At 54.2% G+C, this 56737-nt stretch carries 60 protein-coding genes and 5 tRNA genes (2 of these 65 running past the window's edge); 8 read left to right on the top strand and 57 right to left on the bottom strand.

What is annotated here, in order from left to right; genetic code table 11:
- Both pgk and LA756_RS20700 read right to left on the bottom strand, forming a co-directional pair.
- Positions 1 to 792: the 5' portion of a phosphoglycerate kinase gene (pgk, locus tag LA756_RS20705; protein WP_224436627.1), read on the bottom strand. The gene continues 393 nt to the left of window position 1, outside the view; 792 of the gene's 1185 nt are visible here — the first part of the coding sequence; the start codon lies at positions 790 to 792; its stop codon lies off the left edge, out of view.
- 250 nt (positions 793 to 1042) lie between these two features.
- On the bottom strand, positions 1043 to 3250 hold the full coding sequence (locus LA756_RS20700; protein ID WP_224436626.1) for a cation-translocating P-type ATPase: 2208 nt from the start codon (positions 3248 to 3250) through the stop codon (positions 1043 to 1045).
- Between the two features lie 186 nt (positions 3251 to 3436).
- On the opposite strand from LA756_RS20700, the gene LA756_RS20695 reads away from it, so the two are divergent.
- Positions 3437 to 4378, top strand: a complete 942-nt coding sequence (locus LA756_RS20695; RefSeq protein ID WP_224436625.1) for a ZIP family metal transporter — start codon at positions 3437 to 3439, stop codon at positions 4376 to 4378.
- Positions 4379 to 4380: 2 nt separating this feature from the next.
- On the opposite strand, the gene LA756_RS20690 is transcribed toward LA756_RS20695, so the two are convergent.
- Positions 4381 to 5169 carry a hypothetical protein gene (locus LA756_RS20690; protein ID WP_224436624.1) on the bottom strand — a complete coding sequence of 263 codons (789 nt, stop codon included), beginning with the start codon at positions 5167 to 5169 and terminating at the stop codon, positions 4381 to 4383.
- A 286-nt stretch (positions 5170 to 5455) separates the two neighbouring features.
- On the opposite strand from LA756_RS20690, the gene LA756_RS20685 reads away from it, so the two are divergent.
- Together LA756_RS20685 and LA756_RS20680 are read left to right on the top strand one after the other, a co-directional pair.
- A complete protein-coding gene (locus LA756_RS20685) occupies positions 5456 to 6085 on the top strand; it encodes a DUF1080 domain-containing protein (RefSeq protein WP_224436623.1) in 630 nt (209 codons plus the stop codon).
- A gap of 321 nt (positions 6086 to 6406) precedes the next feature.
- On the top strand, positions 6407 to 7405 hold the full coding sequence (locus LA756_RS20680; RefSeq protein ID WP_224436622.1) for a hypothetical protein: 999 nt from the start codon (positions 6407 to 6409) through the stop codon (positions 7403 to 7405).
- A gap of 20 nt (positions 7406 to 7425) precedes the next feature.
- Here the strand turns inward: LA756_RS20680 and LA756_RS20675 are convergent, their stop codons facing one another.
- From LA756_RS20675 to rpsJ, 33 genes are all read right to left on the bottom strand, one after another.
- The gene (locus LA756_RS20675) at positions 7426 to 8955 is read right to left on the bottom strand and encodes an arylsulfatase (RefSeq protein WP_224436621.1); all 1530 of its coding nucleotides are present in this window, start codon (positions 8953 to 8955) and stop codon (positions 7426 to 7428) included.
- Positions 8956 to 9055: 100 nt separating this feature from the next.
- Positions 9056 to 9775 (bottom strand): YqjF family protein, encoded by a 720-nt coding sequence (locus LA756_RS20670; protein ID WP_224436620.1) that lies wholly within the window; start codon positions 9773 to 9775, stop codon positions 9056 to 9058.
- 4 nt (positions 9776 to 9779) lie between these two features.
- Positions 9780 to 11384: a hypothetical protein gene (locus LA756_RS20665; RefSeq protein WP_224436619.1), complete on the bottom strand. Its 1605-nt coding sequence runs from the start codon at positions 11382 to 11384 to the stop codon at positions 9780 to 9782.
- Between the two features lie 124 nt (positions 11385 to 11508).
- Entirely contained in the window at positions 11509 to 12117 is a 609-nt protein-coding gene (locus LA756_RS20660; protein WP_224436618.1) for a putative metallopeptidase, read from the bottom strand.
- A 181-nt stretch (positions 12118 to 12298) separates the two neighbouring features.
- Positions 12299 to 13054, bottom strand: a complete 756-nt coding sequence (locus tag LA756_RS20655) for a bL17 family ribosomal protein (RefSeq protein WP_224436617.1) — start codon at positions 13052 to 13054, stop codon at positions 12299 to 12301.
- Between the two features lie 63 nt (positions 13055 to 13117).
- Entirely contained in the window at positions 13118 to 14113 is a 996-nt protein-coding gene (locus tag LA756_RS20650) for a DNA-directed RNA polymerase subunit alpha (RefSeq protein ID WP_224436616.1), read from the bottom strand.
- 76 nt (positions 14114 to 14189) lie between these two features.
- On the bottom strand, positions 14190 to 14570 hold the full coding sequence (gene rpsK, locus LA756_RS20645; RefSeq protein WP_144976803.1) for a 30S ribosomal protein S11: 381 nt from the start codon (positions 14568 to 14570) through the stop codon (positions 14190 to 14192).
- A 110-nt stretch (positions 14571 to 14680) separates the two neighbouring features.
- Positions 14681 to 15064 carry a 30S ribosomal protein S13 gene (gene rpsM, locus LA756_RS20640; RefSeq protein WP_224436615.1) on the bottom strand — a complete coding sequence of 128 codons (384 nt, stop codon included), beginning with the start codon at positions 15062 to 15064 and terminating at the stop codon, positions 14681 to 14683.
- Positions 15065 to 15207: 143 nt separating this feature from the next.
- Entirely contained in the window at positions 15208 to 15321 is a 114-nt protein-coding gene (gene rpmJ, locus LA756_RS20635; protein WP_105330843.1) for a 50S ribosomal protein L36, read from the bottom strand.
- Between the two features lie 192 nt (positions 15322 to 15513).
- On the bottom strand, positions 15514 to 16236 hold the full coding sequence (locus LA756_RS20630; RefSeq protein WP_224436614.1) for an NAD(P)-dependent oxidoreductase: 723 nt from the start codon (positions 16234 to 16236) through the stop codon (positions 15514 to 15516).
- Positions 16237 to 16246: 10 nt separating this feature from the next.
- Complete coding sequence (gene map / locus LA756_RS20625; protein ID WP_224436613.1) at positions 16247 to 17017, bottom strand: type I methionyl aminopeptidase; 771 nt, start codon at positions 17015 to 17017, stop codon at positions 16247 to 16249.
- Positions 17014 to 17598, bottom strand: coding sequence for an adenylate kinase (locus LA756_RS20620; protein ID WP_224436612.1), 585 nt, complete (start codon positions 17596 to 17598; stop codon positions 17014 to 17016). The genes map and LA756_RS20620 overlap by 4 nt, the downstream gene beginning before the upstream one ends.
- A 124-nt stretch (positions 17599 to 17722) precedes the next feature.
- Positions 17723 to 19108 (bottom strand): preprotein translocase subunit SecY, encoded by a 1386-nt coding sequence (gene secY, locus LA756_RS20615; protein WP_224436611.1) that lies wholly within the window; start codon positions 19106 to 19108, stop codon positions 17723 to 17725.
- A 245-nt stretch (positions 19109 to 19353) separates the two neighbouring features.
- Entirely contained in the window at positions 19354 to 19851 is a 498-nt protein-coding gene (gene rplO / locus LA756_RS20610; RefSeq protein ID WP_224436610.1) for a 50S ribosomal protein L15, read from the bottom strand.
- Entirely contained in the window at positions 19851 to 20333 is a 483-nt protein-coding gene (gene rpsE / locus LA756_RS20605; protein ID WP_224436609.1) for a 30S ribosomal protein S5, read from the bottom strand. The genes rplO and rpsE overlap by 1 nt, the downstream gene beginning before the upstream one ends.
- Positions 20334 to 20411: 78 nt before the next feature.
- Complete coding sequence (gene rplR, locus LA756_RS20600) at positions 20412 to 20777, bottom strand: 50S ribosomal protein L18 (protein ID WP_224436608.1); 366 nt, start codon at positions 20775 to 20777, stop codon at positions 20412 to 20414.
- A 71-nt stretch (positions 20778 to 20848) separates the two neighbouring features.
- A complete protein-coding gene (gene rplF / locus LA756_RS20595) occupies positions 20849 to 21394 on the bottom strand; it encodes a 50S ribosomal protein L6 (RefSeq protein ID WP_224436607.1) in 546 nt (181 codons plus the stop codon).
- Positions 21395 to 21496: 102 nt separating this feature from the next.
- On the bottom strand, positions 21497 to 21895 hold the full coding sequence (rpsH, locus tag LA756_RS20590) for a 30S ribosomal protein S8 (RefSeq protein ID WP_224440416.1): 399 nt from the start codon (positions 21893 to 21895) through the stop codon (positions 21497 to 21499).
- Between the two features lie 13 nt (positions 21896 to 21908).
- Positions 21909 to 22094: a type Z 30S ribosomal protein S14 gene (locus LA756_RS20585; protein WP_105351913.1), complete on the bottom strand. Its 186-nt coding sequence runs from the start codon at positions 22092 to 22094 to the stop codon at positions 21909 to 21911.
- A gap of 75 nt (positions 22095 to 22169) precedes the next feature.
- Complete coding sequence (gene rplE / locus LA756_RS20580; protein ID WP_224436606.1) at positions 22170 to 22745, bottom strand: 50S ribosomal protein L5; 576 nt, start codon at positions 22743 to 22745, stop codon at positions 22170 to 22172.
- A 61-nt stretch (positions 22746 to 22806) separates the two neighbouring features.
- Positions 22807 to 23142, bottom strand: a complete 336-nt coding sequence (gene rplX / locus LA756_RS20575; protein WP_224436605.1) for a 50S ribosomal protein L24 — start codon at positions 23140 to 23142, stop codon at positions 22807 to 22809.
- Positions 23142 to 23510, bottom strand: coding sequence for a 50S ribosomal protein L14 (gene rplN / locus LA756_RS20570; protein ID WP_224436604.1), 369 nt, complete (start codon positions 23508 to 23510; stop codon positions 23142 to 23144). Before rplN ends, rplX begins: the two co-directional genes overlap by 1 nt.
- A gap of 76 nt (positions 23511 to 23586) precedes the next feature.
- Positions 23587 to 23901, bottom strand: coding sequence for a 30S ribosomal protein S17 (gene rpsQ, locus LA756_RS20565; protein WP_224436603.1), 315 nt, complete (start codon positions 23899 to 23901; stop codon positions 23587 to 23589).
- 30 nt (positions 23902 to 23931) lie between these two features.
- Positions 23932 to 24135 carry a 50S ribosomal protein L29 gene (gene rpmC / locus LA756_RS20560; RefSeq protein ID WP_224436602.1) on the bottom strand — a complete coding sequence of 68 codons (204 nt, stop codon included), beginning with the start codon at positions 24133 to 24135 and terminating at the stop codon, positions 23932 to 23934.
- Between the two features lie 73 nt (positions 24136 to 24208).
- Entirely contained in the window at positions 24209 to 24622 is a 414-nt protein-coding gene (gene rplP / locus LA756_RS20555; protein ID WP_261362052.1) for a 50S ribosomal protein L16, read from the bottom strand.
- Positions 24582 to 25304, bottom strand: a complete 723-nt coding sequence (gene rpsC / locus LA756_RS20550) for a 30S ribosomal protein S3 (protein ID WP_224436601.1) — start codon at positions 25302 to 25304, stop codon at positions 24582 to 24584. Before rpsC ends, rplP begins: the two co-directional genes overlap by 41 nt.
- 46 nt (positions 25305 to 25350) lie before the next feature.
- Positions 25351 to 25701 (bottom strand): 50S ribosomal protein L22, encoded by a 351-nt coding sequence (gene rplV / locus LA756_RS20545; RefSeq protein WP_224436600.1) that lies wholly within the window; start codon positions 25699 to 25701, stop codon positions 25351 to 25353.
- Between the two features lie 85 nt (positions 25702 to 25786).
- On the bottom strand, positions 25787 to 26059 hold the full coding sequence (rpsS, locus tag LA756_RS20540) for a 30S ribosomal protein S19 (protein ID WP_224436599.1): 273 nt from the start codon (positions 26057 to 26059) through the stop codon (positions 25787 to 25789).
- A gap of 58 nt (positions 26060 to 26117) precedes the next feature.
- Positions 26118 to 26978, bottom strand: coding sequence for a 50S ribosomal protein L2 (gene rplB / locus LA756_RS20535; protein WP_224436598.1), 861 nt, complete (start codon positions 26976 to 26978; stop codon positions 26118 to 26120).
- 55 nt (positions 26979 to 27033) lie between these two features.
- Positions 27034 to 27360 carry a 50S ribosomal protein L23 gene (rplW, locus tag LA756_RS20530; protein WP_224436597.1) on the bottom strand — a complete coding sequence of 109 codons (327 nt, stop codon included), beginning with the start codon at positions 27358 to 27360 and terminating at the stop codon, positions 27034 to 27036.
- Positions 27361 to 27427: 67 nt separating this feature from the next.
- The gene (rplD, locus tag LA756_RS20525; protein ID WP_224436596.1) at positions 27428 to 28060 is read right to left on the bottom strand and encodes a 50S ribosomal protein L4; all 633 of its coding nucleotides are present in this window, start codon (positions 28058 to 28060) and stop codon (positions 27428 to 27430) included.
- Between the two features lie 48 nt (positions 28061 to 28108).
- Positions 28109 to 28798 carry a 50S ribosomal protein L3 gene (gene rplC, locus LA756_RS20520; protein ID WP_224436595.1) on the bottom strand — a complete coding sequence of 230 codons (690 nt, stop codon included), beginning with the start codon at positions 28796 to 28798 and terminating at the stop codon, positions 28109 to 28111.
- Positions 28799 to 28911: 113 nt separating this feature from the next.
- Positions 28912 to 29229 (bottom strand): 30S ribosomal protein S10, encoded by a 318-nt coding sequence (gene rpsJ, locus LA756_RS20515; RefSeq protein ID WP_224436594.1) that lies wholly within the window; start codon positions 29227 to 29229, stop codon positions 28912 to 28914.
- A 358-nt stretch (positions 29230 to 29587) separates the two neighbouring features.
- Between rpsJ and LA756_RS20510 the strand changes: the two genes are divergently transcribed.
- Positions 29588 to 29839: a hypothetical protein gene (locus tag LA756_RS20510; protein ID WP_224436593.1), complete on the top strand. Its 252-nt coding sequence runs from the start codon at positions 29588 to 29590 to the stop codon at positions 29837 to 29839.
- A gap of 31 nt (positions 29840 to 29870) precedes the next feature.
- Here the strand turns inward: LA756_RS20510 and fusA are convergent, their stop codons facing one another.
- The 17 genes from fusA to LA756_RS20425 form a co-directional block, all read right to left on the bottom strand.
- Positions 29871 to 31949 carry an elongation factor G gene (gene fusA, locus LA756_RS20505; protein ID WP_224436592.1) on the bottom strand — a complete coding sequence of 693 codons (2079 nt, stop codon included), beginning with the start codon at positions 31947 to 31949 and terminating at the stop codon, positions 29871 to 29873.
- A 214-nt stretch (positions 31950 to 32163) separates the two neighbouring features.
- Positions 32164 to 32634 carry a 30S ribosomal protein S7 gene (gene rpsG, locus LA756_RS20500; protein WP_224436591.1) on the bottom strand — a complete coding sequence of 157 codons (471 nt, stop codon included), beginning with the start codon at positions 32632 to 32634 and terminating at the stop codon, positions 32164 to 32166.
- 88 nt (positions 32635 to 32722) lie between these two features.
- Positions 32723 to 33091, bottom strand: coding sequence for a 30S ribosomal protein S12 (gene rpsL / locus LA756_RS20495; protein ID WP_224436590.1), 369 nt, complete (start codon positions 33089 to 33091; stop codon positions 32723 to 32725).
- 246 nt (positions 33092 to 33337) lie between these two features.
- Positions 33338 to 37804, bottom strand: coding sequence for a DNA-directed RNA polymerase subunit beta' (gene rpoC, locus LA756_RS20490; protein ID WP_224436589.1), 4467 nt, complete (start codon positions 37802 to 37804; stop codon positions 33338 to 33340).
- 157 nt (positions 37805 to 37961) lie between these two features.
- Positions 37962 to 41711: a DNA-directed RNA polymerase subunit beta gene (rpoB, locus tag LA756_RS20485; RefSeq protein ID WP_224436588.1), complete on the bottom strand. Its 3750-nt coding sequence runs from the start codon at positions 41709 to 41711 to the stop codon at positions 37962 to 37964.
- A gap of 358 nt (positions 41712 to 42069) precedes the next feature.
- Complete coding sequence (gene rplL / locus LA756_RS20480; RefSeq protein WP_369123634.1) at positions 42070 to 42483, bottom strand: 50S ribosomal protein L7/L12; 414 nt, start codon at positions 42481 to 42483, stop codon at positions 42070 to 42072.
- Between the two features lie 129 nt (positions 42484 to 42612).
- On the bottom strand, positions 42613 to 43137 hold the full coding sequence (rplJ, locus tag LA756_RS20475) for a 50S ribosomal protein L10 (RefSeq protein WP_224436587.1): 525 nt from the start codon (positions 43135 to 43137) through the stop codon (positions 42613 to 42615).
- Positions 43138 to 43196: 59 nt separating this feature from the next.
- Positions 43197 to 43874: a 50S ribosomal protein L1 gene (gene rplA / locus LA756_RS20470; RefSeq protein WP_224436586.1), complete on the bottom strand. Its 678-nt coding sequence runs from the start codon at positions 43872 to 43874 to the stop codon at positions 43197 to 43199.
- Positions 43875 to 43923: 49 nt separating this feature from the next.
- Positions 43924 to 44349: a 50S ribosomal protein L11 gene (gene rplK / locus LA756_RS20465; protein WP_224436585.1), complete on the bottom strand. Its 426-nt coding sequence runs from the start codon at positions 44347 to 44349 to the stop codon at positions 43924 to 43926.
- 161 nt (positions 44350 to 44510) lie between these two features.
- Positions 44511 to 45383: a transcription termination/antitermination protein NusG gene (gene nusG, locus LA756_RS20460; protein WP_224436584.1), complete on the bottom strand. Its 873-nt coding sequence runs from the start codon at positions 45381 to 45383 to the stop codon at positions 44511 to 44513.
- 101 nt (positions 45384 to 45484) lie between these two features.
- Positions 45485 to 45952, bottom strand: a complete 468-nt coding sequence (gene secE, locus LA756_RS20455; RefSeq protein ID WP_224436583.1) for a preprotein translocase subunit SecE — start codon at positions 45950 to 45952, stop codon at positions 45485 to 45487.
- A gap of 112 nt (positions 45953 to 46064) precedes the next feature.
- Positions 46065 to 46137, bottom strand: a tRNA-Trp gene (locus tag LA756_RS20450).
- Positions 46138 to 46195: 58 nt separating this feature from the next.
- Positions 46196 to 47392 carry an elongation factor Tu gene (gene tuf / locus LA756_RS20445; RefSeq protein ID WP_224436582.1) on the bottom strand — a complete coding sequence of 399 codons (1197 nt, stop codon included), beginning with the start codon at positions 47390 to 47392 and terminating at the stop codon, positions 46196 to 46198.
- 78 nt (positions 47393 to 47470) lie between these two features.
- Positions 47471 to 47542 (bottom strand) — tRNA-Thr (locus LA756_RS20440).
- Between the two features lie 167 nt (positions 47543 to 47709).
- Positions 47710 to 47780, bottom strand: a tRNA-Gly gene (locus LA756_RS20435).
- A gap of 56 nt (positions 47781 to 47836) precedes the next feature.
- A tRNA-Tyr gene (locus tag LA756_RS20430) sits at positions 47837 to 47918 on the bottom strand.
- Positions 47919 to 48017: 99 nt separating this feature from the next.
- Positions 48018 to 48090, bottom strand: a tRNA-Thr gene (locus tag LA756_RS20425).
- 612 nt (positions 48091 to 48702) lie between these two features.
- Here LA756_RS20425 and LA756_RS20420 point away from each other — a divergent pair.
- Both LA756_RS20420 and LA756_RS20415 read left to right on the top strand, forming a co-directional pair.
- Positions 48703 to 49713, top strand: coding sequence for a DUF1559 domain-containing protein (locus tag LA756_RS20420; RefSeq protein WP_224436581.1), 1011 nt, complete (start codon positions 48703 to 48705; stop codon positions 49711 to 49713).
- 60 nt (positions 49714 to 49773) lie between these two features.
- Positions 49774 to 50223, top strand: coding sequence for a carboxypeptidase-like regulatory domain-containing protein (locus tag LA756_RS20415; RefSeq protein ID WP_224436580.1), 450 nt, complete (start codon positions 49774 to 49776; stop codon positions 50221 to 50223).
- A 59-nt stretch (positions 50224 to 50282) separates the two neighbouring features.
- Here the strand turns inward: LA756_RS20415 and LA756_RS20410 are convergent, their stop codons facing one another.
- Both LA756_RS20410 and LA756_RS20405 read right to left on the bottom strand, forming a co-directional pair.
- Entirely contained in the window at positions 50283 to 50954 is a 672-nt protein-coding gene (locus tag LA756_RS20410; RefSeq protein ID WP_224436579.1) for a hypothetical protein, read from the bottom strand.
- Between the two features lie 109 nt (positions 50955 to 51063).
- Entirely contained in the window at positions 51064 to 51675 is a 612-nt protein-coding gene (locus LA756_RS20405) for a hypothetical protein (protein WP_224436578.1), read from the bottom strand.
- 156 nt (positions 51676 to 51831) lie between these two features.
- On the opposite strand from LA756_RS20405, the gene LA756_RS20400 reads away from it, so the two are divergent.
- A complete protein-coding gene (locus LA756_RS20400) occupies positions 51832 to 52245 on the top strand; it encodes a hypothetical protein (protein ID WP_224436577.1) in 414 nt (137 codons plus the stop codon).
- A 37-nt stretch (positions 52246 to 52282) separates the two neighbouring features.
- Here the strand turns inward: LA756_RS20400 and LA756_RS20395 are convergent, their stop codons facing one another.
- Both LA756_RS20395 and LA756_RS20390 read right to left on the bottom strand, forming a co-directional pair.
- The gene (locus LA756_RS20395) at positions 52283 to 52963 is read right to left on the bottom strand and encodes a hypothetical protein (RefSeq protein WP_224436576.1); all 681 of its coding nucleotides are present in this window, start codon (positions 52961 to 52963) and stop codon (positions 52283 to 52285) included.
- A 143-nt stretch (positions 52964 to 53106) separates the two neighbouring features.
- Positions 53107 to 54780 (bottom strand): sigma-70 family RNA polymerase sigma factor, encoded by a 1674-nt coding sequence (locus LA756_RS20390; protein WP_224436575.1) that lies wholly within the window; start codon positions 54778 to 54780, stop codon positions 53107 to 53109.
- A gap of 550 nt (positions 54781 to 55330) precedes the next feature.
- On the opposite strand from LA756_RS20390, the gene LA756_RS20385 reads away from it, so the two are divergent.
- Positions 55331 to 56737: the 5' portion of a hypothetical protein gene (locus LA756_RS20385; protein WP_224436574.1), read on the top strand. The gene runs 66 nt beyond the window's last position; only the first 1407 of its 1473 coding nucleotides appear in the window; it begins with the start codon at positions 55331 to 55333; its stop codon lies off the right edge, out of view.

The following is a 56737-nucleotide window of genomic DNA, read 5'->3' as shown; positions in this document are numbered from 1 at the left end:
AGGCAGCACGAGCTTGTCGCCGCCAGCTTCAATCAGCTCTTTGGCCAGTTCAACTTTGTCTTTTTCGACAAGGCTCTTGCCGACTTTGCCACCTTGAGCGAGCGAGAAGGTGTAAGCCATTGCACCGCCGATGAGGACCTTATCGCAAATGCCCAGCAGGTTCTTGATGACCATGATCTTGTCAGAGACCTTCGCACCGCCCAAGATCGCAACGAATGGTCGCTTAGGGTTGCCGATAGCATCCGACAGATAGGTAATTTCCTTCTCGACCAGGAAACCAACGACCTTAGGCTTGTCGCCCATTGCTTCCGGTACGGCAACCATCGAAGCGTCGGTTCGGTGACAAGTTCCAAACGCATCGTTGCAGTAGATGTCGGCAAACGCGGCCAATTTGCCAGCGAATTCAGAATCGCCCTTCTTTTCGCCTTTTTCGAAGCGGAGGTTTTCCAAGACGACCACACCACCGTCGGTCAAAGCGGCTACCTTGGCGGCAGCATCGTCACCCACAGTATCGGTCGCAAAGGCAACATCCTTGCTCAGCAGCTCACCCAAACGAACGGCAGCTGGTTTCAGACTGAAAGCAGAGTTGTCTGCCCCTGGCTCTGGTCGACCAAGATGGCTCATCAGAATCAATTGACCGCCACGATCCACGACCGATTTGATCGAAGGAAGGGCCATTTCGATGCGACGATCGTCCGTGATCTTGCCACCGTCGAGCGGGACATTGAAGTCGACCCGCATCAAGACTTTTTTACCACTTACGTCTACGTCGGCGATCGATAGCTTTGCCATGGGGATGTTCAGCTCCGCGTAAGGACTACTTGATTGTGCGTTGAAACCGCCAATGTAACGTCCTGCGTCCCATCGCAAAAGGTACCGAACGCGGAGGGCAACTTCCTCACCCCAGAAGGCACCTGAAGGGGCCGTTGCATCCGTAGCCGAGCGTAAGTTGCAGTCTTTTCCCGACAAAAGACATGATACGGCGATCCTAAATGAAAAGATTCAGGCACGGTGCATCGGAAGTCATTTCTTCCATTCACTTTTATGAATCAGAATGCGTCGCCTTCAAGAGTCGCAAGCTGTTGGCGATAACCGCCAGCGAAACTCCTGTATCAGCCAGAATGGCCAGCCAAAGATTGGAGATACCAATCATCGTCAGAGCCACGAAGATTACTTTGATTGCCAGGGCAGCAAAGATGTTCTGACGAATCAACGCCAACGTACGGCGACCATGCTGGATCAGCCACGGAAGCTTTTCGATTTCATCCGACATCAACGCAACGTCGGCCGTTTCGATCGCCGTGTCGCTGCCGATTGCCCCCATGGCAATTCCTACGTCCGCGGCCGCCAGCGCGGGGCCGTCATTGATACCATCTCCAACCATGGCGACCAGTTTGTGCTCATTTCGTAACCGCGTTACGGCTTCAATCTTATCTTCCGGTAGCTGCTCCGCTTTCCACGCGTCCACTCCCACTTGTCGTGCCACCGATTCGACAACGTTTGTGCGATCACCCGAAATCAGTTCAACTTGATCAATGCCGAGTCGATGTAGCGATTCAACCGCGTGCACGGCCGTGTCTCGCAGTTGGTCCTGAAGTACAAATGCCGCCAACACAGAATCACCTTCACCGAGAAGGACGACATTGGCTCCACCTCGCCCCTCTGCGATCTTTAAGTCGGAATCGGCAACCCCCTGTTCCGTTGCCAAGCGTGAACTCCCGAGCCAAAGCTTCCGCTCACCGCTGCGGCCAGAAATCCCACGGCCAGCGATCTCTTGGACCTCCATGAAATTCTCCGGCGTTACCTCTCTTTGGTCGGCATAGGCCAGAATTGCTTTGGCAATTGGATGAGTGCTGTGCTGTTGAAGTCCCGAAGCGAACGCCAAAGCCCGGTCCTCCGAAACCTCGCCAAAACACTGAACGGATGTGACCGAGGGGGTTCCTGTTGTGAGCGTTCCCGTCTTGTCGAGAACCACCGCTTTTACTTTGGCCAGCGTCTCCAGCGATAGACCACCTTTCACTAAGACTCCATTTCTAGCAGCTGCCGTCAAACCAGAAACGATACTAACCGGCGTCGAGATCACCAAAGCACAAGGACACGCGATCACCAGCAAAACCAATCCGTTGTAAAACCACGTCGTCGCGGTTTCCGCTGACCAACCTAAAATCGTCGGCGGGACGACCATCATCGCGACGGCCAGCAACATCATAGTGGGCGTGTAATAGCGAGCGAATTGGTCGACCCATTGCTCGCTTGGGGCGCGTCGCTGATATGCCTGGTCGATTAAACGCACGATCCGCGTGAGTAACGTCGAACCGGAGGTCCCTTCGACACGAAACTCGAGACTTCCATTGCCGTTAATGGTGCCCGCATAGACCGGATCGCCTGGCTCTTTTTCAACAGGAACTGACTCACCGGTAATCGGTGCCTGATCGACAGCCGACACGCCTAGCGTGATGGTGCCGTCCAAGGGAATCCGTTCGCCGGAACGCACTAGGCAAATCTGCCCGTTTTTAATATCGTCGGTCGGTAGCTCCTGAACTCCGGCATCCGTTTTTACGCGAGCCACGTCTGGGGCAAGTGACATGAGTGATTGAATCGATCGCCGAGCACGCGAAACGCTTCGCTGTTCGAGCACTTCGGATAACGTAAACAGGAACGTGACCATCGCGGCTTCAAAGAACTCACCCAAGATGATCGCGCCTAACACGGCGACGGTCATCAGGACGTTCATATCGGCGGAAAACCGCAAAACAGACTTCGCGGCTTTGGGCAAAATCCAACGGATGCCTAACCCGATCGAAATTAGGTAGAGGATATTGGCAAGTACCGAAATCGTGTGTGCCCCTTCGCCGTAGCCGAAGATAGCCGTGATATCCCCCGCCTCCCATGCTTGAATGACGACCGCAACAAGCAGAAACGCACCACTTCTTACTAACGCACGTTCACGGCCTCGGTTACCGCTTGGCATCTCGGTAATCTCAGCATCGTCTGCCTCCTCTTCGACCGGAACTGCGGACATTCCCAGCGACGAAACGGCCTCTTGCAAGGTATCAATATTCCACGTCTGGCCGTCGTAGTAGACATCCATCCGTCCCCGCATGACATCGAAGTCGAGCTTCTCAATCCCCTGCTTGTTGGCCAGGCCATCCTTCAAAATGCGAACTTCTTCGGCGCAGTCTAACTCGGCGACTTGCAAAACAACGTGAGAAGGGTTCGCGATTGATGATTCTGGCGGCGTGCGAGTCATCCGGATCTACTTTACGGATATGGACTTAGGTGAAATGTGGGTACCCGAATCGTAGCGTCCAATTCCAAGAGGTCAAAGACCTTGTAACCTCTTGGCATCCAAGGAAATGGCGTCTAAGCTGAAATGTTTCCCTCGAGCGTACCACCACGAGCAGGGGAATCGCCCCTTTTTCTGGAATCGTTATTCATGTTTCCAATGGCGTTGATTGCCATTTACTGCTTGCTGATCATCGCCGCGTCGCTTCTTGGCGGATGGCTTCCGGTGGTCGTGCGGCTTACCCATACCCGCATGCAGCTGATGATGAGCGCAGTTGGCGGATTGATGCTTGGCGTCGGCATTCTGCATATGTTGCCGCACGGTATCCTGGAAACGGGTTCTCTCGACTGGGCCATGGGAGGGCTTTTGCTAGGGCTCCTGACGACGTTCTTTTTGATGCGGTTATTCCACTTTCATGAGCATGCCCCCGTCGAAGAGGAATACCCCGGAACCGCAGCCGGAGATCACGAACATGGCGGGCATCTCCACTGCGATCACGATCATAGCCATAGTCCTCCCAAGCATTCTCATAACCATGACGACAACGCCGATTCTAAGATGCGGTGGCTTGGCGTCTTCCTGGGGTTGTCGCTGCACACACTGCTCGATGGCATCGCTCTCGCCGCCGGCGTATCGGCGGCAGCACACCACGAACCGGTCACGATGGGATTGATTGGGTTTGGCGTCTTCCTGGGGATCTTCCTCCACAAACCCCTTGATGCACTTTCGATCACGTTCATCATGCGGCAAAGCAAGTGGCCGTTAACGACAATCAATATTGTGAATCTTGGCTATGCGTTGATGTGTCCGCTGGGCGTGCTCCTATTCTTTGCAGGCTACAACGGACTTGATGCTTCGAAGCAGTTCATGGTAGGCATGGCACTCTGTTTTTCCGCTGGTGTATTTCTTTGTATCTCGCTGGCCGACATTTTGCCGGAAGTCCAATTCCATTCCCATGACAAAGTGAAGCTTTCACTGGTTATGCTCTTGGGGGTCGGTGTGGCTTATCTGATTGGTTTTGCCGAGCCAGGTGGCCTCCATGACCACAGCAAAGACAACAAAGAAAAGCCCGTGGAAGTCGCCGAACCGTAACCCTACGGACTACGCGGTATCTGGGCATCCGCTCCATGCCGTTTACGTGGCTTTGGTTTAATCGGCACGTTGATAAACCAGTTCAACAGTAAGCCGAGAACGAATCCAACGACCAGCATCGAGAAGAACGGTACCGGAGCGTTAGCGGTTTCCCAGCCATGCTTCATTGACGTTCCGAAGATGGTCGCCAACGTTACAATCGGGAAAAAGAAGGCGGCTAAGATATTGAGCCGATGCGCCGAGACAGCCATTCGATGGCTACTTGCAGCTTGCTGTTCGCTACGCTGAGCAATGAGAAAGTCGAGCTCGTTTTTCGCTTCGTTGTACAGAAGTTCTGCCGAGCGTTCCAGTTCATAGCTTCGGTCGCGAAGATTGATCATCGTTCGATCGTTCCCGGTCATTTCTCTGGCCGTCTGTAACGTACTATGCAGATTTCGAGTTGCCCGCAGCAGCGGACCTAGTTCACTGATCACTCGGAAATACTCTTCACTCGACTGGGCCGCTTCCTCAGCTTTTTCTAATTTGGAAATCGCTCCGTTGTACTCCTCCAAATGCTTCTTCAGCGAGGATGGTCCTTGCCCAAGATCGCTGCTCTGCCAGACGCCGGCCGGGTTCCGCCAGAAATAACGTCCGCCGCGGATTCGGTCACCATGCCGCGGAGGCCGATGAGCGACCAGCAACAGATGACCATCCGCTTCCATCACGCGCTGTCGACCAGGCCCATCGCCTAGTCTCTGGTGAAAGATATCCGGGACTTCCCAACTCATCGGTAAGACAGTTGCGGTGCTCATCTTCGTCGGTCTCGCAGGATTGAATCGAAATGCAAAAGCTCATGGTTCGTTCTGCAAATGGCGCTTCGCTATAGATCTCAAAAAATAGCGAAAAATCGCCGCGAATCCATAAAAACTTCGCTAGAAAGCGTTGGAATCTTGCCAGCGGATTGGCTTTCAACCAAAATCAATTGCGTACTTTTCGTGTTCCACCGACTCCCCAGGAATCTCTCGTTCCGTCGGTCCCCCCAGAGACACGAATCCACCCCCAGACTTGAAGACAATCGTACTTCGTAAAGGAAAACACATGTTGAAACGTATGGCCGCTGGAGCCTTGGTTTGTTTGATGCTGTCCGCTGTCGCGACCGCCGCCGAAGGCGAATGGAAATCGCTGATGGATGGCAAGACTTTTGACGGCTGGAAGATCAGCGAAAACCCTGAGTCGTGGAAGATCGAAGATGGTGCGTTTGTTGCTAAAGGCGATCGCAGCCACTTGTTCTATGTCGGCGAAGATAAGCCGTTCAAGAACTTCGAGTTCAAAGCCAAAGTGAAGACCGACAAAAACAGCAACGGCGGCATCTACTTCCACACGAAGTTCCAAGACGCTGGCTGGCCAAAGTATGGCTTCGAAGCACAAGTCAATAACACCCACCACGATCGCAAGAAGACCGGTGGTATCTATTCGGTTAAGGACGTGATTGATGATTCGCCGGCCAAAGATGGCGAGTGGTTCGACTATTACATCAAAGTGGACGGCAAGCATGTCGTGATCAAGATCAACGGTGAAGTCTCCGCTGATTACACCGAGCCGGATGATGCCCAGCCTGGCAAAGACTTCACTCGCGTGCTGGACAAAGGGACGTTTGCTCTGCAAGCTCACGACCCTGGTAGCACCGTCTGGTTCAAGGACATCCAAGTTCGCCGCCTGGACGACTAACGCATTGCGTTAGGTTGGATTCCATAATGAGGCCATGAGCTATCTCATGGCCTCATTGCTTTTCTTGGTCAAACGGGTTCGCACCCACCAACGCAAACTCTTCGTGACTGGCAAAGTTCCATCGCTACGCTGGCAATGCCGCCTATGCCAGCTTCTCAAAATCGGCTTTCTGTGAACTAAGATTGCCCACTCGGCCTAGCCTCCGCAACATTCTCTTAGGATCAGCCGATACCGAAGATAGGAGCTACAACGTTTAGGTGGTCGGTGCCCCTCCGCCTCCCATCATTCAAACTGTAAATTGCGCAAGAAGGATCGTTGTCCGTGGTACGCACTTCGCTTTTCTCAACTGTCGCTGTGCTTTGTCTCTCCACAATCTGCACTGGGCAAGAATTGCAGTCGGTGCTGGAGCCTGTCGAAGTGAACGGCCAGAACGGGCACCCCATCTACTTGAATAACCCCCACGAAGATTACGTCGTTGGTGAATCATACCCAAGCGACGCCCATATTCAGCTGGTTGAAACCTCGCAAGACTCACAGACGTGGTGGCCTAGTTGGAACACGTTGAAACGAAAAGTGATGGGGCAACCAGAACCGGTCGAGACGGACGGCAATGTCGACGTAGACACTCTCAGTCAAAATCATATGGTAATATTGCCCGATGGTCGAACCATTGGGCAGTCGCAGATTGAATTGGTCGACGAAAAGACTGGTCAAGTCACCGTCAAAATGATCGGCCCAGACGGTACGCTGAGTGATCCCCCGGCAAGTGCCCCAACGCAACTTTCTACGGGATCGGCTCCTGGACCTGGCGTTTCTACTTCGTCGCAGAGCTTCTCACATGGACAACGCGTTTCTGCATCGCAGGAGCCGCAGCAGACGTTGGCTTGGTATCAGCGTCTCAATCCATTCCGTTCGCGAATCGTGGAAGAGGCAAGATCCGAAGCCTGGGGAGGTTCGAATTATCATCAGGTGACCACTAATCAGCGTCTACCGCGCACGTATGGATCGAGCCCGAGCCTTCCTTCCACATACGCTCACAAGCCAATGTCGACGTACAACCAAACGACGACGAAGCCTTCCACGTTCAGTGGGCGAATCTCTACAAGTCGAACCGCACTAAAAACGACGCCGCAGCGAGCCACTTCGTATACACAGCCCAGCACGAAGTTTGCCGGCTGGGGAGCTCCGGCTACATCGTCAAGCTATTCCGGGACAACACCACGATCTTCTTCCTGGTCGAGCATCCCTTCCTATAGCCATCCGGCTGGCGCTGCGGCGACAGCCTCGCAGCCTAACTACGGCAGCACGAAGTACCGCTAATGCGGAACGTTCCGAGTTGCCTACTTGGCAGCCTTTGGTAAGAAGGTAACCGCTCGATCGTTGGGAAGTTTCTCTCCTGGCGTGCAACGACCGTTGGCGACCTGCTGCTCCAAAAGTTTCAGTAGCGTTTCGACTTGCTCAGGATGAGATTCTGCCAGGTTCGTTTGCTCGCCAGGGTCCGACGCAAGATTAAACAGCTGCATTTCAGGCCGGCCTTGCTTGATGGCGACCGGTTCACGAGGAGCACTCCAACCGCCGCTACCATGGGCCAAGCAAAGCTTCCAATCCCCTTGGCGAATTGCAAAGTGCCCTGAAATGGAATGACTGATCAGTGAATCGCGGCCGGTTGTTTCCTCACCTTCAAAAACCGGCACAAGGCTGTAGCCATCCTCCCCGCCAACAGCTTTTCGCGGTTGTCCAGTAATCTCCTGAAGCGTCGAGTAAACATCCGTCAGACAGGCCAACGCTTGGGACGATCTTCCTTGTTCGATCTTCCCTGGCCATCGAACAATAAATGGCACACGATGTCCTCCCTCGTAGATATCTGCTTTGTGTCCACGATAGATTGCACTCGGACGATGTCCTTTTTCTTTGAGCAGTGGAAAGTTAGCCTGCGGAGAGCAACCATTGTCACTCGTGAATATCACAAGTGTTTCCTCATCGATCCCTTGCTCTTTGAGCTTGGCCATTAATTGCCCCATGTGATGGTCGACCTGCATAACGAAATCGCCATATGGATTCAAGCCGCTGGCATCTTTGAACGGCGGCACTGGAACAATGGGCGTATGAGGTGCTGGCAGCGGCAAATAGAGAAAGAATGGCTGCTCTTTGTTTTCAGGATTGGCACGCTCTTCGACGTAGGCCATCGATTTATCGAATAAATGGGGCAGGACCTGCTCAATCTCGAAGTCAGGCCCAATCGGTCCTTTGCGATACCAACCGTACTGATCTTCTTTCGATGTCACGCCATCTTCTCGCGTAGGGACGGCAGTCACTTTGCCGGTATCAACCCACACATACGGAGGCATATCGAGCGATCCACAATGGCCGTAGTACTGATCGAATCCATTGATATCCGGTCCGTTCTTGACTGGCTTATTGAAATCGATCTTGCCGTTTTCCTTATGCCAATCCCAACCAAGATGCCACTTCCCAATCATCGCGGTATGATACCCAGCCTCTTTCATCAGATGTCCCAACGTGGGTCGATCGGCAGGAATCAGATGTTCGCTAGTACCGCTTAGCACACCGCGAGCCAGTCGTGATCGCCAGTTGTAGCGGCCCGCTAAAAGGCCATATCGCGTTGGCGTGCATACCGAACTTGGCGTGTGGGCATCGAGAAACGTCAGGCCCTCATCGGCCATCTGCTGAAGATGTGGCGTTTTGATTTTGCACTCAGGATTCGTCGCTGACAGATCCCCAATCCCAAGATCGTCCGCCATCACGACAATCACGTTGGGAAGCTTCGCCGCATCGTCGGCCTTTGCACGTGTTTCCAAGTGCAACCATGAAAGAGCCAGCAGCAGCGTAAAGAGAGTTCGTAAAACCATCGTTGCTCACATTACGAAAGAGGGGCAGGGCGGGACGTGCGAAGGTGCTCCTCCAGTGTAACCTCCCTTGAATGGCATTTCATCTTTCATGGCTTCGCGGTTATCCAAGCTTCTTCAGGCCAAAGATCTCGACATCAACTCCTGGAGAAAAATGGCAATGCGAAGGCATCCCCCAGTCGCCATCTAGCCCAGCAGCTGTGATCAATGAATCTTCCAGATCTAATACCTCTGCCAAATGAGCAGGGTAGGGGGCGTGATGGACTTGGCCAGAATAAAGCTGATCACGATGCTCAAGGAAAAGCAGGTAGCGTTCTAGAAAGAAATACTCCTGCGAGATTTCTGAAAATGGCTTTAATGCAGAACCGATACGGTAGCGAACCTTTAGATTGGCCGTCCGATCAGTTCGAACGAGTTCATAGGCAATTTCGTTTTTGGATTGCGTGAGACTCATCCGAGCATGGTAATAGGGCAATCCCCAGAACCGCCGTGCTCCCCAAACCGCTAACTGATGGGCCGCATCCAATGAAAGAAAGTAAACACCAGGCTCACCATTGAAATGCACGTAGGTACGAACATTTGTTTCCAGGAACGTTAGGCCCGTAAACGATGGCCACCATGCATTCCGGACTCCTTCCATGGCAAAAGGCACCAAACCGACGTAGGCCAGACCATCATACAGATCGATCTCCAGACGCTTTGGCACCCATTGCCGAATCAATTCGACAGGAACAGCCCAGTGCATAAACAACAAGGAACGCCAACGCTGATAGCCACGCACCGGAAGCGTTGGGCGAATCGTCGGTGCAACGCGATCGATCATGGAATTACCATCGAGGCTGAGACCAAAAACCAGCCCCTACATCGACCGCTTTTGCTTCCCCAGAATTGATATCCACAAGGTAAGGCCTCGGCCCATCCGTGTCATCAAACTTTGTCATCAGGACGTTATCAGCCGGATTATTCGCGGACGGCGAACCAAAGCCTTTTAGGCCGTCCCCAACAATCTGGCGATCTTCTCCTTGCATGTTACATGTATACCAGCTGCCGTCCTCTCCCTTGAACAAGATACGCCGCGACTTGCCCAACAGTCTCGGCTCGCTCCCTTGGCAAAGCTCCGTTAATTTGCCATCGAGATCCATGTGACAGATACGAGTGGCCTTGGTTTCGAGCAAGCCATCGTTCTCACGAATAGCAAGGATGAATCCGTTGGATTCAGGCAACCAGTTGACGCTACCCATGTCATGCGTGTCGCCAATTTTTATCGAGTCTCCTGACTCGGTGTCGACCAGATGCAGTCGAAATTGCAGTGGACCTGCTTCATATTCAATTTGAACGACCGCCAAAAAACTATCATCGGGTGACACTTCGGCGACCAAGTTCATCCCTGTCAAAAGCGGTTCGCTTCCCAGTCGAAAGTGTTCATGGGTTTCCAGATCGACCGCAAAGACACCGATTGTTCCTTCATACGGGATCCAACCGGTAACGTAGCAGTATCTATGATCGGGTGAAAAACAGGCGTCGATAATCGCTCCGTAGGCGAACGGAACTCTTCGAGATATCCCGGTCTTGCGATTGAGCATGATCGTTTCGAGATCTCCCTTTTCGCTTCCTGGCTTCCAACTCGGATTGGAGGCAATAAGGATTACGTCGCTCCAGTCGTATTCTTCACCAGCTACACTGCCGGTGCGGTCTTCCCAGGTCTGCCGGTCCACCTTAAATGTGTCAGGATGAACGATGCGCAACTTCTGAAATGCCGTCACTCGAAAGATCTGATTAATGGCACCAGCTTTTTCAATGACACCGGTCCGAGTGTTGATGCGGATTTCCGATCCTTTGTCGATGAATTCTCGATAGGTTTTCAGCTTCTCTTCCAACTCAATGTTTGGTACCGGCGAGACGGCCATGACCTGCAGCAGCTGACTGTATGCGGCTGAAACCGTACTGCGTGCCTCGCCGGCAAGTGGTACGCGATAGACAGCAGCTTCCCCTTCCATTCGCTCGAAGTGCCCGATCGCCTCCTCGTCACCGTTGTAGAGCTGCAACTCGCCGCGTGCCATAAATGTGTACAACGCTGGCATCTTGAATGCAGCCTCGTAGGGCCAGCACTTGTATCGAGTATTTTCCTCTGTGACGTACCAATAGCCATCTTTCTCAATGACTTCCAGTAGTATTAACCTGCCGGCCCCCATCCCCAAGAAACACCTGGTTCGCCGCTGTCCTCCTTTAACAAGTACCTCTACCAGAATCTCTTTGCCGGAGGGTAACTCAAACGCTATCTCCCACCGAATCGGTCTCCGTTCGATGTGCTGCGAAGTTCGCTCAACCGCTGCCAACAAGTCTTCCTGTCGCGGCTCTTCCTGAGCCTTCAATGATCCCGCTGTCAGTCCAATCAGGGAAAGAACAGTAGCCGTAAGCAGAGCGCGGAGCATGGAAAACCCGTGTGAAGCTCGAGAAAAGGAGACGAGGACGTTATCAAGATGCCATCCATCGTAGCGAAACAGCGAGACCGATTCCAATAAATCCACCCCTCAGGCCTCGGCTTATTACACAGAACTAGGCGGCCGCAGGAATGAGTTTTGGGCGTGGAATCTTTACCCCATAGATACCACCACTTTGCTGGTAGAGCTTAGTAAAGTCTTGCTCGAGAAATGCGTACAAGTCGGGTGACGGCTTCTTCATCAGGTACTGAGCCGAAAGCACGGCCATCCGCTCGTCATACTCTTTCTGGCTTGAAGAGTGAGCGTAACAACGCCCGGGGTGTCGACGAATATCTCCGTCGAAATCAGGGCTGATATGCCACAATTCGTGGAAGATGGTGATCATCTTCTCAGAGAAGTCCATATTCTGGAAACGTGGTAGATAGAAGCTGAGAATGTAGAGCATCTCCCGTCCATTCTCGTCCAACAACGTCTGACAGAAGTACTTCCGACCGCGACGCGTAGTGAAACGGGACCCTTGTTCAAATCGCATCGGAGTAAGTGATGCGAAAATTCCATGCGTTGAATCAACACGAGCCTGAACGAGAGCAACCGCCACACGGCTCATGTCGATATGAGCCAACTCCGGCATCCGCTCTACCATGTCATTAACGAGCAGACGCATCGCAAAGGTGAAATCAAAGCCGCGACGCTTTACCGAACGATGAAGCTGAACCCGTCCCATCGATTTTGGAGGGAGGGTTGCCCGTGTCTTTGATACAGCATGGCTCCGACCTGCTGTCTTTTGATTTCGTTTGGGACCAGATGATCGCTTCACTTACCAGCCGTCCATGAAAAAACCGCTATACCCGAGTGAGTATAGCGGCTCTGTTGTTTTCGAGCGATGTGTATCGCGAAAGAGGCGTTTAGCCTTCCTTCTTTTCTTCGTCGCCAGCTTCTTCGGCAGGAGCTTCAGCTGCTTCACCTTCTGGTGCAGCTGCTTCTTCCTTGGACTCTTCTGCCGGAGCTTCTTCGGCAGCTGGTGCTGCTGCGGTTTCTTCTTCGTTATCGAATGCAGGACGCTCCGCTTCAGTCTTCACACGATCCCGATCGTTACCGACGAATTCCAGGATGGCCTGGATACCCGCGTCACCCAGACGTGGCTTGGCCAGCTTCAGGATACGAGTGTAACCACCGTCGCGATCTTCAAAGCGTGGAGCAACTTCGTCGAATAAAATTTCGACAGCTCGCTGATTGCCCAGCATAGCGACAACACGACGACGAGCCGCCAGAGCAGGAGCCATCGCGGCATTCCACTTCTGCCATTCATCGCTTTGACGCCATTCTTTGTATTCAGGCGTGTTTGGCTTGGCCTTCGTCGCAAACTTTTCAGCTTCACGAAGATGCGGTAGTGCCTTCTTAGCGACCGTGATGCACTTCTCGACGTAAGGACGTAGTTCCTTCGCCTTCTGCACGGTCGTGACAATGCGACCCTTTACCTTTGGCGTATTGTGCCCGGTACCGGGAGTGTCAGCAGCCAGGAAGTCGCTGTAAAGGTAGTAGCTTTCGTTGACGTCATCAGGACGTTCGGTCAGCAGCAAGCTGCTGGCCATGTTGCGGAACAGAGCCTTGCGGTGGCTCGCCGAGCGTCCGAGTCGTCGACCTTTTCGTAGGTGTCGCATGGTACTTCTTGAATGTTGTCAGTGCCGTGATGGGCAGGGATATGTCGTTTTGGGATGTCCGATTTAGTGCATCGGGCTCGGAGCTGGAGGAACTCGCATGCCAAGGTGCAAGCCGTATTCCTTCAGCTTCTCGCGAACTTCGGTCAGAGTCGTCTCACCGAAATTGCGGACTTCCATCAGTTGATCTTCGGTGCGGCGAACCAAGTCGCGAACCGTGTGGATATTTTCCGATTCCAGGCAATTCGATGCACGAACCGAAAGGTGCATTTCGGCTAGGCTCATGTTCAGCTTGGCTTCCATGACAGGATCCAACCCACTTGGGGTCGAACGGCTTGGCATGTTGATCGTCGCCCCAAGTTCGTTGTATTGAACGAACGGATTGAGGTGCTTACGCATGATCTTGGCCGCTTCGACCAATGCCATTTCTGGATGCACCGAACCATCGGTCCAAATTTCCAGGATCAATCGATCGTAGTTCGTTTTCTGACCGACACGAGTTTCCTCGACGGTGTAACGAACGCGGGTGATTGGACTGAACACGGCGTCGACGGGAATGATGCCGATTTCATGTTCGTTGGAGCTGTGCTCGGTCGAAGGAACATAGCTGCGACCTGATTCGACCACCATTTCCATCATGAATGGAATTTCGCCGGTCACGGTGCAGATGTGCAGATCCTTGTTGATGATCTCGACATCGGCATCGCATTGGATGTCGGCGCCGGTGATCTCGCAGGGACCCTGCTTTTCGATGGTGATGACTTTGGTCATCTCCGAGTGTTTCTTAACGACAACCGACTTCACGTTCAAAACGATGTCGGTCATGTCTTCGACAACGCCAGGGATGCTCGTGAATTCGTGTTGAGCACCACGGACTTTGATCTGCGTAACCGCTGCACCCTCGAGGCTCGAGAGCAGAATGCGACGCATGCTGTTGCCGATGGTGGCACCGAAACCGCGTTCAAACGGTTCGGCAATGAACTTGCCGTAATTGGAGGTGAGGGTTTCGGCTTCGCAAGTGACCGCACTTGGCAATTCCAACCCACGCCATCGAATATGCATAGTTCGCTCCGTTTTGTGCTGCTATGTGTGTCTTGAGACCGCCAGAAAACGTTGCCTGATAAAAATCGCCGTGGTACTAGACGCGACGCTTCTTCGGGGGGCGGCAACCATTGTGCGGGATCGGGGTGCAATCTTCGATCGATTTGACCGTCAGACCAGCGGCTGCCAGAGCGGTGATCGCACTTTCGCGACCGCTACCAGGACCGTTGACTTTGACGTCGACTTCCTTCAGACCAAACTTCAAGGCCTTTTCAGCCGCTTGCTGAGCAGCACACTGTCCAGCGAACGGGGTGCTCTTACGGCTTCCTTTGAAACCACAAGTCCCAGCGCTGGCCCAGCACAACGTGTCACCCTTGCTGTCGGTGATGGTCACCTGGGTGTTGTTGAAGGTTGCCTTGATATGGACAGTCCCTTGCTGGACGTTACGTCGTGTCTTTCGCTTTGCGACCTTGGCCACTTAACTATCTCCCACCACAACGGGCGTAGCTTTTCAAGCTGAATGATTGATATGTTTCGCACTGACAAGGCACGAAGCAGAACATCGCTGCGTCGCACCCATGGAAAGGATTAACGGAGATCCTTCACGCCCTTCTTACCGGCAACCGTCTTCTTCGGTCCCTTACGCGTACGAGCGTTGGTTCGAGTACGCTGACCGCGAACTGGCAAACCACGACGATGACGCAGACCGCGGTAGCAAACGATTCGGTTAAGACGCTGAATATTTTGCGACAACTGACGACGAAGCGGACCTTCGACGGTGTATTCGCTTTCCAGCAAACCAGCCAGACGGCTCAGTTCGTCTTCGTGAATTTCCGAAGCAGGGCGATCTTGATCGATACCGACCTTCACGCACAGTTCACGAGCAAGGGCTGGGCCGACGCCGTACAAGTACGTCAAGCTGATCCAGGTCTTCTTATCGTTGGGAATGTCCACACCGAGCAAACGTGGCATGGTGATCTCCTGTGGCTGCCCTAACTAGGGCAAATGATTCCGAAAATGTATTCGTGCTATGGTTTTGCGAAGCGAAGGGGTGTTTCGTTTGCCCTCCCGGGCTACCCTCAGAAACTGGGGAAACACCGTGGCAAGACGGAAAACTAGCCCTGTCGTTGCTTGTGACGGGCGTTTTCGCAAATGACGTAGACCCGGCCTCGACGGCGGACCACTTTGCATTTGTCGCAAATTCGCTTAACGCTGGCTCTTACCTTCATGACTCTCTACTTCCAAACCTTGGGCGTTGGGGAAGCGGGACAGTATACCCGAGGACCTTTTACGCTGGCAAGGGCGTGAACATGAAAAATGTCGGTTTTCGAAGGGTGAAACCGACCACTGCACTTGACCTGCGGACTTCCGTGGGTCTGTTTGTTCACTGATCTAATCTAAATCTGACCAAAACGCGGTCGTTAGCTCCGATTGTAAATAACCGGCATTTGTCCTCTCCAAGCTGTCCAAACTGCCTCGTCGGTGATCAGATCTGCCATGAAATGGGCAACATTTATGCGGCTAGTCTTTCCGGCGTTGAAAATTGGATCGCGGGTCGGCGAGGGAGCGATCTCATACGAACTTGTGACGGTTTCATCCGTGAGACTGTCAGGACGTACGACCACCCAATCTAACCAATCACTTTTTTTGCCGATTTCGCATCGCAGAACTTCTGCAGCCTGCTCATTATCGGCATGCGGAGGCACGAGATAACGAATCAGCCCAACGACCATCCGATTGGCCAAAGAGGCTTCTTCATTCAGATCACGATTTCTGTTTCCCGCCGTGTTCATCAAGACAAATTTGACCCTCCGCTCAGGCGTTAGTCGCTCGACGGAGCAGGCAATTCGACGAACGGCGTCAGTCACCAGGCGTCGCGGATGACCGAATACGCCTTTCAAAGTCAAATTATGTCCCAGACAAGAGGCAATCGCATCGCATCCCTGAACTTCGTGTGTTAATTCAGCATCACTGAGATCGAGCAGACTTGCCTCAGTGACCGAGAGTTTCGCATTTTCTTCTGCTCCGCTGCAAAGCCGGTCACGGCTCCGCACAATCACACGGACGTCTAGGCCTCGATCGAGCAGCTGGGCTACAAGAAGCCCACCCGTTGCTCCGGTTGCCCCCAGGACGAGTACGGCCATCGCGTCGGATCTAGCCTTCCCCGGTGAGGACACGAACACCGCTGGTAGTCAGTGCCAACGTATGCTCGAAATGGGCAGTCAGACTTCGGTCTTTGGTCGAAAGGGTCCAGCCGTCCCCATGTAGGTACAAATCTTCGCGGCCGACGGCGACCATCGGTTCGACGGCAAGGACTAAGCCCGGCCGCAGATCGAAGTCGCCTTTTTGCCGAAACTCGCGAGAGTCGTAGTTGGGAACCTGAGGCTCTTCGTGCATCGTTGTGCCGATTCCATGGCCAACCAGCGTCGTAATCACAGAAAACCCGGCCGATTCGACCACTTCCTGCATTTCCTTAGCGACTTGACTCCAGCGTTTTTTTATCGGCAAGAGATCAATCGCCACTTGCAATGCCTGCTCGGTAACTTGCATCAGCTTCTTGGCTTCGTCGCTGATCTCGCCCACCGCATAAGTCCAAGCAGAATCGCCACACCATCCACCGATCTTGGCGCCGGTGTCGACGCTGACGATATCGCCTTCCTTGAGAATTCGCTTGCCAGGAATGCCATGCACAACTTCGTCGTTGACTGAAATGCATGTCGCAGCTGGGAACGGGGTCTTGCCTGGGACGCCTTTAAACAAGGGAATCGCCCCCGCGTCCGAAAACAAGTCGTCGACTGCTTGGTCGATCTCCGCTGTCGTGACCCCGGGCTTTACCAACTGGGCAACCCTTTGATGGGCTTGGCGGACGAGCTGTCCGGCCACGTGCATTTTCTCGATCTCGCGTTTCGAGCGGAGCGTGATCATGCGTCTTTCTTTCGAGCCACTTCCTCGAGTACCGATTGAATGCGACCGAAGACCTCGTCGATCGAACCCAGGCCATCAATGCGGTGCAGAATGCGTTGTTCTTCGTAATACGAGATCAGCGGCGAAGTCATGTCATCGTAGACTTTCATCCGATTTCGGATGGTCTCTTCGTTGTCGTCGCTACGATCTTCCTTCTTGGCGCGAGCCATAAGCCGATGAAAAAGCTCTTCCTCGTCGACTGTCAGGTTCAGCACCGCGTCAACCGCTTCGTCGTCGACTGCCAATCCTAGATCGAGCGAAGCCGCTTGCGGCAGCGTGCGAGGGAAACCATCCAAGAGATAGCCATTGCGACAATCAGGTTGAGCAAGACGCTGTCGCACCAACTGCACAACAATTTCGTCTGCTGCGAGACGGCCGCCTTCCATTTGGGCGGCAACTTTTAGACCTAACTCTGTCTTGTTGCGGATCGCTTCCCGAAGCATCTCGCCCGTCGAAATGTGCGGGATACTAAGAAAGTCGACCAGTTTCTGGGACTGGGTCCCTTTGCCGACGCCAGGAGGTCCGAGAAAGATAATCCGCATGGCCCAATCGCAGCCTAGCTTGAGCGTGGAAGACAGGGAGGCCCTCCACGCCGAAGTCACAAATTCAAAGCCGCTTTCAGGTGGGGTACGCGAAAGCGGGACATGCCATCCTGGCGAGAAAGGGTTAGCCCTCGATGAGGCCCTTGTAGTTACGCATCACCAGGTGACTGTCGATCTTCTGAACAAGATCGAATGCCACACTCACGGCGATGAGCAACCCGGTTCCACCGTAGAAGCTTGCCACTTGAGGCGAGACGCCAAGTTCGGCCGACACGAGCGTCGGAATGATGGCGACCAAGGCGAGGAAGCCCGCACCCACGTAGGTGATGCGAACCATGACTTTTTCAAGGTACTCTTCCGTTCGACGACCAGGACGATACCCGGGAATGAACGAACCAAAGTTCTTCAGGTTTTCCGAGACGTCCTTCGGATTGAAAGTGATGGCCGTCCAGAAATAGCAGAAGAAATAGATCAGTGCGATATAGCACGCGATGTACAAAAAGCTTTGACCGCGAGCGAAAACGTCGGCAAGCTGAGCCATCGTGGTCGATTCGGTCCATCCCGCCAATGCCTGGAAGACAAACTGCGGGAATAACAGCAAGCTGCTGGCGAAAATGATTGGCATCACGCCGGCTTGGTTAATTCGCAGCGGCAGGAACTGACGTGTTCCACCATAAACTCGGCGACCGCGAACGTGCTTGGCGCTTTGCATCGGAATCTTCCGTTGCCCCTGCATGATGAACACCACCCCGGTGATCACCGCCACAAAGAGAATCGCTAAGACCACGATCGTTTCAATACCAAACTCACCTCTGGTGAAGTTTGTTAACTCTGGCTTGGTGTTGTACAGCAAGTCGAGCAATGCGCTCGGCATCGCTGCGAGAATACCTGCCATAATCAAAAGACTGATACCGTTGCCGATACCGAATTCGTCAATCTGTTCACCAAGCCACATCAAGAAGACGGTACCGCAAGTCATGATCGCCACAGCGACAATCGCCCAACCCCAGTACAAACTTCTATCAATATTGCCAGGTTCGGAAGAGGTCCAGAACGCCTGATTGACGATACTATCCCCTCCTTCGCCCACGGCTGTCATCGATGCTAAGTAGAAATAGCTTTGCACGACGCACAACGCTACCGTGGCGTAACGGGTGTATTCATTAATCTTTTTGCGGCCTGTTTCGCCTTCCTTCTGAAGTTCCTCCAGCGGCTTCCAGACGGTGCCGAGAAGCTGGAAGATAATCGAAGCCGAGATGTAAGGCATAATCCCCAGACCAAAGATCGTGATCTGGCTCAGTGCACTGGCACTGAAAACGGAGACCTGCTGCAGAAGACCAGCAACACCTTCGTTCCCTTGGTTCGCAAACATTTCCTGCAGCTTGATCTGATCGATCATGGGCAGAGGAATTTGAGAACCAACGCGGAAGACGGCCAGCAAGCCAATCGTCAGAAGGATCTTCGACCGTAGTTCGGGGATGGTGAAGAGGACGCGTACTTTTTCCAACATGGCAATCTAACCCGATTTGGCTAGTTCCGATTGATGCCTCGCAAAGGCAGTGCAATGAACATTGATTTGCATGGATGTGCGGATGAGTGAATGTACACCAAACCGCGTGTCTCGGACTAGACCACCCGAATGAGTCCTATCCGTAAATTCGGGCCTATTTCTGCATTCTTGCGGCCCGCAGCTAACTGCTTGCGCAAAAAACATGCCCACGTGATAACGTGGGCATGTAACGCAATTTGTCTTATTTAGGACTTTGCCTCTTTGGCAGCTTCCTTCTTTTCCGCAACAGTCGTGATGCGAACGACCGTATTGCAGGTACCACCAGCCTTCTCGATCTTTTCCTTGGCCGAGGCGCTGAAGCGATGAGCTTCGACGGTCAGCTTCTTGGAAAGTTCGCCATCGCCGAGAATCTTGATCTCGTCATAGCGACGCTTGCAGAGGCCTTTTTCTCGCAAAGTTTCAATGTTGACGGTGTCGCCATCATTAAACAACTCGTTGAGGTCCTTGATATTGACTGCGGAGACAGTCAGGGCCCACTTGTTGTTGAAACCACGCTTCGGCACGTGTCGAACGATAGGTGTTTGGCCACCTTGGAAGGTCGCACGATTCGACCAACCAGCACGGCTTTTGGCACCCTTGTGACCACGTTGCGAAGTCTTGCCCCAACCGCTACCGGTACCACGACCGACGCGTTGGCGACGTTTGTTCTTGTGAACGCCTTGATTGATATCGTGCAAACTCATTAGACGGCAACTCCTCGGAGGCGTTGAATTTCTTCCTTGGTTCGCAGTTGCTCCAGAGCATTCAACGTAGCTTTAACGAGAACGACAGGATTCGTCGAACCAAAGCTCTTCGTCAGAACGTCATGGATGCCTGCCGATTCGCAGACGGCACGAACCGAAGCACCAGCGATGATACCGGTACCAGGGTGAGCTGGAAGCATGACCACGCGACCGGCGCCAAAGGTACCGACAACTTTGTGCGGAATCGAACCTTCGATGATCGGTACTTCAAGCAGCTTACGTTCTGCTTGCTTGACGGCCTTTTGGACGCTTGGTGGAACTTCGTTGGCTTTGCCATAGCCCCAGCCGACTTTGCCTTTGCCGTCACCGACAACGACCATTGCCGCGAAGCTGAAACGACGACCACCCTTGACCACGGCGGCACAACGCTTGATCTTCACGACCTTTTCGACGAATCCGCCTTTGCCAGAATCTTTCGCCACTGTCTTGGCTCTCCCGTTTGGATCATGCCGATCGTTTGATCAGCGAACTCCAAAGCGCTCTTAATGACTTAGTTCTTACTAGAAGTCCAATCCACTTTCACGGGCGGCGGATGCCAAAGCGGCAACGCGTCCGTTGTAGCGAAAGTGACCACGATCGAAGCAAACCTGCTTGAGTCCGGCTGCCAATGCCTTTTCAGCAATAGCTTTGCCGATCTTCGCGGCGGCTTCACAGTTACCTGCACTAGCATCTTCACGCAGATCTTTGTCTCGCGACGAAGCCGAAACCAATGTTCGACCCGATTCGTCATCGATGATCTGGCAGTAGATGTTGCAGTTGCTACGGAAGATCGTCAGCCGAGGACGTTCGGCGTTGCCGCGAACCTTTCGACGGACATGATTGCTCCGACGCTTCCGCTGCTTGGCGATGAATTTTTGCTTGTTCACGACTCAACTAGCCTCGTGGGTGCCACGGTAACAGCCGGGGCACGATGACTTCAATTTAACGAAATGATCGACTACTTACCGGCGGCCTTACCAGGCTTCAGCTTAACACGCTCGCCTTGGTAACGAACGCCCTTACCCTTGTAAGGTTCAGGCTTCCGAGCAGCACGCACTTCCGCAGCGAATTGACCGACACGTTGCTTGTCGATCCCTTTGACCACGATGTGGGTCTGGTCGGGGCACTTCACATCCAGATCCTTCGGGATCTTCTTGTGAATTTCGTTCGCGAAACCAACGCGAAGCTGCAGAACATCGCCAGCAATCGCGGCCAGGTAACCGACGCCCACGACCTCAAGTCGCTTTTCGTACCCTTTTTCGACCCCTTCGACCATATTGGCGATCAGAGCTCGGGTCAGGCCGTGCATGGCTTTGCCGGTACGCGTGTCTTCTTTACGCGTTACCGACACTTCCTTGCCGTCTTCACCTACTTCAATGGTGACAACCGGGTCAGCAGTGTAAGTGAGCTTACCGAGAGGGCCTTCGACGTTGACCGTTTGGCCATCGACCGAGACAGTTACTTTCTCGGGCAGGGCAACTGGTTTTCTACCTAGTCGGGACATTTTCTTAACCTAGCTTTAGGCAATGGGTCTCTTCGAGGGAGACTGTCCTGGTGATTGGATTGTTAGCGAACGGTGCCGGTCGCTGACACGAATGGGTCTGGGTTACCAGATTTCGCACAACACTTCGCCGCCGATCTTCTTCTGGCGGGCTTCGCGATCGCTGATCACACCATTGGAGGTGCTGATCACCGAAATGCCCATTCCGTTAAGAATCGGACGCAGGTCGTGCGACTTCGAGTAAATACGGCGGCCAGGCTTGCTGACACGCTTGATATGCTGAATCACGCGTTCCCCGCTGGGGCCGTACTTCAGTTCCAAGCGGATCTGTTTGACTGGAACGTCATCCGTTTCCACCCAGTCCCAGATATAGCCTTCACGCTTTAGCACGTCGGCCAAACCGCGTTTGACTTTGGACGTGGGCATTTCAACGTGTGGGTGCTCGACGCGAACCGCATTTCGGATGCGGGTCAACATGTCGGCGATAGGGTCGGTCATCATAATACTTCGGGTCCCCTTACCAACTCGCCTTGCGTAAACCTGGAATCAGCCCTCGATCCGCCAAGTTGCGAATACAAATTCGGCAGACACCAAACTTTCGATACACGGCACGCGGACGGCCACACATGGTGCAGCGACGCTCACGCCGAGACGAAAACTTCGGCTCGCGATTGGCCTTGGCGATTTTTGACTTGCTTGCCACGAGGATTTCCTACCTGGAAAACGAATCGACTGGGTAACAAACGTTCTATACGGTCCGCAGAAAAGCTATACAGCTTTAAGCGGTCTTCTTCTTTTTCGGTTCTTCTTCTCGCTGAAACGGCATGCCCAGCAAGGACAGCAGTTCGCGAGCTTCGTCGTCGGTGGCACCGGTGGTGACGAAGGTGATGTCCATCCCTTGCTGACGGGTGTACTTGTCCGGATTCAATTCCGGGAACACCATCTGCTCGGTCAGGCCCATCGTGTAATTGCCATTGCCATCGAAGCTCTTGGGGTTCACCCCACGGAAGTCACGCACCTGAGGAAGTGCCAGGGAAACCAGGCGATCCAGGAATTCGTACATCCGTTGGCGACGCAGTGTCACCTTAACACCGATTGGCATGCCTTCACGCAGCTTGAAAGCAGCGACGCTCTTACGAGCTCGGCAGATCATCGGACGCTGACCGGTAAACTCGGTCATAGCTTCGGCAGCTTCGTCAACATGCTTCTTTTCAGTGACGGCTGTGCCGACACCCATGTTGACGACGATCTTCCGCAGGCGAGGCAGGTTCATCGGATTCTTACGGCCGAGCTTTTCTGCCAGTGCGGAAAGCACTTCTTGTTCGTATTTTTCTTGAAGTCGTGGTTTGCTCATGGCTTATCTCGAACGATTACCGGCTCACGCCTTTTGTTTCGGGACTGCTTCGCGGCAGTGTTTACTTGGCCGGACTCAGCTGACCAATTTCGGCATTGCAGGACTTGCAGTAGCGAACCTTGCTGCCGTCTTCTTTAATCTTGGCACCGGTCTTCGTACGGCTTTTGCACTCGGTGCAAACCAGCATGACGTTGGAAATGTCGATTGGCATTTCCTTCGACAGCTTGCCACCCTTAGGGTTACGTTGGCTTGGCTTGACGTGCTTATAAACCTTGGCCGCACCTTCCACGAGGACTTTCCCTTTTTCAGGGAAGACCTTCAGGACTTTGCCACGCATTTCGCCAGCGGCATCGGCTCCGGTGATGATTTCGACGGTGTCGTCAACTTTGATATGCATTAGACCACCTCACTCGCCAAACTGACGATCTTCATGAACTTGCGATCTCGCAGCTCACGGGCGACCGCACCGAAAATACGCGTACCACGCGGGTTATTGTCTTTGTCGATCAGCACGACCGCGTTGCGATCGAAGCGGATATAGCTTCCGTCGGGGCGGCGAGTCGACTTGCGAACGCGGACGATCACAGCCCGAACGACCGCCTTCTTCTTCACTTCCGCACCCGGGACAACTTCTTTCACCGAGCAGATAATCACGTCACCAAGGCCAGCGGTTCGCTTACGCGTACCACCGAGAACCTTAATGCACATGACTTCCTTCGCTCCGGTGTTGTCGGCGACGGCCAGTCTTGTTTCTTGTTGAATCATCGCTTCTTAAATCCAACCCTATGCCGCGGCCTGGTGGCGTTGGCGGTGTACGGGAGACTCTTGAGTGAGGGCTTGCTTAGCCTTCTTCTTGTTCTTGCAGGTGAGCAGCTGCTTCTCGAGCAGCCTTCAACGCGGCAACGTCCACTTCCGTGCTCTTCTCGACGATTCGCACCAATTCCCAGCGTTTCGTCTTCGAGCGAGGACGGCTTTCAACGATCTCGACCCGATCGCCCAAACCCGACTCGTTGTTCTCGTCGTGTACGTGGCAGACCATGCGGCGCGAGTAGTACTTGCCGTACAGCGGGTGACGAATACGACGAGCGATTTCCACGCGTCGCGTCTTGTCTTGCTTGTCGCCCGTCACTCGACCGACCAATACTTTCTTGGGCATTGCCGAATCTCTCTTAATACTTCGCTTGAATTAGGTGCTGGCCGCGGCGGCTGCTCGCTCGGCTTGAATCGTCTTGATGCGTGCCACCAACTTGCGATTCTTCGCCAGTTCGCTGGGGGCGTCCAAACGCTCGGTCTGGGATTGAACTCGCAGACGGAACAGGGAATCCATGGCGTTCTTCAGGTTCGCCTGGAGCTGATCGTCGCTCAGTTCTCGCAATTCACTTGCTTTCATCGCTCTATTGCCTATCCACGTTTTGTTCGCGGGTTACTTGCCGCCGACCATCGTGGGCGTAGTCCTTGGTGGACTAAGCCTCGGTTGTTTCCAATTCCGGACGCTTACGCACAAAGCGGCAACGAACCGGCATTTTGTGAGCCAAACGAGCGAAACAAATCTTCGCTTGTTGCTCTGTGACACCCTTGAGTTCGTACATCACAGTACCGGGCTTCACGGTGGCAACCCAACGATCAGGTTCACCTTTACCCTTACCCATACGAGTCTCCAACGGACGTGCCGTTACCGACTTGTGGGGGAAGATCCGGATGTACAACTTACCGATACCACGGACGTACTGCTGGGCAGCGATACGACCCGCTTCGATCGTTTGAGCGGTGATATGACCCGCTTGTGTGGATTGAAGTCCAAAATCGCCGAGGACGACGGTATTGCCACGAGTGGCATTACCTTTTATACGTCTTCTTTGGCTTTTTCGGTGCTTCACTCGTCGAGGCATCATAGCCATCGGAGTCGTCCCCTTCGTAAAAACCGTTATTGATCCAGACCTGGACCCCGATGTGTCCCTGCGGCGTACGTGCTTCGGTGAAGCCGTAATCGATCTTGGCCCGCAGGGTGCTCAACGGAATCGATCCTTCAATTTGCTTTTCGCGGCGAGCCATTTCCGCACCGCCAAGACGACCGGCCATTTGGATTTTGATGCCTCGGGCACCGGCCTCCATGGTGCTTTCGATCGCACGCTTCATCGTGCGACGGAAGCTGGCACGCTTGGCCAACTGATCGGCAATATCAATGGCGACCAATTGGGCTCGCAGTTCTGGGCGTCCGACTTCTTCAATCTTCAGATTGATACGTCGGCCGACCAGGTTTTGCAGTTCTTCCTGCAGCTTTTCGACCTCTTGACCTTTCTGACCAATGATCAGACCAGGTCGAGCGACGAACAACGTCACGCGTACTTCGTCACGCGTACGTTCGATTTCGACTTTGTCGATACCTGCATTACGGTACTTCTGTCGAATGCGTTGATCAGGGTGCTTCAGGATGAAGTCACGGATCTTCTTATCTTCCAGCAGCAGGGCTGGAAAATCACGCTTCGACGCAAACCACTTGCTCTTCCAGCCGACCATGACGCCGGTACGAAACGCAACTGGATTAACTTTTTGTCCCATGCTTGTCTCTCGACTCGAAGACGGGGCATGCCACTTGGGCGTTGCCTTAGCCTTGGAGTTCCTCCAGGGTGACGTGAATGTGACAGGTCCGCTTCAAAATCGGGAACGCGCTTCCTCGAGCTCGGGGGCGGAATCGCTTAATGATCGGGCCGCCATCGACGCGAGCTTCCGAAACATAAAGGGCTTGCTGATTAGCAGAGCGGCCTTCGTTCTGTTCGGAATCTTGCGAGTTGCCGATGGCACTCTTGATGACTTCTTCCAGCAGGCGAGCGCCTCGTTGCGGTTGGTACCGCAGAATGTCGAGTGCCTCGTCGGCCAGCTTACCACGCACCAAATCGGCTAGCGGGCGCACCTTTCGCGGGCTGATGCGTGCCAGTCGGTGGGTCGCTTTGAACATGGTTGATCAACTCCTCGAACCACGAGCGAAGGGTCAAGCCCTGCTTGCCGTGGGCAGCCAAGCTGCGTTTGCCAATCGGTATGCGTTATTTCTTCTTCTTATCAGCACCGTGACCGCGGAACGTTCGCGTCGGCGAAAACTCACCGAGCTTGTGCCCGACCATATCTTCGGTGACGTAAACCTTCAGGTGGGCCCTGCCGTTGTGGACCATGAACGTATGACCGACAAATTCCGGGATGATCGTGCAAGCACGTGCCCAGGTCTTGATCGGGTCCTTGGTGCCAGCTTCTTCTTGCTTGGCTACCTTTTCGTAAACGTTCGGGTCGACGTACGGCCCTTTTTTCAGGGATCGGCTCATTCTTGAAAACCTTTAGGATCGCGGCTTGGCGGCCTGACTTACCGTATGCTGGGGATTATTACTTCAACAACTTCAGCAGACCGTAGCGACGCGAACGACGTCGACGAACGATCGAACGGTTGGAAGCCTTCTTACGATGGCGTGTTGCACCACCCTTGGTTGGCTTACCTTGCGGCGTGACTGGATGACGACCACCCTTGGTACGACCTTCACCACCACCGTGCGGGTGATCGATCGGGTTCATTGCGGTACCACGGACGTGAGGACGTCGACCGAGCCAGCGGCTACGACCAGCTTTACCAAGCTGAACTTTTTCATGATCGGGATTGCTGACGCGACCAACCGTTGCTCGGCAGCGGCTGGAAACACGTCGAATTTCACCACTTGGCAACGACAGCTGAGCCCAGTCAGCCTCGCAAGCCATCAACGTAGCGGAGCTGCCAGCGGAACGGCACATTGCACCGCCACGGCCAGGCACCATTTCCACATTGTGGACCGTCGTACCAGCAGGAATCTTGTTGAGCGGCAGGCAGTTGCCCACAGTCGGCGATGCTTCCGCACCACTTTGAACTTTGTCGCCAGCTTTCAGCCCATCGGGAGCGAGGATATATCGCTTCTCACCGTCGGCATAGTTCAGCAGGGCGATACGGGCACTGCGGTTTGGATCGTACTGCACCGAAGCAACCGTCGCAGGCACGCCATCTTTGGCGCGGCGGAAGTCGATCACGCGATAACGACGCTTGTGGCCGCCACCACGGTGACGAGCAGTGATCTTACCTTGGTTGTTACGACCACCGGTCTTCGTAATCTTCTTGAGAAGCTTACGTTCCGGCTTGGCTCCCTTGGTCAACTCCTTGAAGTCGCTGACCGAGGCGTTACGACGCCCAGCGGAGGTCGGCTTGTATTTTCGGATACCCATGGTTCAACTCGTAGTCTATTTCTTGTCGCGGCTAACGGCGGTGGACCAGTAACGATTAATAGAAGTCGATCTTTTGATCTTCAGCCAACGTGACGATGGCCTTCTTCCAGTTACGGGTCGTGCCGTTGCGAAAACGGTAACGGCGGGCTTTCCCCTTACGCGTCTGCGTCTTCACGCTGGCGACTTTGACGTCGAACAACTCTTCAACCGCTCGGCGGACATCCAACTTGGAGGCAGCCGGGGCGATCTCGAACGTGTACTGATTCAAGTCTTCCGAAGCTTGAACACCCTTTTCCGTAACCAACGGACGCAAGATCACCTGGTGTGATTCCAGCGTTCGGGTCGGTGTGTCTTGGCTTGGTTTGTAGTAAGGCCGTGCCATGGTGGCACCTCTGTCGCTATGTCAGGTTGAATTGATTTAGTGCTAAGCAGCCAATCGATTGATGCGATTACTCGCTCTTGCCACCGTTACGCAAAGCGTCGAGGGCAGCTTTGGTGATCACCAACTTGCGAGGACGAAGCACCGAGTAGGCATTCAGTTCCGTCACAGGGCTAACCGAAACACCTTCGATGTTTCGAGCACTGCGATAGAAGACTGGATCGTGCTTATCCAAGGCGATCGCAACCTTTTGACCGTAAACACCCAACGCCTTCAAGGCACCAGCGACGTTCTTGGTCTTGATTTCCTCTTGAGCAAAGTCGTCAACAACAACTACTTGCTCACCCTGGATCTTGCTGGCGATCGCCATGCGAGTCGCAAGCTTCAGGGCTTTCTTGTTCAGGCGGTACGAATAGTCGCGAGGGCGAATCGCGAAGATGTGACCACCACCACGGCGAACGCCGCTACGCTTGGAACCAGCACGTGCATTACCGGTACCCTTTTGGCGATACATCTTCTTGGTTGTGCCAGCGACTTCAGCACGCGTCTTGGTGCGGTGTGTACCTTGACGAAGATTCGCCTGGTACATCACGACAGCGTCGTGCAGCAATTGCTTGTTGATCGACGGAGCGATTTCAGCCGGGTCAAGCTCGTACTTGCCGACTTCCTTTCCGCTCTTGTCAAAAATGGGCAAACTCACCATGGGATTATTCTTTCACGCGAGGCGCGACTTGTTTCCTGAGGAACGCCGTTAGCGGACCATATTGGTTTCACGAACGATCACATATCCGCCGTTGGGGCCTGGCACGGCACCGTTAAGCAGAATCACGCCGTTTTCTTCGTCGACCTTGACAACTTTCAAGTTACGAACGGTGGTCTTGGCATTACCGTACTGGCCGCTCATCTTCAAGCCTTTGAACGTACGGCTTGGATAGGCACTGCAACCGGTACCACCGGTGTGACGGTGAACTTTCTTCACGCCGTGGGTGGCTCGCTGACCAGCGAAGTTATGACGCTTCATCACACCGGCGTAACCGCGACCGCGGCTAGTACCAATGACGTCGACGCGAGCAGCTTCTGCGAGAACGCCGATGCCGACCTCTTGGCCAACTTCAGCACCTTCGATCGAACCGCGAAGCTCACGAACGAATCGTTTCGGTTCGCAACCTGCCTTTGCAGCGGCTTCACCACCAGCGGCGGCGAGCTTCTTCGATCGCTTGCTCGAGAGAGGAGCAACGTGACCACGTTCGCTACGAATCGCCAAACGGCGAGGCTTATCGTCGTATCCGAGCTGAATTGCTTCATACCCATCACGCTCCAAGGTTCGCACTTGAAGCACGTGACAGGGACCTGCCTGAACAACCGTAACCGGGATCACTTCCCCAGACTCTGTATAGACCTGGGTCATCCCAACCTTACGGCCGAGTATGCCTTTTGCCATGATTCGTCGCCTTGTAGTCCGTTGCTCGCTTCGATGGATCAGCCAAGTCGGCCAATTACCACCCGAAGCTTCCAGCCATCCAAAGACTCTTTAAAACGAGCTGTGAGGGTAAACTATTTAGTGGTTGCCTTGATCTTGATATCGACACCAGCGGGCAGATTCAGCTTGTTGAGCGATTCAATCGTCTTGGCGGTTGCCTGAACGATATCGATCAGACGCTTATGCGTCCGAACTTCAAACTGCTGACGTGCCTTCTTGTCGACATGCGGACCTGCGAGAACGGTGTAACGTTCAATGCGAGTCGGCAACGGAATGGGACCATGCACTTCCGAATGGGTCCGCTTCGCCGTGTCGACGATATCGAGAGCACTCTGATCCAAGATCGAGTGATCGTAAGCTTCCATCCGAATGCGAATAACTTCTTTCGCCACGCGTCTGATCCCTATGAACTGTTCCCGGATGCCCGGGCCTGTAAATTTCTTTTCGCTCCCTAGTCGCTCTTTGAGCTGTGCGGGAAACAGATGATATTAAAAATCCAAGGCGACTTCGTCAATGGGCGCCGTGTTTGTTTTCGAACCTTTTTCGAAGGCTTATCTCGAATGACACAAAAACCTTCGTTTTCCCGGGCAAAACCGCATTCGAAGCGGGTGACCGCGGAAGGGTGTTTTGGGGAAATCATGTCGCATTCCTACGGCGAGTTTGCCTATTGAGTCGAATACTCGCACGCGACATGGCATAATTGACCGACCAAATCGCAATACAGCCCATCGCTAGGCGAGGGAGCACCCCTTGAGTGACAGCCCAAACTACCAGCTCAGCCTCAAGTCAATCTTCGTCCTAATGGCCATAGCCGCGGTCGCCGCACTGCTCTTCAAGGCGGCCGGATTCCATGTCGAGCGATTTCTTGCCGCAGTTGCCCTATTTGTCGTCGTGATGTTTTATGTGATTCAAGGCTTGCGAATCCTGGTCAACGAAAACAAGACCGCCGGTCAAGCCTATCGGCAGCTGAAAAGACTGCTGGGCGAAACCGAGGACCAATAGCCCGGCATTCCCCCTGCGACCCTTCGACAGCTTACATAAATTGCTTCATCACCTCCGGCGGGGCAGCCGCGTATTTCAGTGGCTCCATGCTACTGGAAGCCCGGCCCTGGCTTAGACTTCGCATCGCGCTCGAATAGCCAAACAGCTCTGCCAGGGGGGCATGCGCTTCGATAATTGCGTCGCCGGATCGATTCTCCGTTTTGGCAATTTCTCCACGACGTTTCATGATATCCCCCACGAAATCGCCCATATAGTCCTCAGGAGTCGTGATAATCAGCTTCATGATCGGCTCAAGCAGCGTCGGCACGGCTGCCTCCAACCCCTTCTCGAACGCATCACCTGCGGCAATTGCGAACGCGGTATCGGTAGAACCGACCTCGGCCACTTCGCCATCGAGAATTGTGATTTTCAGATCCGCCAGGGGGAAACCACCGATAATTCCACCACCAACAGCCCGACTGCGGAGCTCCTCCATCGCAGCTTCAACCAGGTTAAACGGAACACTTTCTGGCGGCACCCTTGGAATGATGATCACCGGCTGCTGCTGATTCGGGGCATGCTCGACTTGAATCGTCAGCTTCGCAAAGAGCTGCTGTCCCTGAATAATTCGATGGCATTCGCCGGTTACCTTGGCCGATTTACCGACCGTTTCACGGTAACTGACACGCGGCTTATGCACTTTCACGTTGAGCTTGAAATCGCGTAGCAGGCGATGGCGAATCACCTCCAAGTGCAATTCCCCCATCCCGCTAATGATCGTTTGGCCGGTATCTTTGTTTTCGTCCGCTGCAAACGTGGGATCTTGCCGCCGCAGCATCGTCAACGTCTCGGAGAGCTTGTCTCGATCGGCCGAAGACTCTGGCTCAATGGCCATCCCAATCACGGTTTCCGGGAAGTTGATCGACTCGAGCAGGATAGGATTCCGCGTATCGCAAAGCGTGTCCCCGGTCACCGAATGCCGAAGCCCAATGATGCCGACGATATCCCCCGTACCAACGTGATCGACTTGCTCCTTTTTGGCGGCCTGAATGTGCCACAGCTGGGCACAGTTCTCTTTCACGTCTCGACCAGGATTGAGTAGCCGCGAGTTTGGCTTGAGCTCGCCGGAATAGACACGCACCCACGTCATATCGCCATGCTTCGCCGGAAGCACTTTGAACACCAAGCCGCAGAACGGCTCGCTCGGGTCAGGATCACGCTTTTCCGATTGATTCTTCTTTGTCGGATTGGTGCCGACAACCGACGGCACGTCCTTCGGGCTCGGCAGGTAGTGCGTAACGGCATCGAGAATTGGCTGCACCCCAATGCCATCGAGGGCCGAACCACACATCAGCGGCTGAAGCTGACGAGCCAGTGTCCCTTCACGCAGCACTTTGCGAATCAATTCTGCCGGGATGGGCTCCTCCGAAAGGCTAAGCTCCATCAACTCGTTGCTCAGGTCGTATAACTTTTCGAGCAGATTATCTCGCCACTGCTGTGCCTTTTCGACGTAATCCTCAGGGATATCGAGCACATCGACCGTGCGATCCTGATCCCCTTCGCCGAAGTGCAGCATCTTCATGTCAATCAGGTCGATCACACCGCGAAACGCGTCGGCAACATGCGGCGGTCCAGCCCCGACAGGGATTTGAATCGGCACCGGATTCGCCTTCAACCGCTTCTCGATCTCCTCGAGCACCGAATAAAAGTCGGCACCTTCGCGATCCATCTTATTAATGAAAGCGACGCGAGGAACTTTGTATCGATCAGCTTGACGCCAAACCGTCTCACTTTGCGCCTCCACCCCTTCACGGGCACTGAAGACAACAACGCCACCATCCAGCACGCGCAGACATCGCTCGACTTCAGCTGTAAAGTCGACGTGACCAGGCGTGTCGATCAGGTTGATCGTGTGATCTCGCCAAGGAAACGTCACACACGCAGAGTAAATCGTGATCCCACGCTCTGCTTCTTCCTCATCGAAGTCCGTGGTGGTGTTCCCTTTGTCAACCTCACCGACTTTGTGCGAGGTACCACTGTAAAAGAGCATCCGCTCGGTAACCGTGGTCTTTCCGGCGTCGATATGGGCAATCACCCCGATATTGCGAATGTCTTCAAGCTTACGATCCATGACTCTACTGCCGACCGAGACTGGCCGGACCTTTCTTACTTCTCGATGTTCGACAAAAGGGAATATCTATTTTGCCGGTTTCTGATTCGCTCGACTATGCCAGGAAATAGATCTTCTTTCCCATCCTTGGAATCTTAGAACCACGGAGCAGGGCAGTGTCAGCGCATAAAAAAAGCCGCACTTGTGAAGAAGCACGGCTTTTTGCTGAGCGGTCTTACCAGGCGAAGTGAGCGAATGCCTTATTCGCATCAGCCATACGGTGAACGTTTTCACGCTTGGTGTAGGCGGTACCTTCGCGGTTGTAAGCGGCGAACAATTCATCAGCCAGCTTCAAGTGGGTCGGACGACCCTTCTTTTCGCGAACAGCCGACAGCAACCAACGCAGAGCGAGCGACTGCTGACGGGTACGATTGACCTGCATCGGAACCTGGTAAGCAGCACCACCGACTCGCTTCGAGCGAACTTCGATGTGCGGCTTAACGTTCTCGACAGCCTGGGTGAAGACGTCAATCGGCTCTTCATCCGGGACACGCTTCTTCAGTTCGTCCATAGCACCATAGAAGACTTCCTGTGCGGTCGTCTTCTTGCCATCCTGCATCAGGCAGTTGATGAACTTGCTGGCCAAGATCGACTTGTAACGCGGATCTGGCTTCAACGTTTCGCGGCTGGCGGTAATCTTACCCATCGTTGGTAACTAACTATTCGCTATTGTTCGGTTTACGGAATGTAATCAATTGCGGGATGCCGGGGCAAATGGCCCGAAAGCATCGCGATTAGCCCTTCTTCGCACCGTAACGGCTGCGGGACTGCTTACGACCGTTGACACCCAAAGCATCGAGGGCACCACGGACGACTTGGTATCGCACACCAGGAAGGTCGCGAACACGACCGCCACGCACGAGCACGATCGAGTGTTCCTGCAGGCTGTGACCTTCACCGGGAATGTAAACGGTGACTTCCTTCTGGTTCGACAGACGCACACGAGCAATCTTCCGAAGAGCCGAGTTTGGCTTCTTAGGGGTCATCGTGCGGACCTGCAAACACACACCACGCTTCTGCGGGCACTTCTCCAAAACTGGGGACTTGGAGAACTTACGCTTCTTCTTCCGCGGCTTACGAACGAGCTGATTAATGGTGGGCATAGGTCGCCGTTACTTTTCCATAGGGCCGCAGCCAACTGGGCGGCCGAATTTCTGTTTGCTTACTGTCGCTTCCCACGGATTATGGGAAGCCCTTTAAATTATCCGATTGCTGACGGCTGTCAACCCGTAATGAAGTTCCTCACGGGAAAACAAGCTCAGGAAAGGAACATGGCCACGCGGACGTGGCCATGGCACCCTTGATATGGGATCCGATCGGGCTCTTACATTTAGCCCAAACGGTTTTGTTTACAGTTCGTCCCGATTTGGATCGAAGCCTTCTCCACCACCATCTTGTGGTGGCTGCGGCTGCTGAGGTGGCTCCGGAGCTTGCGGCGGCTGTTCGCCATAAGTCGGGCCTTCGGTCGCAGGAATCGAACCGCCACCGAGCAAGCTTTCCAGCCCAGGAGCTGGTGCCATTTCGGAGATGGCAGCTGGGCCAGGACCTGGCTGCTGCGGCTGTTCGCCACCATCTTGAAGCAGCGGGAAGCTTTCTTCCAGCGTTCGTTCGCGAGTTCGCGACGCCAACTCGGCCAGCGCTTCAGGATTGATGCGAACTTCGGAATCTTGGAAGCTGCGGAAACCGGTACCAGCAGGAATCAAGTGCCCCAGGATCACGTTTTCCTTCAGACCGATCAGTTCGTCCACTTTGCCAGCCAGAGCTGCTTCGGTGAGCACCTTGGTCGTTTCCTGGAAGGACGCGGCCGAGATGAAGCTGGAACTTTGAACGGCAGCCTTGGTGATCCCCAAAAGCTGTGTCGAAGCACTTGCTGCAGCAGGCTTTGCCCCCTTGGCAGGCGTACCACCGAGCGATTCGATCTGGCCGTTTTCCTGCTCCAGAGCTTCCTTCGGCACGATCATGCCTTCGGTGAACTGCTGCGAGTCGCCAGGATTGCTGATCTTCAGGCATCGGGAAAGCTGCTCGTTCGCTTGACGGAAATCGAACTTATCCATCACTAGACCAGGCAACAGGCTCGTATCGCCAGCCGAGTCGACCATCACCTTTCGCAGCATGCGAGCGACGATGATTTCGATGTGCTTGTCGTTGATTTCCACCCGCTGACTGCGATAAACGCCTTGGATTTCGTGCAGCAGGTACTGCTGAACGGCTTCTTCGCCGGAGATTCGCAGAATGTCGTGCGGAACGAGTGGTCCGTCAATCAAAGACTGACCAGCTTTCACGTAGTCGCCGGTGTGAACCAGGAATCGCTTACCGTGCGGCACGAGGTGTTCGCGTTCGATACCTGATTCGTTGCGGACGATGATCGTTCGCTTACCACGCTTCTTCTCGGAAAGAATCTCGACCACACCATCGATCTCAGCCATCACAGCTGGATCCTTTGGCTTACGAGCTTCAAAGATTTCCGTGACTCGCGGCAGACCACCGGTGATGTCCTTAACACCGCCCGATTCACGAGGCGTACTTGCCACCGTGCTACCGGCCGAAACCTTGGCACCTTCTTCGGCGTCGATGATCGCCTTTTCAGGCAGGTAATAAACGTCGAGCGGCTTGCCATCTTCGTCTTCGATGACCAGCTGCGGATGGAAGTCACCCTTGTGCTCGGTGATCATGCGACGTGTGGTACCAGTCGAGTCATGCTCGATGATCATGGTCTCGCCTTCGACCACGTCTTCGTAACGAACACGACCACCCACTTCGGCAACGATCGGAATCGAGTAAGGGTTCCAAGAGCAAAGTACGTCGCCGTTCTTCACCTCTTGGTTCTCTTGAACTTCCAGCGTCGCACCGGTTGGCACGTCATAGCTTTCGATTTCACGACCCTTGGCGTCGACGATCGTGATTTCACCATTTCGGGTGAGCACGATGTTTTTGCCTTCGTCGTTGGTCGCCGTACGCATACGGGTAAACTTGACGAAACCACCACGCTTGGTTTTCTTTTCGTGCTCTTCAGTATCGGTAACGGCCACACCACCGATGTGGAACGTACGCATCGTCAGCTGCGTACCAGGTTCACCAATCGACTGAGCTGCGATGATCCCGACGGCCATGCCTTCTTCGACCTGATCGCCGGTCGACATGTCCATACCGTAGCAAGTCTTGCAGCAGCCGAGACCGCTTTCACACGTCATTGGGCTACGAACTTGGATTCGTTCGAGACCCATCTTTTCGATCTTACGGGCAACATCGGTAGTGATCATTTCGTTTTCACGAACGATCACTTCGTCGGTGATTGGGTTCACAATGCTCTGACGGCTAACGCGACCTTTGATCGCATCTGCCAGCGAGACTTCGACTTTTTCACCGCGGTAAATGACCCCCTTGGTGATCCCCTGCGTAGTACCACAGTCGTCCTGGGTAACCACCACGTTCTGAGCCACGTCGGCCAGCTTACGAGTCAGGTAACCGGAGTCAGCCGTTTTCAGAGCCGTATCGGCCAGACCCTTACGAGCACCGTGCGTCGAGGAGAAGTACTCGAGCACCGTCAAGCCTTCACGGAAGTTCGACTTAATCGGCGTCTCGATAATTTCACCGGACGGCTTAGCCATCAGACCACGCATACCGGCGAGCTGACGAATCTGTTCGGTACCACCACGAGCACCCGAGTCGGCCATCAAGTACACCGGGTTGATGTAACCATGACCGCCACGGTCGTCGTTCTTCATCTCGGTCATCATCTCGGCAGTAATCTGCTCACGAGCATGTGTCCAAGCGTCGAGGACCTGGTTGACTCGTTCCTTGTCGGTGATCACGCCGCGTTCGTACAGCTTCTTAAACTTGATCACCTTCTTTTCGGCGTCGCCAATAATCTTGTGCTTCGAGTCTGGCGTCACCAAGTCGTCGGTTGCGAAGGAAAGACCACTACGAGTCGATTCGCGGAAACCGAGTTGGTTCATATCGTCCAACAGGTTGATCGTCGCACGACGACCGAGACGCTGATAGCAGTCCGAAATCACCTTGGACAGCTCGCCGCTACCTAGCGAATAGTTGTAGAAGTCCATTCCTTCAGGCAGCATTTCGTTGAACAAAACACGACCGAAGGTGGTCTCAACAATTCGCGTTGGGTTCGACTCGTCGTCTTCGCCTTTGAGCATACGCCCTTCCGGCAGACGAACTTTGATTAACGCATGCAGGTCGATAATACCCTGAGCAAACGCGTAGTCTGCTTCGTCCATCGACGAGAAGGTCATCCCTTCACCGGGACGATTCGGCAGACTGATGGTAATGAAGTTACAACCCATCACCACGTCCTGCGACGGGCTCATGATCGGCTTACCGTTGGACGGCGCGAAAATATTGTTCGTCGCCAACATCAGCGTGTGGGCTTCGACTTGAGCTTCAATCGAAAGCGGCAAGTGAACCGCCATCTGGTCACCGTCGAAGTCGGCATTGAAGCCTTTGCACACTAACGGATGCAGGTGAATTGCGTTCCCTTCCACGAGGGTCGGCTCGAAGGCCTGGATACCCATACGGTGAAGCGTTGGAGCACGATTCAAAAGAACCGGGTGATTCTGAATCACCGATTCCAAGATGTCCCAAACCTCTTCATCCTTTCGTTCGAGCATCTTCTTGGCGCTCTTGATCGTGTCGGCGTGACCGAGCACTTTGAGCTTGCGAATAATGAACGGTTGGTACAGCTCCAGGGCGATCTTCTTAGGCAAACCGCACTGATGCAACTTCATACGCGGACCGACCACGATCACCGAACGAGCGGAGTAGTCGACACGCTTACCGAGCAGGTTTTCACGGAAACGACCCTGCTTACCTTTGATCATGTCGGTCAGCGACTTCAGCGGACGATTGCTGGAACCGAGAACCGGACGCTTACAGCGGTTATTGTCGAACAATGCATCGACCGACTGCTGCAGCATTCGCTTTTCGTTACGAATGATGACTTCCGGAGCGTTCAAGTCGACCAACTTACGCAGACGGTTGTTGCGGTTGATGATACGACGGTACAAGTCGTTCAAGTCGGACGTGGCAAAGTTACCGGAGTCCAACAGAACAAGTGGACGCAGATCGGGAGGAATGACCGGAATGACATCCATGATCATCCATTCCGGCTTGTTGTCGCTGTCGCGGATCGATTCGACGATCTTCAAGCGATTGATGTAGTCCTTACGCTTCTGCTTGGAACCGGTTTCGGCCAGGTCCTTACGCAGATCGATTGACAACTGAACGAGGTCCAAGCCTTGCAGCAGCTTACGAACCGCTTCGGCACCCATGTCAGCTTCGAAGGAACCGGAACCGAACTGCTCGACGGCACCTCGGTACTCTTCTTCGGTCAGCGTCTGGAACTTCTCCAAGTCGGTAGAGCCTGGATCGATGACGACGTAATCCTGGAAGTAGATCACCTTTTCCAGGCTCGATGTCTTCATCGCCAACAGGTTACCCAGTCGGCTAGGCATCGCCTTGAAGAACCAGATGTGCACGATCGGGGCGGCGAGTTCAATGTGCCCCATGCGTTTACGGCGAACGCGGCTGTGGGTGATTTTCACGCCACAGCGATCGCAGATCATGCCTTTGTATTTCATCCCGCGGTACTTACCACAGGCACATTCCCAGTCCTTTTCAGGGCCGAAGATGCGTTCGCAGAACAAACCGTCCTTTTCAGGGCGGTAGGTACGATAGTTGATCGTTTCCGGCTTTTTGACTTCACCGAACGACCAGCTGCGAATGTCGTGAGGCCGTGCAAGGCTGATCTTGACCGCGGTGTAATCGTTGATTCGGTCGTAAGAGCTTTCGAGAATACTCATGGCCCGTGCTCCTTATATTATCCCGTTAGGATGGTCGATTTGGTGAAGATTCAGCCGGTCGCTTGATCAGGAACCAGCCGCGGGGTCGCCCAGTGCCAGCTAGCCGCGAGTGCGAACCAGCAATATGCTGGCTCGCCGCAGCCGAGGCCGCCTGAAATTACAGGCGGCGTTTTTCCAGCTGCATGTTCAACCCCAGCCCTCGGATTTCGTTGGTCAACACGTCAAAGCTGGCGGGCGTACCGGCTTCAAGCGTGTTTTCACCTTTGACCATCGATTCGTAGATTTTCGTACGTCCTTCGACGTCGTCACTCTTCACAGTGAGCAGCTCTTGCAGGATGTAGGCGGCACCGTAGGCTTCCAGAGCCCACACTTCCATTTCCCCGAAACGCTGACCGCCGAATCGTGCTTTACCACCAAGCGGTTGCTGGGTAATAAGCGAGTAAGGCCCAGTGCTTCGAGCGTGCACTTTGTCATCCACCAAGTGATGTAGCTTCAGCATGTAGATGTAACCGACCGTCGTTTCCTGGTTGAGAGCCTGACCGGTACGTCCGTCGTGAAGGCGAGCCTTCCCGTGACGTGGCAGACCAGCCTCTTCCAGGCAGTCGTTGATGATTTCTTCGCTCGCCCCGTCGAACACTGGCGTGATCGCTTGGAAACCGAGCTTGGCACCGGCCCAACCCAAGTGGGTTTCCAGAATCTGCCCCACATTCATACGGCTAGGAACGCCGAGCGGGTTGAGCATGATCTGGATTGGCGTGCCGTCTTCCAAAAATGGCATGTCTTCCACAGGTAGGATCTTCGCGATCACACCCTTGTTACCGTGGCGACCGGCCATCTTGTCACCCACCGAGATAACTCGCTTGGTGGCGATGTAGACCTTCACCATCTGCAGCACACCGCTGCGAAGCTCGTCGCCTCGCTTCATGCTGTTCAGCTTGCGGTCACGCTGATCGATGGCCAACTCAATGGCAGGCCACTTCGCAGCGTACAGCTGACGGATTTGGGCAACGCGTTCTTCGCTCTTGAGTGGTTCCAGGATCTTGTACAGACGGAACTGGGTAGCCTGTTCCGCGATGTACTTGGCGTCCTGATCACGCGTGAGCGGCGTGCCATCTTCGTCGGTCACGGTCTTGCCGAGGATTTTTTCGACTTCGCCGATAAACTCGGAGAAGAGATCCGAAATGGCATTGTTGCCCTCGGTCTCGGCGTCTTTGAGCGTCTTCTCGAAAGCCTTTCGTTCGTCGTCCGAGAGGCTCATGCGGCGAGCAAACTTCTCGGCTTGAACGACGATCCCTTCGATACCGGATGGGACTTCCAGCGAATCGTTCTTCACGTCTTCACCGGCACGACCAAAGATCGCGTGCAGCAGCTTTTCTTCCGGCGTCAGTTCGGTCTTGCTCTTCGGCGAAACCTTACCGACGAGGATGTCCCCAGGCTTGACGTACGTACCGACTTGAACGATCCCGCTCTCGTCGAGATTACGCAGCATCTTTTCCGAGACGTTCGGAATGTCTCGCGTGAAGTCTTCGCGGCCCAACTTTGTTTCGCGAATTTCGACGTCGAATTCTTCGATATGGATCGAAGTGTAAACGTCTTGCTTCACCAGCTCTTCGCTGATGATGATCGCGTCTTCATAGTTGTAGCCATCGAACGACATAAAGCCGACGAGCACGTTACGGCCGAGAGCCAACTGACCGCCGTGGGTCGCCGCACCATCTGCCAGAACGTCGCCTGCGGTGATCTTTTGCCCCATCTTCACGACAGGGTGCTGATTCAAGCAGGTTCGTTCGTTCAGACCGACGAACTTACGCAGGTCGTAAACATCTTCAGCATGCTCTGCAGCACCACTACGCTCGACAATCACCTTCAATGCGTCGACGTATTTCACTGTGCCGTCATACTTGGCACGAATGATCATGCTCGAGTTCATCGCCACGTCGCGTTCGACGCCGGTACCGACGATCGGAGGCTCGGCGATCAGCAGTGGCACTGCTTGCCGCTGCATGTTGGAACCCATAAGAGCACGGTTCGCATCGTCATGTTCCAGGAACGGAATCAACGCTGCGGAGACACCGACCATCTGGCAAGGTGCCACGTCGATGTATTCGACTTCTTCCGGAGCAACCATTTCGAAGTCGCTGCGGTAACGAGCGATGATCAGATCACCCAGCAGGTTGTCGTCATCGTCGGTCGGCGTATCGGCCGGAGCCACCAACGCGTCCGATTCTTCGTCGGCTCGCAGCCAAACAAAACCCTTGGCGATCTTACCGTTGGTAATCTTGCGATACGGCGTGATCAGGAAGCCATACTCGTCCACCGAAGAGTAGAGAGCCAAGCTGGAGATCAGACCGATGTTCGTACCTTCCGGCGTTTCAATCGGACAGATACGACCGTAGTGAGAAATGTGAACGTCGCGGACTTCAAAGCCTGCACGCTTACGATTCAAACCGCCTGGACCGAGAGCCGACAAACGACGTTCGTGCGTAAGCATCGAAAGCGGGTTAGTCTGGTCGACCACCTGCGAAAGCTCGCCACGGCCGAAGAAGTATTCGATCGCTGCCGAAATGCTCTTCGGGTTAACCAGGTTACGCGGAGTCATGTCTTCCGCGTCCTTCAGGCTCATTCGCTCTTGAACCGTGCGACGCAGCTTCAGGAAGCCCTTACGCATTTCGTCGCAGGCCAACTCGTCGATCGTTCGGAGACGACGATTACCCAAGTGGTCGATATCGTCGATACGAGCTCGTTTGTCACCTGACGAGAGATACAAGATGTACCGAATCGCCGCGATCAGGTCTTCCGGACGAAGGGTCTGCTGACCTTCGTCGATGTCGAGACCCAGCTTTCGGTTCATACGGAAACGACCGACGCGACCGAGGCGGTAGCGGTTTTCGTCGTAGAACTTTTCAGCGAACAACGTCTTCGCTTTTTCCAGCTGCGGAGGATTCCCTGGACGCAGACGCTGGTAAATACGAAGCAATGCTTCCTCGTGACTCGAGGTGTTGTCTTCGCCCAACGCGTTGAAGATCAGCGGAGTCTTTGGCGGCTCCATGACTTCGACCGTATCGATACCAGCCGAGCAAATCAATTCCGCGATGTTGCGGCTGATCTTCTGACCTGCTTCGAGGATAATTTCCCCAGCACGGTCGTTGCCACTTGGGTAGATAATGTCGTCAACCGCGATCTTGTTCTCGATCTTCGAGACGCTACGGCCATCTTTGACCGTTTCGACCGAAGATTCATAGAACGCTCGGATCACGTCGGCGTCGCTACTAAACTCTGGCGACATCGCTCGCAGAAGCGTCGTCGCGGCGAATTTACCGCTCTGGTCGATACGGACTGTGAGCGAGTCTTTCTTCGAGACATTGACTTCAATCCAGCTTCCGCGCTCTGGAATCACGCGACAGCTTGGGAGCTTCTTGTCCGAAGTAGTGTCTTGCTCGAGAACGAAGTCGACACCAGGGCTGCGGTGCAGCTGGCTAACGACAACACGCTCGGCACCATTGATGATGAACTCACCACCACCCAGCATGACCGGCAAGTCACCCAGGTAGACTTCTTCTTCGATCGGCTCTTCTTTATTCAAGCGGAGCCAAATTCGGAACGGACGACCGTAGGTTAACCGCAGCTGCTTACATTCCTCTGGCGTGTAGCGCGGCTTGCCTAGTTCATACCGGACATAGTCCAGCTGATTCTGGCCATCGTAACTTTGGATGGGGAAGATCTCTCGCAGGACACTTTCGATGCCCAGCTCTTGATCTCGCTCTTCCGCATCGAGTTCCGCTTGCAGAAAGTTTTTGTAGCTCAGGGTCTGAATTTTCGTCAGATCCGGCGGAGCCATGTAAATCGATTGACTTCCAAACCGACGAACTTCAGTGGGTTCCAGCCGTCGTTGCGACGAGGTAGCCATAGGCGACGCGACTCCTTGGGCGGCAAATCAAAAAACAACATGCTCTCACGCTAAATCAAGCGCAGACCGAACGCAGGGTTCTAGCAGGCGGCCTGAGACAGATAGCGGGAAAGCATGAGCGATACGGGCGGACAGTAGAGGTTCAGATTTAAGCAGACCCGCGAAAGCGCGCAGCTGGCGCCATGCAAGCTAGCACGCCCGGAGATACGGGCGCGCACTCTTACCTGATTCCCATCCATGCTGTCAAAAGAAAAAGAAGATCCGGGAGACTTCAAAATCACACCTCGCGACGTTGCCTCTTAAGTATAGGCGAGGCAACGCCTGAGTGAAAACAGGAAATCAGCCAAATACCAACGTCTTACTTGATTTCGACGACGGCACCAGCTTCTTCCAGTTCGGTCTTGACCTTTTCGGCTTCTTCCTTCGAGACGCCTTCCTTGATCTTGCTTGGGGTACCTTCGACGAGGTCCTTAGCTTCCTTCAAGCCCAGACCGGTGATACCACGGACGACCTTAATGACGCCGATCTTCTGGGCACCGAAGTCGGTCATCACGACGTCGAATTCGGTTTGCTCAGCAGCGGCAGCACCACCGGCATCGCCACCACCAGGAGCCATAACGACACCACCACCAGCGGCGGCTTCGATGCCGTGAGCGTCCTTCAGGTAGTCGCCCAGTTCAACGGCTTGCTTCAGGGTCAGACCAGCGATCTGATCGCCCAAACCCTTGATTTCTTCGGACACTTCGACGGTTGCAGTTGCTTCTTCGGACATTTCGGATCTTATCCTTTCAACACGATTTGCAGGGGAGCGATTCCACCTGCGCCAGGGAATACGGATGTTTTGGTTTATGGAAACGTTCTTTCGGCAAAAGCCGCCAGGACGTTTGCCGAGAGAAGGCTGTTAGCCTTCTTGCTTTTCGCCAACTTGCTTGACCTGCGAGGCCAACTTGGCACCAGGACCCTTGATTTGGGCTCCCAGGGTACGGCCAGGACCCAGAATCTGACCCACCAGAAGCGAGAGCTGTTCAGCTCGGTTGGGCCATTTACTGATTGCCTTGACCGAATCAGGGTTCAGGGATTCGCCATCCATGACACCGCCCTTGGCGGTGAACCCGGGATAATCATCGTTCTCGTTCAGCTTGACGACTTCTTTCGCCAAATCGACGAAGTCTTCGCCGCCCCAAACGATGGCGGTGCTACCTTGCATGCCCTCGAAGGCGGGAGCGAGCGTGGTGCCTTCACAAGCCTTGGCGGCCAGCGTGCGACGCACGACCAATAGGCTCAGGCCCTTTTCGCGGAGTTGCTTGCGGACCAGGTGAGTCTTTTCCGCATTCATCCCCACAACGTCGACCACCAACAAGTCGTTGACCCCATCCAATCGCTTGGACAGATCGGTGATCACCAGGTTTTTTAGATACTTACTCATGGCTCAGGGCTTTTATACGAATGTGTTTTCGCGTAACGCTTGAACTGGTTAGGAACAATTTAGAGAGCGACTTGGATGCCGGGGCTCATTGTCGCACTCAAATTGACGCTACGAACATAAGTGCCCTTCGCCGCTTGAGGCTTGAGGCCATTGATATGATCGATGAAGGCCTGGATGTTGTCTTGCAGCTTGTCCGACTCGAAACCAAGACGACCAACGACTGCATGAACGATTCCAGTTGGGTCATTACGGAATTCGACCTTACCGGCTTTGTATTCCTTGACCACTTTAGCGACGTCTGGGGTGACCGTACCGGCACGTGGCGATGGCATCAAACCACGAGGACCGAGGACACGACCCAAAGGACCGACCAACCCCATCATGTCGGGGCTGGCGATACAGACGTCAAAGTCGAGCCAACCACCCTTGATCTTCTTGGCGAGCTCTTCGGCACCGACTTCGTCCGCACCAGCTTCTTCCGCGGCGGTGGCGTTATCCCCCTTCGCGAAGACGATGACACGCTGGACTTTACCGATACCGTGCGGCAGAACCAAAGCGCCACGGACCAACTGGTCAGCTTGCTTCGGATCGATACCCAATCGCATCGCAATTTCCACGGTCTGATCGAACTTGGTCGTATCGAACGACTTCAACAGCACGATCGCGTCTTTCAGGTTGAGCGGTTCGGCTGGCAGCTTTTCTGCCAGGGCTCGGTATCGTTTGGATTGTTTAGCCATCGTTTATCGCCAATAGGTAGGGAGATAATGTTCGCGTAAAGGGGTAGGACTATTCCGTGACTTCCAGACCCATGCTCCGAGCCGTTCCTTCGATCATTCGGCGAGCGTGGTCCAAGTCGCGGGCATTCAAGTCCGCCATCTTTTGGTTGCAGATGTCTTCGATTTGGTCTTGGCTGACCTTACCGACTTTCTTGGTGTTCGGCGTGCCACTTCCCTTGGCCAGGCCAGCAGCTTTCTTCAGCAGGGCAGCAGCTGGTGGGCTCTTGCAGACGAACTCGAAGGTACGGTCGTTGTACACAGTGACGACAACCGGAATCGGCATGCCGTTGAACTCTCGAGTCTTGTCGTTGAACTGTTGAACGAACTGACCGAGGTTCACACCGAAACGACCCAACGAGGTACCGACAGGAGGAGCCGGAGTGGCTTGACCGCCGGGGACCTGAAACTTCGCTTGACCTACTTGTTCCCGTGCCATTTTGCTGTTTCCCGTGCTGCGGTCTGCCTGGACGGCGTGCCGCAACCGAATGCTATGTAAACCGTGTGCTTATTAAACAAAGGCCCCGAGGCTCGTTCTCTGTTTCCGCCGGCAAAGGGGGAGTTAGAAGAATCGACCACCGGTCCAACGCCTGAAGTGGATTAAACTGGCTCCATTTGCCAGTGTTCCATCTCCACCGGTGTTGTGCGGCCGAAAATATTGATCATGACCGTCACGCGGCCATTGGTGTTGTCGATCACCTCGACATCCCCCTCGAAGTTCTCGAAGGTTCCTTCGGTGATGCGAACATGGTCGCCAATCTTGAAGCGAATGTTCGTCTTGACTTCTTCTTGCTCGCCTTCTTCGGGCTTGCGCGTCTTCTTGACGATGCGATCCACTTCGTGCGGCAACATCGGCACTGGCTTGCCAGCCGCGCCGGTAAAGTCACCAATGCCACCGGTCTCACGAACCAGAAACCACGTTTCGTCGTTGATTGCCATATGCACGACGATGTAGCCTGGATAGAGCTTCTGCTTGGTAACTTTCTTCTTGCCGTTCTTGTATTCCACCAAATCCTCGGTAGGAACAAGAATCTCGCCGAAGTAATCCTCGAGGCCCGCCATCTTGACGCGGCGGATCAGGTTATTGCTAATCGACTTTTCGCGATTGCTTTGAACCTTGAGGATGTACCACTCCTTGTCAGCTGCCTCCGCAGCTTCTTCCTCTTCATCACTGATTTCTTCGATCGGCCCACGCTTCTTGCCGGTGGCCGCAGGAGCTGGCTTTGGCTCAGCAGGCCCTGCTTCCTCCGTAGAATCTTCAGCGGGAGCGGCATCGTCGGATTCAGGTTGATCTTCCGCAGCTTCGCCCAATGCGTTTTCCTCGTCAGCCGATTCTGGCTCTTCCACTGACGCAGCATCATCCGCAGCAGCTTCCGGGGTCGCTGCTTCTTCTGCGGTGTTTTCTGCGTCCGCAGGGATACCCGACTCGGGGTCCTTCTGAGGATCAAACGAATTGTCAGGGGAACTTGACACGGATACTCAACCTTATCCGGCCGCAAGGACCGAACTATCTATTGCGAAATGCACCTGGCAACCAAAGGGCCGCTGCCAACAAGCCGCTACAAACCGAGCGACTACGTCGGCGGAGTCTGCGGATCTGGAGGAATCAACCCGATCGTTTTGAACAGGGTGATCCACAACAAGTCGAACGCAAACAACAGCATGGCCAGGATGAAGATCAACGCGATCACCACGATGACACTTCGCCACAACTCAGCCTTGGAAGGCCAAGTGACCTTATTCATTTCTGCCTCGACCGCGATCAAAAAGTCCGCGAACGTAGGCCAGTTAATCAGTCGATAGGCTACCCAAAAACCAACGACGACCAGGGCAATGGGAACCAGCAAGTGCAACTGGTACTGAACCATCGTTGCCATCGCTTCCATCTGCTGATACAGCTGGTAAGCGGCAATCGCGGTCAATACCCAAATGGAAATTAACGTTGCCTGCCGGGCAATCCTGCCCTGAGTCCGCTTATACCGATTCGCCTGCACCATCTCGTTGAGAAGGGAAGGGGAACCGACGGTCTTCTCCTTGGCCATGGTCACTCTCAGTCTTTGGCGTTCCTGCCGCGGCGACGACGCTGGGGTGTTTTTCCAGGGTCTCTTTACCGGTGCGACGCGCTCAACAAATTCGGTAACACCAACGATTAAGCAGGGGCGGAGGGACTCGAACTCTCAACATCTGGATTTGGAATCCAGCGCTCTGCCAATTGAGCTACGCCCCTGTAGCATCGCCGAACCAAAGCCAATGCTTGGTTCGGCGAGCTGAATTCTAAACGAGTTTTACTCGGTGATCTTGGTAACAACGCCGGAACCGACGGTCTTACCACCTTCGCGGATAGCGAAGCGAACACCTTCAAACATAGCGATCGGCTTGTGCAGCTCGACTTCGATCTTGACGTTGTCGCCTGGCATGCACATTTCTGCACCTTGCAGATTGGCAGTCCCGGTAACGTCAGTGGTTCGGAAGTAGAACTGTGGACGGTAGCCGCTGAAGAATGGCGTGTGACGACCACCTTCTTCCTTGCTCAAGCAGTAGATTTCTGCCTCGAACTTGGTGTGCGGGTTAACCGAACCTGGCTTGGCGAGAACCTGACCACGCGAAATGTCTTCACGCTTGACACCACGCAGAAGGCAACCGACGTTATCGCCAGCAACACCTTCTTGCAGGATCTTGTTGAACATTTCAACGCCGGTGACGGTGGTCTTGGTCGGCTTTTCGGTCAGACCGAGAATTTCGACTTCTTCACCAACCTTGACGATACCGCGTTCAATACGACCGGTAGCAACCGTACCACGACCTTCGATGGAGAAGACGTCTTCGATTGCCATCAGGAATGGCTTGTCAGTTTCGCGTTCTGGTTCTGGAATGTAGCTGTCCAGTGCGTCAACCAATTCGGTGATGCAAGCGGAAGCGTCTGCGTCAGCAGGGTTGTTGTAAGCACCGAGCGAGTTACCACGGACAACTGGGCAGTCGTCACCTGGGAAATCGTTCTTGTTCAGCAGCTCACGAACTTCCAGCTCGACGAGGTCCAACAACTCTTCGTCGTCGACCAGGTCACACTTGTTCAGGTAAACCACGATGCAAGGCACACCAACCTGGCGAGCCAGCAGAACGTGTTCCTTCGTCTGCGGCATTGGACCGTCAGCAGCGGAAACCACCAGAATCGCACCGTCCATCTGGGCAGCACCGGTGATCATGTTCTTGACGAAGTCAGCGTGGCCGGGGCAGTCAATGTGAGCATAGTGACGAGTCGGCGATTCATACTCGACGTGAGCCACAGCAATGGTAACCGTCTTCGTTTCGTCACGAACGGTACCACCCTTGGCGATTTCCGAGTATTCCTTCATCTTTGCCAGGCCCTTGGCAGCCTGAACCGCCAAGATCGCGCCCGTCGTGGTCGTTTTACCGTGGTCAATGTGACCGATGGTGCCAACGTTGACGTGAGGTTTAGATCGTTCAAATACGTCCTTGGCCATTTTCTATGTCTTTCTTACCCCAGTTAAACCGTGAAAAATTGGGATCTGTCTAAATACGAAAATCAAGGTGCCGTGAAGAGCTGCTGAAGGGACTTGAACCCTTGACCTCTTCCTTACCAAGGAAGTGCTCTACCACTGAGCTACAGCAGCCGAAAAATGGGAAGCTTGTTTGGGGCTTTGCTTCCGCCACCTTTACCCGGCTACTCGCTTCCGAGCCGCCCAAACGGACAACCCGATTCTCGACAACGGAGCCTCGTCGACCTATCGAGATCGCTTTGGCAAGCTCACAACAGACCCGGTAAAGAGGCGTGTTGCGAAGCGGGTGAAGGGAATCGAACCCTCGTCTTCAGCTTGGAAGGCTGTTGCTCTACCATTGAGCTACACCCGCAACCTACCCAGGCCTTGCTGTCTTTTCTTCCAATAAAGCCCGGGATTTCAATTCAGTGGGGGGTACAGGATTCGAACCTGTGAAGGCAATGCCAACAGATTTACAGTCTGTCCCCTTTGACCGCTCGGGAAACCCCCCAACATATCCGCTTTGCTAGGCCTCCGAAACTAGTGGCTTCGGCAACCCGTCGAAAACGGCTCTTATCCGTCCAAATTCAGCCCCAAAGTGGGCTTAACAAGCTAGCGGAGGGACTTGAACCCACAACCTGCTGATTACAAATCAGCTGCTCTGCCAATTGAGCTACGCTAGCCCACTACCTGGGCTTTATGGAAAACCAATAACTATAACGAGTCCAAAGTTCCCCGCAAGCCAGGATGAGCATGGGAATGGCAAATTTCGTCCAAAATCCCAGCTAAGCGTTGGACACCGCATTCAATTGCATGTTCGCGAGCTCGTTTGCGCTCAGCATCCCCTCGCTAATCGGCCTAATCGATCGACACTCTTGGACATACTAAGCCCCAGTTCGTATGACACGAAGTTGTGACATTTTTGCCCACGAGTGCACTTCGAGAGCGGCAATCGATCACGGTTTAGGCAATGCGGGTAGACTGCGTGAACTTTTGCCTCGCACAACAATCGAGCAACGCCGATACATCTTGTGGCATTCGCACATGGAACGCATCTAGGCCGGCAAGTTCTCCACATGATTTTTCGAGACATCACCCATCACCACCTTCTTTGAAGTGCTTGCCTGACAAGACTTTCCACCTCCCCTCCCTTAGGTGGACAAAGTAAGCCCATCGGTTCGGCATTTTCTTTGCAAGCAGGTCGCACCGCCTTGTCATGCCTGTTGGCAGCTTTCCCCACTTCCCAAGCCGCCAGGAATTGATCACCCACGCATATTTTCATCTCTGGGGTATCTATGAAGACTCGGCCTGTTCCCATGCGAAGCGGTTTCACGTTGGTCGAACTGCTCGTCGTGATTGCGATTATTGGTGTTTTGATCGCGCTACTTTTACCGGCGGTGCAGCAAGCCCGCGAAGCCGCTCGACGCATGCAGTGCTCGAACAACTTAAAGCAGCTTGGGCTCGCACTGCACAATTTCGAGAACACTTATCAGGAACTCCCTACCGGGAACGTCTCGCTCTTCAACTGGAAGATCACCATCTTGCCGTATCTCGAGCAAAGCGTGGTTTACGATCAGCTCGACTTTAGCGTCGCGTGGGGCCGCTTTGATGGCCGCATGTTTACCGGAAACCCTGTGCTTTACGACGTCACCGTGCCTGGTTTGGTATGTCCGTCCAGTGCGCTTCCAGACCGCAATCCGGCGATGACCTATTCCGGAACGAGTCCCGACTGGTCGCAAGTCCACGATTACGTGGGCATTTCCGGGGCTTATCCTGATCCCCAAAATCGCCTTAGCGTCTGCACCCAGGTCAACGCCGTCCAGTCTGGGACCCACTGCGAGAACGGCGCATTCATCAACTTTCGCGGACGCAAACTGGCCGAGATGACCGACGGCACGTCCAACACGATGGTCATCGCCGAACAGTCTGGCCAAGTCGATGGCATCGAGAAAAGTGCGAACGCCCTGGGCGGTTGGGACGGACTTCGCACCAACACGGTGACGACGTCGTCTGGATCGAACGTCTGGAACAAAGACACTCCGATTCACGAAATCACCTACAGCAGCGGATACACCCAAGGCACCGCTACGTTCCGTTACCCGATCAACAGCTCCTGGCTCTCAGGCGCACCGTCCGGGGCGAACTCCTGGTTCGACGTCAACACAATTCTCAACTCGTATCACCCCGGCGGGATCGAAACGCTATTGGGGGACGGTTCGGTTCGCTTCGTTCAGGAAACGGCCGACATGGAGATGCTGCGCCGAGGCTTCACGCTGGACGATGGTCTTGTCATCTCCGACCTTTAAACATCGGCCGCCCTAGCGCAACGCTTCTTGAAACTCGAACACTCGCACTTGAGATCTGCCATGAAGAATTTTTTTCTCTCTCCAGGCCCTGGTTACATGATCTTGCTGGGCACGATTGTTTCACTTTCCTTGGCTGGATGCAGCCAACAACCGCGATCGCATTTGAAGCGGACCGACATTTCAGCCCAGATCACGCAGGGAGGCAAACCACTCACCGGCGCCCTGATTGATTTTGCCAGCCACGAAAACGGGGAAGCTTATGGCGGCACGCTCGACGAACAGGGACGCGTCGACCTAAAAGGGGTGGCGGTCGGTCAGTATGTCATCACCATTCAACCACCACCGGGCGATCCACTGCCAGGCTCGCCACGCCAAATCCCCAAGAACGTTCAAGCCATCCCCCGATCGTTTCGCATCCCGAACACGAGCCCGCTTATCGCTTCTGTTTCCGATAGCGAAAGCGCGTTCACATACGACCTGAAAGACTTTGATCTCTCGAAGAAACGATAGGCAATTCCCCACAAAAAACGCATGCTCACGACGTATTGAGCATGCGTTGAATCAACCCGTTACGCCTCGCGTTTTCCCTGGAATTCCGGCTCGTTCCACACTTCCAGATAATACTCGCGAAGCGTTGGATCGCCAGGGATTCGCATGACCAGGAATGGGTCGAGGACAACTTGGCTTTCCTCCAGTGAACAGACAAAGAACTCCACTTCGGGATGCTTCTTTTTGATGTCGATCGCCGTTTGCAGGGCGAACTCTGGGACGGGCTTCGTGTAATACGCCAAGTCGTACGTCAGCCAAATTCGCTGCGTTAGAAGGCTTTCACCCAGTATAGAAAATACAAAGAGAGCGATTCCCCCGAAGACGATCGCCAACGCTACGGCGAACGCCAAAGAGGCGTTCATCGTTAATGCGGCAACGATGAGCATCGGAATTCCTGCGACCGCCGCAATCGCTCCGATTGCCGCTACGCTGTTAAGCAGTGTCGAGAGCAACCAGTGGGGCTGCCGTACGCCAGCTTCCTTGTAACGCTGCACGCTTTCGTGAGTGAACGGACGGACGTCCAACTCCTCTAACGTTTGCTGCAATGCGGCCCTGCGACGTGCCCGCGTTAGCGTGGTGGTATATCCCAGCACGGCACTCGCTTCGTCGGCCAACGCATGCGAAAGATCTTCCGGCGAATGGTCGCGGGCCTCTAGCAGAATCGGTTCCCGCTGCAATTCCGAGACATTCATGGCGCTACTCCTATGCCCCCGATCGGTCATCAAGCAATCGACTGGTTCGCTCGTGATTTCCCACACGAAGCATCAAGCAGGCCCACAAATGAAACCTAGCAAAAGGCGTTTAAGCTCGCACGAATTTTGTCGAATCAAGCGTTTTCCGCTCCGCAGATTCAACAGGGCGAATCAGCAGCAAAGCAAAAATTAATCCGACGAGCCCACCTAAATAACTTCCACTGTGAATCGTCGCGACACGCACAAAATGCCATGGCTGCTCGATACCCAAGACGTCGATCATGGTCTGCCAACGACTGTAGTCAGCCTCCGGTCCTCGCCAGATTCCGACGACATATCCAGCGAATCCAAAGAGAAACGTCACCACCAAAACAACGAGAAATCCTCGCACAATCTGGCTAATCGCGACGCTGCGAGGCTGACCAGGAATCAAACGTCGTGCAAGCAGCCAAGCCGCAATCGCCCCCACCCACCACGACGCAAGAAAGCCAATCGTGGCCACAAAAACGCGATTTCCGAAACCGAAGTCGGCGTAGTGAAACTGCTCGAACTTCATCTTCGTGAAGTACTCTGGCGAGATCGAATAGGTCAGCTGATCGTGCCCAATTCCATACAGGCCTGCCAGCAGTGACCCGGCCGCTGCAACGCCCAACATCCATGGAAGATCGACAAGCGCGATGCGAGGTATCAGGTAACGAACGATCTGCGTGGCGCGGCTCATTGGATCTCTATCGATAAGCGTTTACGATCGCTTGAGTCTGCGCGACAAGAGCGATTCCTTCCAGCAAAAACGGTACGGGGCACTGCTTGAAAAATTGGTGACACGGAAAAATTGGCCTGATAAAATCCGGCTGCCTCGCTCAAACTGTCCCTCGCTGTGCCGACGATGAACTTACCTCAGTGGATCACCCTCGTTCTGTTCCTGCTTTGCATGAGCGCAATCGGTTGGGCAATTCTTTTCCTGCTGGGACTGGCCGGCAAACTGGCGAAAAGAATCATGGAAGGTACCTGGGGCACGCTCACGCAATTGATCGGCTGGATCATCGTTTCAATGCTGCTGGCCTTGCTAAGCAGCTTCGGCGGAGTGTGGGTAACAGAGGTCCCTATTCCACCGCCTGAGGCCGATAACGTGACCGTGAAAGCATACGTCGCCGCGGTATTCAAAGAAGCCATCAAGCTGCACATTTATGTCATCGTGATGATGTTCATCGTCGTAGCATGGACCTACCTGGTACTAATCTTCGGCCTGATCTTCGGCAAATACCCCGCTCCATCGGACCGCTCTTCTTGATGCCAAATACTGCCGACTTGAACGGACCGGCCAAATCTCAGACTTCACGCTCCCCCTGAAACGTCGACTCGTTCCAGACTTCCAGGTAGTAGTCGCGATCCCGCTCGCCGTCATGAAAACGAAGCACCAGAAAGGGATCGATAATGACCTCCGCTTCTACTAATGTGCTGATGTAAAACTCGACATCAGGGCAACGGTTCTTAATGTCCATCGCGGTTTGCAATGCGAACTCGGGGACAGGCTCTGGATAGGCCTCCAATGCATGCATTTGCCACTTTTTCTCGAGGAAATAGTGCCCTCCCAGGTTATAGCAAGCAATCGCAATCACCATTCCTACCGAGAGCACTGCGGCGGCATAGAATGCGAGCTCGCCCATCGAAAACAGTGCCGCAACGATCAACACAGGAAACGCCCCCACCGCAGCAAACAGCCCCAGAATGAATGAGGAATCGATGATATTGTCCAGTGTGGTGAAAGCCTCTTCCTCGCAGGCATCTTTGTAAGCTTTCACGCTTTCGTTTGTGAACGGCGCAATCTCTAACTCTGCGAGCGTTTCGTGCAAGTGCGCAAGCTGCCGAGCGTTTTCTTGTTGGGCCGACAGCACACGATACCCCAACGTGTCCGCCAGTTCTTCCGACCAGCCGGCATATACATCGCTGGAATCGGGAACGGCTGCTTCCTGCGCAATCGCCTCACGTTGAAGGATACTGGTGTTCATAAATGGTCTCCTAGCTCCGGCAGCAATGCGACACGCGTCCTACATTCTGCTTAACCTACCGCTGCAAACAGGGCAACAAAAAAAGCCAGAGACCGTAGCCTCTGGCTTTTCGCATGATGGAAACGTCGTTCGCTGGGGGCGAATTAGTTGGTTTCCGGGAGGTCGAAGTTGTAATCCTTCGCGGCCGTTTTCAGCTTGTTCAAAGCACGTGCTTCGATCTGGCGAATTCGTTCCTTGGTCACGCCCAGCTCTTCGCCCACTTCCTTTAGTGTCTGTGGTTCGCGGCTGTGGTCCAAACCGAAACGGCGGATGATGATCTTCTGCTCACGTTCATCCAAGCGATGCAGGATCTTGTCGATCTGCTTTTCGCGAGTCTGCTGAGCCATTTCCTGTTCGTACTGATCGGTACGTTCGTCGACACGCGTGGTGAAGTATTCGTCCAAGCTCGTACGGTAACGATCGCGATGACGGAACTCGACCGGAATGGTTCGGGCAAAGTTCTTCATGATCGCCCAGCTACAGTAGGTGCTGAACTTGTTACCTCGCGAGTAGTCGAACTTCTCGGCCGCACGAATCAACGACATGTTGCCGTCCGAAACGAGTTCGAAGAAGTCTTCCGTCGCACCGACATGACGCTTGGCGATCGAAACCACCAATCGCAAGTTCGACTGCACGATCAGGTTCTTCACTTCGCTCGCTTTGTCGTAAAGCTGCTCGATGGCGTCCATGTCGCTCGACTTCGGACGCTGTTCATCCAGCTGCTCGCGGATCTTCAATGCTTTGTGCTTCAGGAAGTTGAACTTACGGAACAAGTGATATTCCTGCTCACGCGTCAGAAGCGGCATTTCATACAGCGAAGCCAAGTAGGTTGGCAGTCCCGAAGGAACACGAACTTTACGAGCTGGCTTTTCGTGCGGTGGCATTTCGCCGAGGATATCCTCTTCCAACTCTGGCTTTTCAAAGTCGTCGTTGTAGATGCAATCCAGCGGCAGTTCGGTAATGTGGCGGAAGCGGATCTCGTTGATCACCCGATAAATCGAGGCCCGCGTTCGGCCATGCTTTTCCGAAAGTCGATCGACCGAAACACCATGGCGATATTCGCCATAGATGATCTGCTTGGCCGACTCGGTCAGCGGGCCACTTCCGCGTGGGAAGACCGCTTCCTTCGGCTGCTCGTCATCATGATGCTTCAGCGTGTAACGAATCGTTTCGACGCTACGTCCCATCTTCGCGGCCACGCGTTTGGCAACTTCCGAAGGGGTACCTCCCGCGTTGGCCAAACGGCGAGCTCGGTCGATGATCTCCAGCTTTTCAGCGTCCGAAAGCTGACTGAAATGACGACCACGTTCGATACGGTCAGGATTGTCCTTCACGAAGCGTTCGACGCTGCTGCGAAGGAATCCGACACGCTTTCGTCCGTCGAAGAGGAACTTACGACTGACGAGGCCTTGTTTACGCCATCGCGAGATCGTTTTGGTCGAAACGTTGAAGCGGTCGCTCAACTGTTCGACGGTCAGCACTTCTTCCGGAACGGAATCGACCGAGACATCCGCGGCATCCGAAAGGTCTTCCACCATCAAGCGGAGGTCTTCCGAAGCCGACTTGCCTGGCAGAAGCGAACCAACGTTCGGCTGCTCAGGACGGAAATCGGTCAAACGATAGTAGATATAGTCGACCGGGTACTGCTTGCTCGGGTCGATCTCAGAGATAAGTTTCTCTGCACGATTGGCCTGATCGAGCTTGCGATCCCGGGGAGCATATTTAATCTGCTGGTCACGCAACTGTCGGAGCGCGACATTCTGGTATCCCTTGTTCATGTTGTCCCTCACTCAGTGATCAACAACATCCGTCTGGTTTTCCCTGCGAGTTCCGACTCGCCCAAACGATGTCTAACTTGGAGAGAGTCACCCTTCCCGGGCGACTATCACTCAAGCAACGGGACAGCTACCCATCCGCCGACGGGCGCCTCTTTCTGTCAGATGCTTGAAAAGTCTTCGGTTGGATTGCCAACTAAACTAATGAACTATTAGCCTGCAAACCAACCTTTATCTATGACCTTATACGAGGAAATGACCCGTTTGGTTGCTCATTTGTTCATGAAATTCTCAAAATCCACCACTTCGGGGGCCTTGAGGCCTGGCAGGCAATCGTCGTAAGTCAATGCCTGAAGAGGTGTTGCGAATCGCATGCCAATGGTCGTGTCATTTCCGCAGTTCGTATAGGTTTACGGCGGGAATGTCAAATTAGTCTCTGTGGATCAAAACCGCAGAAGCAACTTTCCTTCAACATGCCCTCCAGGATTGACGATTCTTCCGTATATAGCGATTTCTGCTTTTAACGAGAGACTCTCATTCCTAGGCCGCTGCCATGTTTTTCGATGCTTGCCAGGCAATATTCGTTACGCGAATTTACGGAAACCCGTTGTTCTGCCACAAACTGTCCATTACGGCTGCCATTTTGACACTCTGCCTGGCCGCTCCTCTTTCCGCTGCCGATAGCTACGAGCTGACGGAGAAACTGCAGGCGAAAACCCGGCAAATCCAGACCCAGCTGAAAGTCGAAGGGACCATGCGGATCAATCCCGATGGGAAGAAGGTCCGCAAATTCCCGATGTCGCTGGAAGGAAAGTACATCGCTTTTGAGCGAATCCTGGGCCCTTCCACCGCAGTTCGCTTGTATGAAACGGCAGAAACCGAATCGACCGTCAACGACAAACCGGTTAGCGACAAGTTGCCTACCGTTAAGCGACTGATCTCCGTTGATACCAGCGGCGACCGGCCCCTTATGTTCAGCCCTCAGTATTCGCTGACGCGCGAAGAGCTGGAGATGATCAGCGTTCCCGGCAACCCTGGCGTTCTAGGCAAGCTTCTGCCCACGGAACCGGTCGCTGTCGAGCAAGAGTGGTCGCCCAGCAACCAGGCCCTCGCCCAAGCCTTAGGCATCGATGCCATCAACAGCCAGCAGGTCATTGCCACGCTGACCGAAGTCGACGCTTCCGGAATCGCTAAAATCTCCTTAGAAGGTACGGTTTCCGGAGCGATCCAAGGGGTCGCCACCGAGATTGAATTGAAGGCCCGCATCAACTTCGACACGCGTCACCGAGCAATTACTTGGTTCGCGGCATCGATCAAAGAAGACCGCAGCATCGGCCATGCGATTCCTGGCTTTGATGTCACGGCCGTCGTTCGCACCCAGATTTCGGCCACCGAGGGCCCTGCCGACGAACTTACCGACGTCAGCCTGGCCAAGATCGATCTGCAAGCCAACCATGGCAGCGAAATGCTTTCGTTCGCTGGCGAAGAAGCTGGCTTCCGTTTGCTGCACCAACGAGATTGGTTTGCCATGGCGGAAACCCCGAAGCAAACCGTTTTCCGCATGGTTCAAGATGGCGAGCTGTTGGCCCAAGCCAACGTGAACCGCTTGACCAACTTGAAGCCAGGCGAACAGATGACGATTGAAGGCTTCGAAGCCGACGTCAAAAAGGCATTGAACGATCGACTCGGCAAAGTGATCGATGCCAGCCAGTCGGTCAACTCGCAAGGCCTACGTGAACTTCGTGTCACTGCCATCGGCTCGGCCAACAAGATGCCGATCACGTGGATCTATTACCTGGTGTCCGATGACAGCGGTCGCCGCTACTCGATCGTCTTCACCTACGAGACCAGTCTGGCCGAAAAATTCGGCCAGGCCGATCGCTCGTTCATGAGCGGCTTCGATCTGATCGACGCTCCGAAACCGAACATCGCCGACACCGACGAAAAAAATAGTGTCGCG

This window comes from Bremerella sp. TYQ1, from assembly GCF_020150455.1.
GTDB classification, from domain to species: domain Bacteria; phylum Planctomycetota; class Planctomycetia; order Pirellulales; family Pirellulaceae; genus Bremerella; species Bremerella volcania_A.
Note: the sequence above shows the minus strand (reverse complement) of the source record. Positions and strands in the feature narration are given on the sequence as shown.

What these genes read in the sequence shown, in the direction of transcription:
- rplW (WP_224436597.1), bottom strand. Translation starts at nt 27,360, where the DNA reads ATGGCACGGCCTTACTACAAACCAAGCCAAGACACACCGACCCGAACG.
- map (WP_224436613.1), bottom strand. Translation starts at nt 17,017, where the DNA reads ATGATCACGCTCCGCTCGAAACGCGAGATCGAGAAAATGCACGTGGCC.
- LA756_RS20620 (WP_224436612.1), bottom strand. Translation starts at nt 17,598, where the DNA reads ATGCGGATTATCTTTCTCGGACCTCCTGGCGTCGGCAAAGGGACCCAG.
- rpsQ (WP_224436603.1), bottom strand. Translation starts at nt 23,901, where the DNA reads ATGCCCAAGAAAGTATTGGTCGGTCGAGTGACGGGCGACAAGCAAGAC.
- rplN (WP_224436604.1), bottom strand. Translation starts at nt 23,510, where the DNA reads ATGATTCAACAAGAAACAAGACTGGCCGTCGCCGACAACACCGGAGCG.
- LA756_RS20700 (WP_224436626.1), bottom strand. Translation starts at nt 3,250, where the DNA reads ATGACTCGCACGCCGCCAGAATCATCAATCGCGAACCCTTCTCACGTT.
- rplX (WP_224436605.1), bottom strand. Translation starts at nt 23,142, where the DNA reads ATGCATATCAAAGTTGACGACACCGTCGAAATCATCACCGGAGCCGAT.
- rplJ (WP_224436587.1), bottom strand. Translation starts at nt 43,137, where the DNA reads ATGAGTAAGTATCTAAAAAACCTGGTGATCACCGATCTGTCCAAGCGA.
- LA756_RS20670 (WP_224436620.1), bottom strand. Translation starts at nt 9,775, where the DNA reads ATGATCGATCGCGTTGCACCGACGATTCGCCCAACGCTTCCGGTGCGT.
- LA756_RS20685 (WP_224436623.1), top strand. Translation starts at nt 5,456, where the DNA reads ATGTTGAAACGTATGGCCGCTGGAGCCTTGGTTTGTTTGATGCTGTCC.
- LA756_RS20405 (WP_224436578.1), bottom strand. Translation starts at nt 51,675, where the DNA reads ATGAGCCGCGCCACGCAGATCGTTCGTTACCTGATACCTCGCATCGCG.
- rplF (WP_224436607.1), bottom strand. Translation starts at nt 21,394, where the DNA reads ATGTCCCGACTAGGTAGAAAACCAGTTGCCCTGCCCGAGAAAGTAACT.
- rpoB (WP_224436588.1), bottom strand. Translation starts at nt 41,711, where the DNA reads ATGGCTACCTCGTCGCAACGACGGCTGGAACCCACTGAAGTTCGTCGG.
- LA756_RS20675 (WP_224436621.1), bottom strand. Translation starts at nt 8,955, where the DNA reads ATGGTTTTACGAACTCTCTTTACGCTGCTGCTGGCTCTTTCATGGTTG.
- LA756_RS20650 (WP_224436616.1), bottom strand. Translation starts at nt 14,113, where the DNA reads ATGCATATTCGATGGCGTGGGTTGGAATTGCCAAGTGCGGTCACTTGC.
- LA756_RS20655 (WP_224436617.1), bottom strand. Translation starts at nt 13,054, where the DNA reads ATGCGACACCTACGAAAAGGTCGACGACTCGGACGCTCGGCGAGCCAC.
- rplV (WP_224436600.1), bottom strand. Translation starts at nt 25,701, where the DNA reads ATGTTCAAAGCGACCCACCGACTGGCACGCATCAGCCCGCGAAAGGTG.
- LA756_RS20660 (WP_224436618.1), bottom strand. Translation starts at nt 12,117, where the DNA reads ATGGGACGGGTTCAGCTTCATCGTTCGGTAAAGCGTCGCGGCTTTGAT.
- rplO (WP_224436610.1), bottom strand. Translation starts at nt 19,851, where the DNA reads ATGAGTTTGCACGATATCAATCAAGGCGTTCACAAGAACAAACGTCGC.
- fusA (WP_224436592.1), bottom strand. Translation starts at nt 31,949, where the DNA reads ATGGATCGTAAGCTTGAAGACATTCGCAATATCGGGGTGATTGCCCAT.
- rplB (WP_224436598.1), bottom strand. Translation starts at nt 26,978, where the DNA reads ATGGGTATCCGAAAATACAAGCCGACCTCCGCTGGGCGTCGTAACGCC.
- rpsC (WP_224436601.1), bottom strand. Translation starts at nt 25,304, where the DNA reads ATGGGACAAAAAGTTAATCCAGTTGCGTTTCGTACCGGCGTCATGGTC.
- secY (WP_224436611.1), bottom strand. Translation starts at nt 19,108, where the DNA reads ATGTTGGAAAAAGTACGCGTCCTCTTCACCATCCCCGAACTACGGTCG.
- rplD (WP_224436596.1), bottom strand. Translation starts at nt 28,060, where the DNA reads ATGGTGAGTTTGCCCATTTTTGACAAGAGCGGAAAGGAAGTCGGCAAG.
- rpoC (WP_224436589.1), bottom strand. Translation starts at nt 37,804, where the DNA reads ATGAGTATTCTCGAAAGCTCTTACGACCGAATCAACGATTACACCGCG.
- rpsS (WP_224436599.1), bottom strand. Translation starts at nt 26,059, where the DNA reads ATGAGCCGATCCCTGAAAAAAGGGCCGTACGTCGACCCGAACGTTTAC.
- rpmJ (WP_105330843.1), bottom strand. Translation starts at nt 15,321, where the DNA reads ATGAAGGTAAGAGCCAGCGTTAAGCGAATTTGCGACAAATGCAAAGTG.
- secE (WP_224436583.1), bottom strand. Translation starts at nt 45,952, where the DNA reads ATGGCCAAGGAGAAGACCGTCGGTTCCCCTTCCCTTCTCAACGAGATG.
- rpsL (WP_224436590.1), bottom strand. Translation starts at nt 33,091, where the DNA reads ATGCCCACCATTAATCAGCTCGTTCGTAAGCCGCGGAAGAAGAAGCGT.
- rpsM (WP_224436615.1), bottom strand. Translation starts at nt 15,064, where the DNA reads ATGCCACGTTTGCTCGGTGTGGACATTCCCAACGATAAGAAGACCTGG.
- LA756_RS20665 (WP_224436619.1), bottom strand. Translation starts at nt 11,384, where the DNA reads ATGCTCCGCGCTCTGCTTACGGCTACTGTTCTTTCCCTGATTGGACTG.
- LA756_RS20390 (WP_224436575.1), bottom strand. Translation starts at nt 54,780, where the DNA reads ATGAACAAGGGATACCAGAATGTCGCGCTCCGACAGTTGCGTGACCAG.
- LA756_RS20690 (WP_224436624.1), bottom strand. Translation starts at nt 5,169, where the DNA reads ATGAGCACCGCAACTGTCTTACCGATGAGTTGGGAAGTCCCGGATATC.
- rpsG (WP_224436591.1), bottom strand. Translation starts at nt 32,634, where the DNA reads ATGGGTAAGATTACCGCCAGCCGCGAAACGTTGAAGCCAGATCCGCGT.
- tuf (WP_224436582.1), bottom strand. Translation starts at nt 47,392, where the DNA reads ATGGCCAAGGACGTATTTGAACGATCTAAACCTCACGTCAACGTTGGC.
- rplK (WP_224436585.1), bottom strand. Translation starts at nt 44,349, where the DNA reads ATGGCACGGGAACAAGTAGGTCAAGCGAAGTTTCAGGTCCCCGGCGGT.
- LA756_RS20415 (WP_224436580.1), top strand. Translation starts at nt 49,774, where the DNA reads ATGAAGAATTTTTTTCTCTCTCCAGGCCCTGGTTACATGATCTTGCTG.
- rplC (WP_224436595.1), bottom strand. Translation starts at nt 28,798, where the DNA reads ATGGCAAAAGGCATACTCGGCCGTAAGGTTGGGATGACCCAGGTCTAT.
- LA756_RS20410 (WP_224436579.1), bottom strand. Translation starts at nt 50,954, where the DNA reads ATGAATGTCTCGGAATTGCAGCGGGAACCGATTCTGCTAGAGGCCCGC.
- LA756_RS20695 (WP_224436625.1), top strand. Translation starts at nt 3,437, where the DNA reads ATGTTTCCAATGGCGTTGATTGCCATTTACTGCTTGCTGATCATCGCC.
- rplA (WP_224436586.1), bottom strand. Translation starts at nt 43,874, where the DNA reads ATGGCTAAACAATCCAAACGATACCGAGCCCTGGCAGAAAAGCTGCCA.
- rplE (WP_224436606.1), bottom strand. Translation starts at nt 22,745, where the DNA reads ATGAGCAAACCACGACTTCAAGAAAAATACGAACAAGAAGTGCTTTCC.
- rpmC (WP_224436602.1), bottom strand. Translation starts at nt 24,135, where the DNA reads ATGAAAGCAAGTGAATTGCGAGAACTGAGCGACGATCAGCTCCAGGCG.
- rplL (WP_369123634.1), bottom strand. Translation starts at nt 42,483, where the DNA reads ATGTCCGAAGAAGCAACTGCAACCGTCGAAGTGTCCGAAGAAATCAAG.
- LA756_RS20395 (WP_224436576.1), bottom strand. Translation starts at nt 52,963, where the DNA reads ATGAACACCAGTATCCTTCAACGTGAGGCGATTGCGCAGGAAGCAGCC.
- LA756_RS20630 (WP_224436614.1), bottom strand. Translation starts at nt 16,236, where the DNA reads ATGGCCGTACTCGTCCTGGGGGCAACCGGAGCAACGGGTGGGCTTCTT.
- LA756_RS20420 (WP_224436581.1), top strand. Translation starts at nt 48,703, where the DNA reads ATGAAGACTCGGCCTGTTCCCATGCGAAGCGGTTTCACGTTGGTCGAA.